The following is a 55544-nucleotide window of genomic DNA, read 5'->3' on the forward strand; positions in this document are numbered from 1 at the left end:
GCGAAAGGAAGAGAACGCAAGAAAGGGGGGACGTGGCCTCTGTGCTGGTCGTGGTGGGGGGGGGGTTTTTCCTGTCCCCCCACCCACCACCCTTCTTTCAGATCAAGCGAGATCCGTCAGCGAACCGGTTACGGCTGCTTCAGGTACAGCGACGTGAACTCGGGCATGCCCTGCGTCATGTCGTTGACGGCGTGACCGATGTTCTTACCGACCGGGAAGGCGCTACCGGAGTAGTACAGCGGCACCAGCGGCAGGTAGTCCTGCAGGATCTTCTTGTCGACCTTCGACCACTCGGTCAGCTGGGCGTTCGGGTCAAGATCCGCGACCCGGTCGATCTCGGCGTCGAGCGCCTTGTCGGACAGCTGGCCGATGCTGTTGCCCAGCGCGATCGCGTCGGACTTGAACAGAACCGGGAACCAGCTGGTACCGGTCGGCCAGTCGGAGCACCAACCCGCGGGGGTCTTGCCCATGTTGACCGGAGCGTTCTGGTCGCCGGTCAGGGTCCGGATCTGCGCCTTCGGCACACCGGTGGCCTTAACCTTGAAGCCCGCCTTCGTGTACACCTGCGTACGCAGCTGGTTGACCTGAGTGGCGATCTTGTCGTCGTTGGAGAAGTACCAGCTGAGCTCGAAGCCGGACTTGCCCAGCTTCTCCAGCTCCGACTTGACCTCGGCGGCGACGGCGTCGTCCTCAGCACCCTTGCCGGTGCCGTTCATGCCCGGCAGTTCGTACTTCTCGTAGCCGGGAACAGCCGGCGGCAGGATCGTCGAGGCCGGGAACGAGCTGTCCGGAGCCTGGCCGGAGACCTTGCGCCAGGAGTCGAACGGGAAGGCCTTGACGATCAGCTTGCGGACCTCGAGCGGGATCTTCCGGGTGTCCATCGGCCAGGTGATCGTGCAGGGCGACGCGCCCTTGATCAGCTGCGACGGGTCCTTCAGCTCCGGGTAGAGGCTGACGTCCAGGTTGCTGTAGTTCAGCGCGCTGGCGTCCGGGCCGGCCGAGGCCAGCACCTGCCGCTGCACCTTGATGGTGTCCTGGGCGAACTTGAAGTCGAAGCCGTCCGGGTACTGGTAACGCACCGGGTCGGTGTTCGGGTCCCAGTTGGTGTTCTTGGTCAGCTTCAGCTCGCTGCCCGAGGTGTACGACGCGACCTGGTACGGGCCGGTCGTCATCGGGTGCTGCTCGTAGTTCTTCTTGGTGTCCTTCGCCTGCGGGATCGGCGTGAACATCGGGAACGCCGCGTAGAACGGAAGGTCGTTGAACTTCTTGGCCAGGTGGATGACCAGGGTGCTGTCGTCCGGCGTCTCGACACCGGAGTAGTTCTCGCCACCGGCGGCGTACGGGCCCTTGTACTTGTCGCCGTCCTTGAAGAACTGCAGCTGGTACGTCGGTCCGGCGTCGTACAGGTCGTGCGCGAAGGAACGCTTGATCGCGTACGCGTAGTCGGCGGCCTTGACCGGCGTGCCGTCCATGTACTTGATGCCCTGCTTGAGCTTGAACGTCCAGGTCAGGCCGTCGGCCGACGGCGTACCCAGGTCCTCGGCCAGGTCAGGAACCAGCGTCGGCTTGCCCGAGGTCGGGTCAAGCTTGTACTGGGTCAGCGCCCGGTACATCAGCTTGCCGATCTGGTTTCCGTCGACGTAGTAGATGTTCGTCGGGTCGAAGGTGTCCGGCGTGACGTCCGAGAGGACAGTGATGGTGCCACCGGTCTTCGCGCCGTCGATCGGCTTGGCCGGGCCCTTGGCGGTCGGGTCGACCGCCTTCACCTGGGCGCCGCCTGGACCGGCGTTGCTACTGCTGCCGGTGCCGCTGTTCGACGACGGGCTGCCGCAGGCCACGGCGGCCAGCATGACCGTCGCCGCCACCGCGGTGATCCGTTTCCACTGCATTGTCGTGTTTCTCCTTTTCTGCCGCTCGGGGCAACGCCGGGCTACCGGCGGGTCTTCGGGTCGAAGGCGTCGCGGACCGCGTCGCCCAGCAGCGCGAGTGCGAGCACCAGAATCGTGATGCCCAGCACCGGCAGCCAGAGATAGATCGGGTCAGCCTTGAACCAGTTCGTAGCGGTGGCGATCGTCTGGCCCCAGGACGGGACCGGCTCGATCAGACCAACACCGAGGAACGACAACCCGGCCTCCGCAGTGACATACGCCGGCAGCGCCAGCGAGGCCGAGATGACGATGGGTGCCACCAGGTTCGGCAGCAGTTCCTTGAACAACACTTGCCGCGTCGGCACCCCGATCGCCTTGGCAGCCAGCACGAACTCGCGTTCGCGCAGAGAGAGCACCTCACCACGGATGATCCGGGCCAGGCCCGCCCATCCGAAGAAGGACAGCACGAAGATCAGGACGAAGAACCTGATCGACGCTTGCTGGGAAGGGGTGAGGTTGAACGAACCGCCGCGCAGCGACTCCACGATCGGCACCATCGCGATCGCGAAGAGCAGGTACGGCAGGCTCAGCACGAAGTCGATGAGCCAGGAGATGACCCGGTCGACCCAGCCGCCGAGGAAGCCCGCCAGCAGGCCCATCACGACCCCGACGACGGTCCCGAAGACCGTGGCCACGAACGCGATGATCAGCGACGGCCGAGCGCCGTACACCCAGCGGGCGAAGTTGTCCCGGCCGGTCTTCGGCTCGACGCCGAACCAGTGCGAGGCCGTCGGCCCGGTGGTCGGGAAGCCGTAGGCGTCGATCAGGTCCGGGTTGAACTTCGCGATGTCCGAACCTTCGAGCTTCGCCAGCACCGGCGCGAAGATCGCGACCAGGATGAACAGCAGCACGAGGGTGGCGCAGACGAGCGCGACCTTGTCCTTGCGGAGCCGGTCCATCGCGATCCGGGTCGGCGACTTACCGTGCGCGACACCTTTGGCCCGCTCGGGCTCCGCAGAGGCCGGGTGGTCCTCGATCCCTACGGTCGAGTCGGGTGACCCAATGCTCATTCGCGCTCCGTCAGCTCTGTCAGCCGGATGGTTGTGGTGGTCCGTCAGTCCGGCGCGGTCTGTAGATCGTGCCGAACATTCGCTCGCTGGAAGGGCCTGCGTCAAATCCCCTTGACACCGGTAAACCCCCCAGCCGCGCGCTAGCCTGCCTGACACTGTGACACCAAACCAGCGGTGCTCGACAGCAGTGCACAAATCGTTACCGGAACGGGTACTCGACCGGAACATTTGCCTTCAATGGTGACTATCCGCAGTCAATCCTTCGCGAAACGCGTCGGCACAGCACCGACAGTGGCCAATTTGTGCCACAAAATAACAGAATGTAACAATCCGGCGGCACCGGCCGGTCCTATCGCAAAGGTCCGGATCCGAACCCCAGCAGCCGCCATTGGTACATCAGGTCGTCGCGCACGAAGCCGCTTTCGGGGGCCTTCCGGATCACCTCGGCCAGCACCCGGCGAGCCTCGCCGGGACGGCCGGCGGCAAGCTCGAACCGGGACCGCGCGATGGCGTTCATCGCCTCGCCCCAGTCGTCCGGTCGGCGCTCGAAGATCTCGGCCGCCCGGCTGATCACGGCGCCCGCGCGCGACAGGTCGCCGGACAGGATCAGCGCACACGCCTCCAGGTTGTCGACATGCGCGCTGCCGAGCTCGTCGCCGATCCGCTCGACGATCTCGCGGGCCTCGGCCAGCGCTTCCGCCATCTCGTCCTGATACGCCGCTCCGAGGTCGGCGTCGGCCTGCAGCGTCTCCACCATCAGCACCACGCGAATGGCGTGCAGCCGGGTTCCCTGCTGGCTGAGTCGGCAGGCTTCGCGCCGCATCGGGATGGACTCGGAGATCCGGCCGAGATGCTGGAACGCAGCCGCGAGCTTGTCGAACACCCTCGCTCGCTGGCCTTCGAGCTCCGGATACCGGTCGATCAGCTTCAGCACCCGGAAAGCCAGCCGGATGCCTTCGTCATAGTCACCGGCCACGCTCGCCGTATTCGCCGCCTGTGCGAGGGCTGCAGCCATCAACTCCGGTACTCCGGAGCGTTCGGCCGACTCGACCGCCCGCCGCGACAAGGCGGCGAGCCGTTCCGCGTCTGTGAGATCCGCCTGCGCAACAGCGGCGTAGACCGCGCGATCGAGCTGAGCCTCCACAGTGGTCGCGCCGGCCCGGATGGCCCCGTCCCGGCCCAGCAGCAGGACCCGCTCGCGCGACTCCCGCTCGTCCCGGACCGAGAGGTACCCGGCCATCCGCACCGCGAGTTCAGCCGCGATTTCCGGGAATGCCCCGGCTGCCAACTCGACCGCCGATCGGGCCACCGGAAGTTCGGTATCAAGCCAGGCGGCCCCGGAGCGGGCCGCAGGCTCGGCAGCCGGTAACTCGCGGCCGCCGAGGTCAGGACCCGCACCCGAGCGAGTCACGCCGTGATCGATGTGCTCGTCGGCGATCGTGACCAGGCGGAGCACGGTCTGGACGTAGCGCCGCTCGGTGTCTGCTCGGTCCGGCTCTTGGGTGTGGAGCTCGAGTGCGCGAGCGCGGACCAAGCCGTGCAGTCCGTAGCGCGGTGGACTGACGCGACGGAGCTGGACGAGGCCGAGGGCGGCCAAGTTCTCCAGTACGGCGGCAGCCGTCACCTCATCGGTGTCGAGGAGGGGAGCCGCGACCCAGGGAGCGAACTCGTCGGCACCGACCAAGGACAGGGCGGCGAAGAGCTGGCGGGATTCGGGGGTGGCGATGGTGAGGGTCAGGTCGAGGCTGGCGCGGACGGCTCGGTCGCCGGCTATCAGGTAGTCGAGGCGCTGGGACTCGTCGGCGAGGGTTCGGACCACCTCGGCTACGGGCTCGTGGATGAGGGCGAGGCGGGCGCCGACGATGCGGAGGGCTAGTGGGAGGCCTGCGCAATGCGGGACTACGTCGGCCACGTCAGCAGCGCCTAGGCCGGAGACTGCGCCGAGGAGCTCTGCGCTGGTCTCGTCGGAGAGTGGGAGGAGCTCTCGGTGCGTGGCGTCTTCCAGGCCGAGCATCGGGCGGCGGGAGGTGACGATGACGGCACCCCCAGCTGGGAGCAGTGGGCGGAGCTGTCCGGCGTCCACGGCGTCGTCGAAGACGAGCAGGACCGACTTGTCGGCCAGGCGGCTGCGTAACAGAGCAGAGCGCTCTTCGAGCGACTCGGGAAGCTCTGAGCCATCGACTCCGAGCGAGCGCAGCAACTGCCCAAGGATCGTGCCGTCCGGCAGGCTCTGCCCGTTCACGTCCTGCAGACGGGCAAAAAGTTGGCCGTCCGGGAACGCATCTGCCAGCCGATGCCCCAGCCGGACCGCCGCCGCAGACTTCCCGGTCCCCGCCGCCCCATACAGACAGACAACAGCCGGTATGCCGGACCGCACCGGGCCGGCCAGCACGGCCGACAGCTCGTCCAGTACGTCGTCCCGCCCGACCAGGAGGCCTATGTCCGCCGGGAGCTCCCGCGGCACCGCTGAGGGAACCGCGATGTCCAGCGACGGGTCCTGGCGCAGGATGGCGACCTGAAGGTCACGCGCCTCGGCTCCTGGCTCCAGACCGAGCTCCTGGTCCAGACGCCGTACAAGAGAGGAGTAGACAGCCAGAGCGTCGGCCTGCCGACCGGACCGGTAGAGCGCCAGCATGGAGGCGGTCGCGAAGGTCTCGCGGGTGGGCTGAGCCGCGGTCAGGTCGGCCAAACGCGGGAGTAGCTCCTGGTGGTGGCCCAGCGCGAGCTCGGTCGAGAGCAGCAGCTCCTCTGCCGCCCAGCGCTCTTCTTCCAGTCCCCCGCACAGTCGCTGGCGCACGTCCTCGGTGCTGACGTCCGCCAGCGCAGGTCCACGCCACAGTCCCAGAGCATCGGTCAGCAGCTTGCTGCGCTGCTCCAGGTCGTCCTGACGCCGAGCCTGCGCAACCAGTGTCCGGTACTGCTCTATGTCGGTAGCTCCGGGCGGCGCCTGAATGGCATACCCGTCCCGGCCGCTGGTGAGCTCAACGTCGAGCACGGTGCGCAGACGAGAGATGTAGACCTGCAGCGCCCGCCGCGGGTTAGTAGGCATCGCCTCAGGCCAGAGCAGCTCCATCAGCCGGTCTGCGGACACCGCCTTGCCTGGCTCCAGGAGCAGAACAGCGAGCAGCAGCCGCTCCTGGCGGCGCTTCAGGAGGATCTGGTCGCCACCCGACCAGATCTGGACCGAGCCGAGCAAGCGGAATTCCACTGACTCATGGTAGGTGCCTGGTAACAGGCCTGCCCCAGGCTCTGCCTTACCGCCCCGATCGGAAAGGCAGAGTCATGACGAGAGCTTGGGACTGGGGCTGAATCAGCCCTCCCGTACGTTGACGGTGACGAAGGGTGGCTTCACGACGGCGAAGGTCTCTTGACGGCCACGGATGTCGACAGTCACCTGGTCACCCTCCTTCACCGTGGCGTCCAGCAAGGCCAGGGCAATGCCCTTCTTCAACGACGGCGAGAACGTGCCGGACGTGACCTCACCCAGTGCGGTACCGGACGAGTCCGAGACCGACATGTGCGGTCGCGGGATGCCCCGGCCGACGGCCAGCAGGCCGCGAAGGATGCGCGCCGGGCCTGCCTCCTTCTCGGCCCGCAGGGCCGTGTCGCCCCAGAAGTGCTCCTTCTTCCAGCCCACGGCCCAGCCGGACCGCGCCTGCACCGGAGTGATGTCCGGAGAGATGTCCTGGCCGTGCAGCGGGTAGCCCATCTCGGTTCGCAGCGTGTCTCGCGCGCCCAGGCCCGCCGGGACGATCCCGTACTGCTCGCCGGCCATCAGCAACGCGTCGAACACCCCGACCGCAGCAGCATTCGGTACGACGAGCTCGTACCCCCGCTCGCCCGTGTAACCAGTCCGGCACACCACTACCGGCGTACCGGCGAAGTCGGCGACTGCGAAGGACATGTAGTCGTGGCCGGTCGGCAGACCAATGGCTGCGACCACGTCATCGCTGTTGGTGCCCTGTACGGCGAGGATCGCGTAGTCGTCGTGCGTGTTCTTCACCACAACGCCGTCCGGCGCATCCGCCTCGAGCAGGCGCACGACCTCGGCGGTGTTGGCGGCGTTCGGGATCAGGAACACGTCGTCGTCGGCGTGCAGGTAGGCGATCAGGTCGTCGACCACTCCCCCACGCTCGTTGCAGCACAGCGTGTACTGCGCCTGGCCCGGCGTGATCTTGCCGAGGTCATTGCTCAGGCACGCGTTCACATACGCGGCGGCGCCCGGCCCCTTGACCGTCGCCTTGCCCAGGTGGCTCACGTCGAAGACGCCCACCGACGTCCGGACCGCGGTGTGCTCCGCGACCACGCCGGAGTACTCCAGTGGCATCTCCCAGCCACCGAACTCGGCGAACTTGGCTCCGAGCGCGACATGGCGCTCGTGCAACGGCGACTTCTTCAATCCTGGCGAACCGGTCATGGAGGGCAAGCTACCTGACGCGTAGCATGCGAAGGCAGTATTCACGTACCGTCACGACCGGCCATCCGCGCACCGGTCAAGGAGGACTGAGAATTTCGTGAGCACCATCACCCTGAGCAAGTCCGATGCTGCCGGTGTCAAAACCGACACAGTGGTCATCGGCGTGGTCAAACTCGACGGCGCCGTCACCCTGCCGGCCGGCACCGAGTCGCTCAACGCCGCGTACGGCGGGCAACTGGTGGAGGTGCTGTCCGGACTGGGCGCCACCGGCAAGACCGGTGAGGTGACCAAGGTGCCCGGCCCGAAGCCGGGCAAGTCGGCGATGCTGATCGCCGTCGGACTCGGCGAGGCCCCCGACGGCACGCTGAAGACCGAGGACCTGCGGACCGCCGCCGGCACCGCGGTCCGGGCCGCCAAGCTGACCCAGTCGGTCGCCTTCGCCCTGCCGACGCCGGACGCCGAGTGCGTCCGTGCGGTGGCCGAGGGCGCGCTGCTCGGCCGCTACTCCTTCACGACGTACAAGTCGGAGAGCTCGGCCGACCAGGCCGGCGCGGTCACCGTGCTGACGGAACTGGCCCGGACCAAGGAGGCCAAGGCCGCGCTGGAGCGCGCCGAGGTCACCGCCGAGGCGATCCGGCTCGTCCGCGACTGGGTGAACACCCCGCCGTCGGACCTGCACCCGGTCGAGTTCGCCGCGCACGCGGTGAAGCTGGGCAAGGACTACGGCGTCAAGGTCGAGGTCCTCGACGAGAAGGCCCTGGCCAAGGGCGGGTACGGCGGCATCCTCGGCGTCGGCCAGGGTTCCACCAACCCGCCGCGGCTGGTCCGGCTCACCTACACGCCGAAGAAGCCGGTGACGCACCTGTCGTTCGTCGGCAAGGGCATCACCTTCGACTCCGGCGGCCTCTCCCTGAAGACGGCCAACGGCATGATCAGCATGAAGTCCGACATGGCCGGCGCCGCCGCCGTGATCGGTGCCACGCTGGCGATCGCCAAGCTCGGGCTGCCGGTCCAGGTGACGACGTACGCGGCGATGGCGGAGAACATGCCGTCCGGTTCGGCCGCGCGCCCGTCCGACGTCCTGACCATGTACGGCGGCAAGACCGTCGAGGTGCTGAACACGGACGCGGAGGGCCGGCTCGTACTCGGGGACGCCCTGGTGCGCGCGTCCGAGGACCAGCCCGACCTGATCGTCGACGTCGCCACGCTGACCGGCGCCTGTGTCGTTGCCCTGGGCACCAAGGTGGCCGGCGCCTTCGCGAACACCGACACCGCCCGGGACCGCGTCGTCGACGCCGCCGTCGCGGCCGGTGAGCCGATGTGGCCGCTGCCGATCCCGAGCGAGATGCTGGACAAGCTGAAGTCGCACTCGAAGGTCGCCGACCTGGCCAACATCACCGGTGAGCCCTGGGGCGGTGCGCTCGCCGCCGCCGCATTCCTCGGCGACTTCGTTGCCGAAGGCATCGACTGGGTGCACCTCGACGTGGCCGGCCCGGCCTTCAACGACGGCTCCGCCTCCGGCTACACGCCGAACGGCGGCACGGGTTACGCCGTACGGACGCTTGTCGAGCTCGCTGCCTCAGCGAGCTGAGTAGCGGATCTCGAGCATCAAACAGCCGTCGGCCGTGGTGTACGGGCCGTGCGGCATCCCCGGCGGCCGGCACGCGTAGTCGCCGGGGTGGAAGGTCTGCTCGAGGGTGAGATCGGTCAGCGATCCCTCGAGCAGGTACACCTCCTCGACGTACTCGTGCCTGATCACCTCGGCCCCGGACGTCGTACCGGCCGGCCACCGGGCAAGCCTCGTCAGGGTGCCGTCGGGTGCGGTGCTCAACACCCGTTGCTCGATGCCGTCGGCAACCATCCACGGCAGCTGACCGGTCGGGAAGAACTCGCGCTCCGCTTTCACGACCAGGCTTCGGCGAGCTGCTCGACGCTGTAGACGATCCGGCTGGTCACACCCCGCGGATCGGCCATCTCGACCCGCCACGCGTCGGCGAACTGGTCGACACCGGCGATCATCGGGATCGTGCCGCTGAGCAGCACCGTGCCCGGCACCAGCCGGTCGCCGAGCTCCTTGATCCAGTACGACGGGGGCAGCAGCTGCGCGAGTGTTCCGTCCTGGATGAGCTCCTCGGTGTCACCGTGCCGGACCCACGCCTTGAGCGTGAACCGGTCGAGCTCCTTCTCGATGTCCTTGAGGGGCCAAGCGACGTCACCGAGCACGTCCGGCGCCGACTGCTTGCTCCAGGCAACACCGTGCACCTCGAGCGCGCGGTCGGTGTGGTCGCACGCGACCGTCAGCAGCAGGTCCTCCGGCGTGTCGCCGACGACCAGCGCCCACTCCGCCTCACCGGATGTCTTGGCATGCGCGACCTGGACGACCTCCGGCCGGCCCACCAGGGACGCCGACAGCGGATAGAGGGTCGGGATCCGGGACGGCGCCGGGACGCCGAGCTCGGCCAGCTCGTCCACGTGGTGCTGAACCTGTTCGGTGTCGCGACCGGCGTACCCGGCATTCAGGGCGTAGCGGACGGTAATCTCCCGCTCACTGCCGGTGGGTAGGGCGAAGCGCAGCGTCTGACTCATGATCGGCGTTCCTCCGATTTTCTGCTCCGAGAGCTTGCGTGAACACGTCGTATACAACGAGTATGGAGCAATCCCCCAAGGAGGTCCACCCGATGTCCAGCCCCACCACTGACGCCCCGGAGCGCCGCGGCCTCTACAAGGCGTTCGCCGCGAGCCTGTCCGGCACCTCGCTCGAGTGGTACGACTTCGCCGTCTACAGCTCCGCAGCCGCTCTCGTCTTCGGCGACCTCTTCTTTCCCGGCAGCGAGCCACTGACCGGCACTCTGCAGGCCTTCGGGACCTACGCCGTCGGCTACATCGCCCGGCCGCTCGGTGGCATCATCTTCGGGCGACTCGGTGATGTGATCGGCCGCAAGCGCGTGCTGGTCGCCACACTGCTCCTGATCGGCGTGGCCACCTTCTGCATCGGTCTACTGCCGACCCACGCCCAAGCGGGCGCACTGGCGCCGACACTGCTTGTAGTGCTGCGTTTTGCGCAGGGTGTCGGTGTTGGTGGCGAGTGGGGTGGTGCGGTCCTGCTGAGCAGTGAGTTCAGTCAGGCTGGGCAGCGCGGGTTCTGGGCATCTGCGGCCCAGGTCGGCCCACCGCTCGGGACCCTACTGGCAAACGGCGTACTGGCTCTGTTGGCTGGGTTGCTGACCGAGGCACAGTTCCTCAGCTGGGGCTGGCGAGTCGCCTTCCTGTTGTCCGCCGTACTGGTTGCTTTTGGCCTGCTGATTCGGTCCAAGCTGGAGGAGACTCCGGTGTTCAAGGAGCTGGAGGCCCGTGGGGACCGGCCGACCGCTCCGGTGACCGAGGTACTGCGGACGCAGCGCCGGCCGCTCATCGCCGCGATCCTGGTGCGGGTCGGACCGGACGTGCTCTACGCGATGTTCGCCGTGTTCGTGCTCACCTATGCGACCAAAGAGCTGGACATGAGTCGCGGCCAGGCGGTGACCGCCGTACTGATCGGCTCCGCCTGTCAGGTCGGGCTGATCCCGTTCTCCGGCTACCTGTCCGACCGGTACGGACGTCGGCTGATCTACGGCATCGGTGCGGTCGGCGGAGCGGTGTGGAGCGTGGCGTTCTTCGCTATCGCGTCGTCGCTGGGGACTCTGGTGCTCGGTGTGGTTGTCGGGCTGGTGTTCCACTCACTGATGTACGGACCGCAGGCTGCGTTCGTGTCTGAGCAGTTCACAGCGCGGCTGCGCTACACCGGTAGCTCACTCGCCTACACGTTCGCCGGGGTGATCGGTGGCGCACTGGCGCCGCTGGCCTTCACGTACTTCCTCGCCAAGGCTGGGACCGGCTACGTGATCGCGCTGTACATCGTGGTGGCCTGTGTGATCACGCTGGTCGGCCTGCGACTCGGCCGCGCCGTGGTCGACGACGAGGACCTTGCAGTCAGCCGTGCATAAGGATGGAGGCTGTCGTGTGCAGGTGGCCGAGGATCGCCTTCTCGGCCGCCTCGGGCGCACCGGTGGCCAGACCGTCGACAATGGCCTGGTGCTCCACCAGGACCTCCTGCCGCCGGGTCTCACTGCGCTGCAGCGCGACGATGCCGAGCAGCACGTGCTTGGCGCGCAGGTTGTCGTAGAGCCGGCCGAGCACGGAGTTGCCGGCCGCTGCGACGAGCAGCGCGTGGAACTGACTGTCCAGCTCGATGAACTCCTTCGCATCACCACGCTCGACGATCGCGCGCTGTTGCTCCAGTACGGCGGCCATGGCGGCCACCGGCGCATTACCGGCCGCGAGCGACGTGGTCGCGGCCCAGGTCTCGATCACGCCGCGGGCCTGCATCATCTCGGCGATCTCGCGCCCCGGAACCGGCGCGACGAACGCCCCGCGATGCGGGACGAGCTGCACCAGGTCCTCGGCGGCCAGCATCAGCAGCGCCTCGCGGACCGGGGTCCGCGAGATGCCGACCTCGGTCGCGACCGCCTGCTCGTTGATGAACGTCCCCGACACCGCCGGATCGCTGAGCACAGTGCCGCGCAGGTACTGGTACGCACGGTCCCGGCCGGAATCCCCACTCAATTGCATACTCAATGTATACAGGCACGGAGGTCCTGATGACAGATCTACGCGTGGCTGCGGCCCAGCTCACCACCGGCCCCGACCCGGTGTCCAACCTGGCGGCCGCAACAGAGGCCGTCCGGCGAGCAGCCGACGGCGGAGCCGAACTCGTCGCCCTGCCCGAGGCCACGCTGGCCTGCTTCGGCACCGACCTGCTCAGTGTCGCCGAGCCGCTGGACGGACCGTTCGCGACCGGACTGCGCAAGGTAGCGGCCGACCTCGGGATCGTCGTGGTCGCCGGACTCTTCGAGCCGTCGTCGGATGGACGGGTGCACAACACGCTGCTCGCGACCGGGCCGGGCGTGGAGGCGTCGTACCGAAAGATCCACCTGTACGACGCGTTCGGGTCGCGCGAGTCGGACACGGTTGCTCCAGGCAACGAGCTTGTGAGCTTCACCTACCGGGACGTGACGATCGGACTGGCCACCTGCTACGACCTGCGGTTCGCTGATCAGTTCAGTGCGCTGGGTCGACTCGGTGCCGAGCTGATCGTCGTACCGGCGTCTTGGGGAGCTGGACCGGGCAAGGAAGAGCAGTGGGACCTGCTGACCCGGGCGCGGGCCGCGGACGCGCAGGCGTGGCTGCTGGCGTGTGACCAGGCCTACACGGCACCGCAGGGCACGGACCCACTCGGCATCGGCCGCAGTAGCCTGACCACTCCCCTGGGCCACACTGCGGTCCGTCTCGACCACACACCCGGCATCTTGCACGCGGTCGTGGACTCCGGCGTCGTTGCCGGGGTGCGTGAGCGTGTTCCCCTTCTTTAGACCACGCCGGCTTTAGATCAGGCCCTGCTTCTTCATCCGGGCGTTGTACTCGCGCATCCGCGGTGGGTAACCGACCACGGCGGCGTCGTACGACGGGATGCCCAGCTTGTTGGCGAAGTTGTGTGCCCACTGGACCGACGGCACGCGACGGCGGGTCCACTCGCCGTCGACCGCGACCAGAACCATCGTGTACTCCGTCACGGCAGTGCGTGGCTCGACGAAACCCTCCACTCCCTGGCGAGTCAGGGCGAACTCCCGCAGGTGCGCCTGGTCGGGCGTGTCCGACCTGCGCATCGTGCCGGCCTTCTGCCGGCTACCGAACCACTTCATGGAGCAAGTCTCCCCCATCACCGCAACTCATCCGCAGAAAACCCCGGTAACGGTTTCTGCCAAAAGCGGCAATTTCGCGACGTGCGAAGATGACGCCGGGTCCGGAACCGCGATCCGGAGCCGGCCCGCCGACCACACGCCCACGGAGGAACCTGTGACGAACCCGGCAGACAGCGGTACGACGTACGACCTGGTGATTCTCGGCGGCGGCAGCGGCGGGTACGCCGCGGCCCTGCGCGCCGCGACGCTGGGGAAATCCGTCGCCCTGGTCGAGAAGGACAAGGTCGGCGGCACCTGCCTGCACCGCGGTTGTATCCCCACCAAGGCCCTGCTGCACGCCGCCGAGGTCGCCGACTCCGCCCGCGAGGGTGAGCAGTTCGGCGTCCGGACGACGCTCGAGGGCATCGACATGGGCGGCGTGAACAAGTACAAGGACGGCGTCGTCGACCGGCTGTTCAAGGGCCTGCAGGGCCAGTTGAAGGCCCGCGGGATCACCGTGATCGAGGGCGAGGGGCGGCTGACGTCGCCGACCACGGTCGCGGTCAACGGAACGACGTACACGGGCAAGAACGTCATCATCGCGTCCGGCTCCTACTCGCGATCGCTGCCCGGGCTGACGATCGACGGCAACCGCGTGATCGCGAGCGAGCACGCGCTGACCATGGACCGGGTGCCGGAGTCCGCGGTCATCCTCGGCGGCGGCGTGATCGGCGTCGAGTTCGCCAGCGCCTGGACCTCGTTCGGTACCAAGGTGACGATCATCGAGGCGCTCCCCCGGCTCGTCCCGTCCGAGGACGCCGACTGCAGCAAGACGCTGGAACGCGCCTTCCGCAAGCGCAAGATCACCTTCAAGACCGGTACGCCGTTCGAGTCGGTCGACACGCACGACAACGGCGTCCGCGTCACCGTCGCCGGTGGCGAGGTGATCGAGGCCGAGGTGCTGCTCGTCGCCGTCGGCCGCGGCCCGAACACCGAAGGCCTCGGGTACGACGAGGTCGGCGTCGCGCTCGACCGTGGCTTCGTCACCGTCGACGCGAACCTGCAGACCAGCGTGCCGGGCGTCTACGCCGTCGGCGACATCGTGCCCGGGCTGCAGCTCGCGCACCGCGGGTTCCAGCAGGGCATCTTCGTCGCCGAGCACCTGGCCGGACTCAAACCGACGCCGATCGACGAGGCGGGCATCCCGCGGGTCACGTACTCCGAACCCGAGGTCGCCTCGGTCGGACTCACCGAGGAGCAGGCCCGCGCGAAGTACGGCGAGGTCGAGATCCTCAACTACAACCTCGGCGGCAACGGCAAGAGCCAGATCCTCAAGACGTCGGGCTTCGTGAAGCTGGTCCGCGCCAAGGACGGCGCCGTGGTCGGCCTGCACATGGTCGGCTCGCGGGTCGGCGAACTCATCGGCGAAGCCCAGCTGGTCTACAACTGGGAGGCCTACCCGGCCGACGTCGCCCCGCTCGTACACGCGCACCCCACCCAGAACGAGGCTCTCGGCGAGGCCCACATGGCGCTCGCCGGGAAGCCCCTGCACTTCCACGACTGAACCCTGCCGGAGCCGCTGGCGTGCCCGAGTAAGTTTGTGACTGACGGGTAGCCCGGGTTCGCGTGACCCGCGTCCCGCCCGCGCCAGCGGCACCGTAGGCTGACACTCGACCGATCAGACGAAGGAGCAACGACCGTCATGCCGACCTCTGTATCCCTGCCGGCCCTCGGGGAGAGCGTCACCGAAGGAACCGTCACCCGCTGGCTCAAGCAGGTCGGTGACACGGTTGCCGTCGACGAGCCCCTGCTGGAGGTCTCGACCGACAAGGTCGACACCGAGATCCCGTCGCCCGTCGCGGGCACCCTCCTCGAGATCAAGGCCGCCGAGGACGAGACCGTCGAGGTCGGCGCCGAACTGGCCGTCATCGGTGATGCCGGCGAGTCCACCGGCTCCGCCGACGCTCCCGCCGAGGCACCGGCCGAGCAGGCCGCCGCTCCCGCCGAGTCGGCTCCGGCCGCCCAGGCCGCCCCCGCCGCCGAGGCACCGGCCGAGCAGGCCGCGCCCGCCGAGGCTGCCCCGGCCCCCGCCGAAACCCCAGCCCCTGCTCCTCAGGCTGCCTCTTCCTCCAACTCGGGCACCTCCGTCACCCTCCCCGCACTGGGTGAGAGCGTGACCGAGGGCACCGTCACCCGCTGGCTCAAGCAGGTCGGCGACGACGTAGCCGTCGACGAGCCGCTGCTCGAGGTCTCCACCGACAAGGTCGACACCGAGATCCCGTCGCCGGTCGCCGGCAAGCTCCTGGAGATCAAGGTCGCCGAGGACGAGACCGTCGAGGTCGGCGCCGAGCTCGCCATCGTGGGTTCCGGCGATGCAGCCCCCGCCCCGGCTCCGAAGGCGGAGACCCCGGCACCCGCCGAGACCCCAGCTCCGGCTGCTGCTCCGGCACCGGCCGCCGCACCAGCACCGACTCCGGCTCCGGCTCCGGCTCCGGCTCCGGCAGCACAGGCCCCAACCGCTGCTCCCGCTCCCGCCGCAGCTCCCCCGGCACAGGCGCCGGCCCCGCAGGCGGCTCCGCCGGCTCAGGCCCCGGCCGCCCAGGCACCCGCCGTACAGGCTCCCGCTCCGGCTGCCGCGCCCGCCGCGTCGTCGAACGGAAGCTCCAGCGAGGGCCCGAACTACGTCACCCCGCTCGTCCGCAAGCTGGCGGCTGAGCACCAGGTCGACCTCAACGCGGTCCAGGGCACCGGCGTCGGCGGCCGGATCCGCAAGCAGGACGTCATCACCGCCGCCGAGGCCCAGAAGGCCGCGGCCGCCGCAGCACCGGCCGCCGCGCCGGCAGCAGCCGCCGCTCCCGCCGCGAAGGCCGCGACGATCAGCCCGCTGCGCGGTACGACCGAGAAGATGAGCCGGATCCGCAAGGCGATCGCGGCCCACATGGTCAACAGCCTCAAGGTCTCGGCCCAGCTGACCACGGTCGTCGAGGTCGACGTCACCGAGATCGCCAAGCTCCGCAACGCGAAGAAGGCCGAGTTCGAGGCCCGCGAGGGCACCAAGCTCAGCTTCCTGCCGTTCTTCGCCCTCGCCGCCATCGACGCGCTCAAGCAGTACCCGAAGCTGAACGCGTCGATCGACGAGGAGAAGGGCGAGATCACCTACCACGCTGCCGAGCACCTGGGCATCGCGGTCGACGTCGAGCGCGGCCTGATGGTCCCGGTCGTCCACAACGCCGGTGACCTGAACATCGCCGGCCTGGCGAAGAAGATCGCCGACCTCGCCGACCGCACCCGCAACAACAAGGTGACGCCGGACGAGATGGCGGGCGGCACGTTCACCATCACCAACACCGGCAGCCGGGGCGCCCTGTTCGACACCCCGATCCTGAACCAGCCGCAGGTCGGCATGCTCGGGACCGGCGCCGTCGTGAAGCGCCCGGTCGTCATCACCCACCCGGAGCTCGGCGAGACCATCGCGATCCGCCAGATGGTCTTCCTGGCCCTGACCTACGACCACCGCCTGGTCGACGGCGCCGACGCGGCCCGCTACCTGACGGCGGTCAAGCAGCGGCTCGAAGAGGCCCAGTTCGACGTCTGATCCCTCTGAGTACTGCGCGACCCGGCGCCGGTTCCGTTCCGACGGACCGGCGCCGGTCTCATCTCTAGCAAGGAGCGAACCGCATGAAGTACGTGCTCGCCGGTGCTTCCGGCTTCCTCGGCCGATCCCTTGCCCGCGACCTCGCCGCCGACGGCCAGGACGTCGTCCGCCTGGTCCGCCGTACGCCGTCCGCTCCCGGCGAACTGCAATGGGACCCGGCCCGTGGTGAGCTGGACCTCGCGGGCATCAGCGACGCCGACGTCCTGATCAACCTGGCCGGTGCGAACATCGGCCGGCCGTGGACTCCGACGTACCGGAAGACCCTCCGCGAGAGCCGCGTGACGACCACCGCCACCCTGGCGAACGCCGCCGCCCAGTTGGAGAAACGCCCCACCCTGATCACCCAGAGCGGTGTCGGCGGCTACGGCCTCGACTGCGGCGACGAGATCCTCACCGAAGACTCTCCCCTCGGCGACGGCTTCCTCGCCGACGTCGTCCGCGTCTGGGAAGGCGCCCTGGAACCGGCCCGCGCCGCCGGCTGCCGGGTCGCGTCACTGCGCACCGGCGTCGTCCTCGCCCGCAAGGCTCCGGCGTTCCAGTTGCTGACCCTGCCGTTCCGCTTCGGCGTCGGCGGTCGCTTCGGCTCCGGCAAGCAGTACTTCCCCGTGGTCTCGCTGACCGACTGGCTCCGCACAGCCCGTTTCGTCGCCGACCACGACACCCTGGCCGGCCCGGTCAACGTCACCATCCCGACCCCCGCCACCAACGCCGAGGTCGCGCACGCGATCGGTGCCGCGATGCACCGGCCTGCACTGGTTCCCGTCCCCGCGGCTGTCATGCGGCTGGCCCTCGGCGAGTTCGCCTGGGAACTCCTGGGCAGCAACCGCACCTTGCCCACCCGCCTCGAGTCCGCGGGCTTCACCTTCACCTACCCCACCGCGCCCGAAGCCGTGCGTGCCGCCTTCGCCGACTAGGCCATGGCCGGCTGGGTCAGGGCGGGGTGATGGCGGCGATGCGCCAGGCGGGTGGTTGGCCCTGCGCTCGTTGACGGTCGGTGGGGGTTGGTGTGGTGGTGAGGGTGATGAGGTGGGTGGTGGGGGTGCCGGGTGGGAGGGGCGTGGTGGCGCCGGTTTTGTCGACTGCTTGGCCGGCGGCTAGGTGGTCAGTGGCGCGGAGGATGACTGTGGTGGGGGTTTGGCGGGTGATGGTGGTCTTGTCGATCTCCAGCTGGAGGCCGTGGATGCGGACGCCCTTGCTGCGGTAGTCGGCGAGGAGCGCGCGGTCCGAGCGCCAGGGTGTGCTGCCAGGGATGTAGATGTTGTCGAGGAGAGCGACGTCCAGCGTCCGGAACGCCTGTGCACGTTGAAGATCCAGCGCCCGCAAGGTTCTCAGCCACTCGGCGACGCTTCGCTCAGGGCCGGGAGTGTGCGTCCGGCTTGGGCCGGAGGTCGTCGGGGTTCCTGTCGATGTTGGGGTTGGCGGGCTGGCTGGGGTTGTTGGCTGTGAACTGGCTGAACCTGTTGAGTTGGTGGGATGTGCGGTGCTCGGTGTTGTGGAGGGCTGCTCGGATGCTGCGATGGCTGTGTCGGAAGGGTCCAGTACCAATCGGGCTGCGAGCGCTAGCACCAGCAGCACCGCAAGCCCGAGCCCTACAGCGCCCGCGACACCGAAGGTGGGTTTGGCGAGCAACCCACGGAACCTGCCGACCGGCGAACCGCTCGCCTCGCGGTTCGAGGTACTCCACGCGGTGCGGAGGCGTCCCCACCAGGTGTGGCGTCGGCGCCAGGGGCAGCGACGGGTGAGGGTGCGGGGTGGCGCTGACTCAGCCGACCGGGCTGGCCTCGCGCCGAGAGCGAAGGGTGACGCTTGTGGGTCTCGTCGGTCGGCGATGGGCGCGTGCGGGCTAGGCGGGGTCGGCTCGGGGGCAGCTGGAGGTGCGTCTGGGGTCGGCCGGGGCGTGGACCAACTGATCGCGGGCTCGATGTGGGTGGTGCCGATGATGTGGGTTCTGGTGGGCAGGACGACGTGGGTCTTCGTGAGGGACGTGGGGGCGAGCCGGGACAGCGGGTTGGCGGCGGGCTCCGGCGTACGGCGAATGAGCTTGGGCAGGCGGGGGCGTTTGGGTCGACTCGGCAGCGGTTTGGGTGCTGGGAGCTCGGGAGTGGTCGGTTGCTGCAGGGCAGGTCGGGTGGGCGGCTCGGAAGGCGGCGGGGCGAGCGGCCCACGTGAGGTTTCGATGGGGTCGTCGTCGGAGGGTGGCAGGGCGCTCGGGTGGAGGTCTGGCGTTAGGTCGTCGTCGTCGCCGACGAGGATCGGTTCCGGGGTGGTGAGCGTGAGGAGGTGGGCGGCCAGGTGGTGGGACGGGGTTTCGGTGAAGAGAGCGGGAGTGAACAGAGTCGCGGGACCGCCGGCATGCAGGGCGAGGGCGGCGAGGGCTTGGCGGTCGTTGGCGGGTGACGGGGGTTCGGATGGTGGGTCGGTGAGCGGGCGGATGTTCAGCGAGTGCAGGGCTGCGTCGGTCAGGATCGGGCGGCCTTCGACATCGATCAGCACATTCGGGGGCGTCACGTGGCCGTGGATCAGGCCGCAGCGGTGCAGGTAGTGGAGGGCGTCGGCGAGTGGGCTCAGCAGGGTGACGAGCTCACCAGGTGACAGACTCCCCCGGCGGCTCAGCACCTTTGTGAGGCTGAGGGCAACGACGTACTGACTGAAGATGAGCCACTCGGAAGCGGTCTCGCGCACCTCCAGGACGCGGGCGACGTGCGGATGGTGGATGCGTTGCAGGACCATCAGCTCGTCGCGGAACTGCTCCTCTCGCTGGATCGCTGTGACGGGGATGCGTTTGAGCACGGCATGGCGGCCGGTGGCGAGGTCGCGGACCTGCCAGAGCGTTCCGGCCGATCCGGACCCGAGCCTCCGGCGCAGGCTGTAGCCGGCGAGGTCTTCGAGTGCCATGCCAAGAGGATGCACCGATCGCCGCCAGCCCCGCGGAAGTTATCCACAGGCTCCCGGCCTACACTCGTTGACGTGACGGGTATCAGGTACGTGGAGGCTGGGTTCGGCGCCGAGGCAGTGGATTACCAGAGCGCGTGGGCGGAGCAGCGGCGCTTGCACGCGGAGGTCGTCGAGGGCACCGATCCGGGTACCGTCATCCTGCTCGAGCACCCACCCGTCTACACCGCCGGCAAGCGGACCGAAGCCCATGAACGCCCCGTCGACGGGACGCCAGTGGTGGACGTCGACCGCGGCGGCAAGATCACCTGGCACGGCCCCGGCCAGCTCGTCGGGTACCCGATCGTCAAGCTGGCCTCGCATGTGTACGTCGTCGACTACGTCCGGCGCCTCGAGGAAGCCTTGATCGCGGTCTGTGCCGAGCTCGGTGTCACGACCGGCCGGGTCAAGGGCCGCAGCGGAGTCTGGGTCGCCGCTGACGAGCGCGGTCGCGAGCGGAAGATCGCCGCGATCGGGATCCGGGTCTCGCACGGCGTCACCATGCACGGGTTCGCGCTGAACTGCGACAACGACCTCACGTGGTTCGACCGGATCGTTCCCTGCGGGATCTCCGACGCCGACGTCACCACGCTCTCCAAGGAACTCGGTCGCGACGTACCGGTCACCGAGGTCCTCGACTCGGTCCGCCGTCACCTCCACCACTTCCTCGCCTGGGACGCCTACGACCGCACCCCCGACATCGCTCACCCCGAGCAGCCGGCCGCCGGCATCACCTACGGCCTCACCGTCTAGCCCACCGTCGGCCTGAACCTCAACATCCGACGGATCCTCGGCAGCCCACCCCGCCTTTGTGGATCCTTGGTGCCACAGGCTGGCAGCGACCATCCACAAAGCGAGCACTACCGCCGATGACGTCAGGCGGGGTCTTCGTCGATCCACTCGAGGAGGTCGCCCGGCTGGCATTCGAGGACGCGGCACATGGCTTCGAGGGTGCTGAAGCGGACCGCTTTGGCGCGGCCGTTCTTCAGTACGGCGACGTTGGCCGGGGTGAGGCCGACACGTTCGGCGAACTCGCCGACGCTGAGTTTGCGGCGGGCCAGCTCGACGTCGATCCGGACGACGATCGGCATCAGATCACCGCTTCCATGTCGGTACGGAGGGTGGTCGCGCGCTGGAGCAGGGCGCGCATCACCACCATCAGCAGCCCGAGCACGGTGATCACGACCTCCAGCAGGAGCAGCACCATCGGCAGACCAGGGTCGTCGGCGTGGATTCCGACGTACAGGAAGATGACGCCGACCACGAGCCAGACGCCGCCGATCGCGCCGATGATCAGGTTCACCCAGAAGGTGGCTGCCGGGGTGAAGATCCGGTCGCGCTTGACCATCGTGAGCAGCATCCAGGTCGATACGACGACGACCTGGATGCAGAGCACCACGAAGCCTGCAACGAAGGTGGCCGGCCAGCGGAGGTCCGCGTCGGCCGGATTCACCTCGGCTTGATGGCGGAACTGGCCGGGCAGGGACAGGGTCTGGAACACGACCAGGATCGCGAACAGCACGACCAGGAAGACCCGGAGCGCGGCGACCGCTCGATTCTCACTCAGCATGTATCGAGAATCGCTGGCAATCTATCGATTGTCAATCGGATCGCTCAGGTACGACGGGAGTTGCGCACTGAAAGTAGTCACCCTTGAGGTGGTTGCGAAGTGTCTGCCAGGCGTAACGGTCAAACGTCGCTACGGTGGAGGGGTGTCCAAATTTCTTGGCTTCTTGCTCGGGGTGGCAGTCGCACTGGCCGGGCCGGCGGTGTTCGGGGTGCTCGGTGCGCCGGGCGGTATTCAGCTGAACACCAAGGAGATGGCGCTTGCCTACGGTGTAGGCGCGCTCGTCTTCTGGGCGATCGTGTCGTACTTCTCCGGCGCGGCCGCGATCGGTGCGTTCCTTGCCTTCGGCACGCTCGTGTATTGCTGGCTGTGGATCCCGAACCGCACCACGAACTTCCTCGACGACGTGCCGGGCGTGACGAACGGCATGGTCGACGGGACGCGCCAGTACACGCTGAACGGCGTCGTACCGATCCTGACTGTGATCTCGCTGGTGTACTCGATCCAGCTGATCGTCCGGAGCGTGCAGCGTCGTCGCCGTGCGCGGGTCGAGGCCGAGCGGCTGCAGCGTGAGCAGGAAGCCGCGCAGGCGCAGCAGGAGGCAGCCGCCGCGGCGGTCTATCCCGTTGCCCCGAGCACCTACCCGGCCGAGTCGTACGCGGCACCGTCGTACGAGCCTTCGAGCCGGTACGACGACCTGTTCGACGAGGAGCCGGAACGCCCGCGCAATCAGGCGGATGAGCAGACCGCGCAGTTCCCGGTCGCCGAGTCCGCGCCCGAGCAGACCGCCGCCTTCTCCCCGTTCGCGGATGATGTTGCCGACGGCAACGACGAGACGGTCCTGGCCCCCTCCGACCGCGACGAAACCGTAGTCGCACCAGCGCCGGCGTCGGATTCCGACGAGGTGACGGTCATCGCCGCGGACCACGACGAGACCACACAAGCCGCAGCCGACCAAGAACCCCGCGAGGTCGCCCAAGCCGGTACGGCGGCACCTGCCGATGCGGTCGACCAGACCGCGGCGGCTGAGCCCGCACCGGCCGACCAAGAGACCCGCGAGGTCGCCGAGACGCCGACCGAAACCGAGGCGGGTACGCCAGTGGCGGCGGCTCCAGTAGCCAGCACTCCCCCGCCCGCCTACACGGCACCCGAGGCTGGTGCAGAGGCGGCTGATGCGCCGGTAGCTAGCGGGCCTGCGGCCGACCAGACCGCTGCGGCCGAGCCCGCTGCAACACCGGAACCCCCGGCAACACCTGAGCCTGCGCCCGCGGCTGCCACTCCCGCTGCGCCCGCACCTGGTGCGCCGGTGGCTAGTGCTCCGCCCGCTCCTGCACCTGAGGCCAGTGCGCCGGCTGAGGATTCTGACGATGAACGGTTTGATCCTCCGACGGGTGGCGGCTCGGCTAGCGGTGACGAGACTGCTGTCTATCCGACCGCCCCAGCCGCTGAGCCGGAGAAGCCTAAGGCGGCTGAGCGGATGGCGGACGGCGGCGGGTGGCAGGCAGCTGAGGCGTTTGCTGAGCCAGTCGGCGGGACCGAGCGGGTGGGTCAGCAGTACCGGGAGCGGATGGAAGATCCCGAGGACACTGGCGAGTTCCACGTGAGCGCGTTCGAGGGGCCCTTCAACACCCCGGGGATTCGACCCGCCGGAGCCTGAGCAGCAACATCATGTGGCGTGAGGCCTTTACGGCTCACGCCACATGCATGTGATGGTGCGGCTGGTCGCGACGGGCGTGTTGGGCGAGCGCCTCGTCGTACGCGGCCGTCGCCATGGACAGCACGTCAGAGGCCATCTGTGCGCGCGGTGAGTCAGAACTCCACGCCAGCAACAGACGCCGGTGAATGGGGTCGCCGCTCAGCGGTCGCGTGATGACGTCCTGGGACAACATCCGGTACGACGTCGGTGAGACGAGCGCGACGCCTTGACCGCTGGTGACGAAGCCCATCAGGACCGAGGTGTCGACCGAGTGGTGCTCGACCTTCGGCTGGAAGCCGGCCTGCTCACACGCGGCGCGGAAGAGCACGTGGAAGCCACTGTCGTCGGGCGGCTCACCGATCCACTCTTCGCCGGACAGGGCAGCCAGGTCGACCTCGTCGCAACCGACCAGCGCCAACGGATGCTCGGCGGACATCACCACGTACGCGGATTCCGACTCGACCACCGTGCACGCCTCGACCCCCGTCGGAAGCCGCAGCTCGAAGCCGGGGAACTCACGCAGCAAGGCGAAATCGAGTCGCCCGCTCTCCAACTGCTGAAGCAGCACGCTCGTCGACCACTCGACCTCGATGCTGACCTGCTCGATCTGGCCGTGGTCCCGCAGCCGCTGAGCGACCCCCGACATCGGTGCGGTCGGGAAACCACCCAGCCGTACGGCGCTCGACTCGACCGCCGTCATCGCGGACACGGTCGCCGAGAGATGGTCGACGTCGACGAGAATCGCGCGGGCCCGGTCGACGGCGTACCGGCCTAGTGCGGTCGGCGTGACGCCGGTCCGGGAGCGTTCGAACAGCTCACCGCCGAAGGCGGCCTCGATCCGCTTCAGCTGCGCGGTAAGGCTGGGCTGACTGACCTTGAGCCAGCGCGCGGCCCGTCCGACGGACCCCGCTTCGGCAACCAGGACGACAACCCGGAGATGGCGCAGCTCCACGTTCATGCGTTGAGACCGTAGTCCAAGTCGACACACAGCACACAGGCACCCAAGATTGCGGTTTCATCACAGCCCGGGCGAACCTTGTAACGTTTGCCCGGGTCGTGACGATAGGTCACCCGGCCTTGAGCGACAGCGCCTCGCGATAACCGAGCCGGCGGCCGGTCTGCAGCAGCGTGCGCTCGTACAGCCGCGCTCCGACCCGGATGATCAGCACCGTGCTCAGGAGCAGGATCGCGATCGCCGCGAGCGGCTGCCACAGCGGCACGTCCTCGGTCAGCATCCGCCCGGGCATCGACATCGAGGACGCGATCGGCACGAACGACGCGATCGTCTTCGCCTCCGAACCGGCGAACACCGAGAAGAAGAACGGGATCATCAGGATCATCTGCCCCGGCAGCGTGGTCGACCCGAGGTCCTCCTGCCGCGTTGCCAGTGATCCCGCGACCGCCCACAATCCCGCCAGCGCGACGAACCCGAGGACGAAGAACACCACGAACCATCCGGCCACCGGTGCCACGACCGACAAGATGTCCAGCCGGTCGGTTGCCGTCAGCCCGACCAGCGAGGCGATCGCGATCACCAGGATCTGACTCAGCGCCAGCACCGTGTTGCCCAGCACCTTGCCCCACAGCAGCGACCGGATCGGTACCGAGGCGGCCAGGATCTCGACGACCCGGCTCTCCTTCTCCTGGACGACGCTCTGCGCGATCATCATCCCGAACCCGAGCGCGGTCATGTAGAACACCAGCGCGAGGCCGAGGTTCACGAACTCCGACACATACCCCGGCAGCGGACCCGGTTCCAGGATCTTCTCGGTCACTCGGGTGCCGGCCCGCAACTCCTCCGGCGTCAGCTTGACCGCGGACGCGTTCTTCTCCATCCCGACCGCGGCCGCGGCCTCCCGCAGCGCGCTCCCGACCCCGGAGTCCACCTTCTCCTTGCCGACGACGACGTACCCATCAGGTCCCGGCAGCAACGCGACGGTGGCGTCGGTCTTCGTGACCGCCTGCTCCGCGGCCGCCTGATCCGCGACCCGCAGCGGCTCGTACGCGTTGCCGCCCGCGGTCTCCGAAGCCCGCTGTACGACGGCCGCCCCGCCGTCGTCGATCACGGCGATCTTGTCCGCGCCACCACTCCCGCCGAAGATCGCGGGCAGGAACACCGCGGCCAGAACGATGGCCAGCATCACCAGGGTGGAGCCGATGAAGGTCTTGTCCCGCAGCTTGGTGGTGATCTCACGCTCGGCGATCAACAGCCACGGCCGATCCAGTGTCCGGTCGTTCATCGGGTCGCCTCCCGGAAGACGTCACTCAAAGCCACCCGCTCCGGCCCGAACTCCAGGACCTGTCCACGGCTCATCGCCTGCTGAAGAATCTGTTGTGCGACACCCGAGTCCTCGGCGTCGAAGAGCGCCGTACCGCCGGCCACGTCCCGCACACGCAGACCGGGCAGATCCCGCAGCCAGCCGGCGTCACCCTCGACAACCAGCCGGTACGTCGGGTTCTGGCTCGCGGCGAGCTCGGAAACAGGGCCCGCGGCAACGACCTTGCCCCGGGACAGCACCACCAGGTCGTCGCACAGCCGCTCGACCAGGTCGAGCTGGTGGCTGGAGAACAGCACCGGAACCTCCGGCGTGACCTCCTCGCGCAACAGGTCCACCATCGCGTCGACCGCCAGCGGGTCGAGACCGCTGAACGGCTCGTCCAGCACCAGCGCGATCGGCTCGTGGATCAGTGCCACCGCGATCTGCACCCGCTGCTGGTTGCCCAGCGACAGCGTCTCCAATACGTCGGTCGCGCGCTCGCCCAGCCCGAGGCGGCCGAGCAGCTTGTCGGTCCGCTCCGCGGCGCGGTTCGGCGTCATCCCGTGCAGGCGGCCGAAGAAGATCAGCTGGTCGCGGATCTTCATCTTCGGATACAGCCCACGCTCCTCCGGCATGTAGCCGAAGTCCTGCCGAAGCTTCTGCGTCAGCAGTTCGCCCTGCCAGCGCACCTCGCCGGCACTGGCCGCCAGAACGCCGAGGATGATCCGCATCGTCGTCGTCTTGCCGGCACCGTTGGCCCCGACGAACCCGGTCATCCGCCCTGGGACGACGTCGAACGTCACGTCGTCCAGCGCGAGCTGTTCACCGAACCGCCGAGTGAGCCCAGCCACCCTCAGCATCCGTCACCGCTCCTGTCACCTTGACCCCCTCGGCCGGACGTACGCCCGGCCGCTACCCAAAGTTATCGACTACGGACCCCGCCGAACGTCGGCCGCCAGGGTGATCACCGGGGTCATCCGCACGGTGGAGAGCCGGACGTGGGCTACGCCACGGCGCCGAGATGTCACATTCGGCGTGTCCCGATGGTCGAAGCTTGTGACGGTACGACGAGGGAGGATGATGACGACTGTGAGCGACGACCTCGAGCAGGCAGCCGCGGTCTTCGGGGAGGTGCGGCCGAGGCTGTTCGGCATCGCCTACCGGATGCTCGGCAGCGCCAGCGAGGCCGAGGACATCGTGCAGGACGTGTGGCTGCGCTGGCAGACCGCCGACCGCAGTGTCGTGCTCAACCCGGCGGCCTACCTGGCCACCGCCACGACCCGGCTGGCGATCAACGCGACCCAGTCCGCCCGGGTACGTCGGGAGTCGTACATCGGACCGTGGTTGCCGGAGCCGGTGGACACCAGTGCGGACCCGTACCTGGGTGCGGAACGCGGTGAGGCGCTCGCGTTCGCCGTACTGCTGCTGATGGAGCGCCTCTCCCCCAACGAGCGGGCGGCGTACGTGCTGCGGGAAGCGTTCGACTACCCGTACAGCCAGATCGCGGACATCCTGCAGCTGAAAGAGCCTGCGGTGCGGCAGCTGGTCAGCCGTGCTCGCAAGCACGTGGACGGCGAGCGGCGGGTAGAGGTGGACGCGGCTGAGCAGCAGCGGCTGCTGACGGCGTTCGTACAGGCCGCCAAGTCCGGTGACCTGCTGGAGCTCGAAGGACTGTTCGCGGCCGACGTGACCAGCGTGTCCGACGGGAACGGCAAGGCGCGCGCGTCGAAGTACCCGGTGGTCGGCTCGGAGCGGGTGGCGAAGTTCTTCCGCGCCTTCCACGACCGGTTCTGGGACGGCGTGGAGGTCGTCTGGACGCAGATGAACGGCGCACCGGCCGCAGCGCTGACTGTCGACGGCCGCGTCAGCACCATCCTGACGCTCAGCTCGTCCGCCGACGGCATCTACCAGATCAACGTCCAGATGAACCCGGACAAGCTCCCACGCAGTTAGAGCAGGGCTCCGGGTGCGCGGCCACGCACCCGGCGCCGGTCCTGTTCAGTTCCCTGGTTCTTCCAGAGCCTTCGTCGCGGCGAGGAGGCTCTGCAGGCTGGCCTGCTCCATGGCCTCTTCAGCAGGGTCGACGAGCCACTGCTCGACCGGCAGCTCAGCGTCCGGTACGGCGGCCTGCAGCGCGCCGAGTTCCGTCGCGGTCTCGGCCTCTAGCTCGTGCAGGAAGTTGTCGCCGGTCATTTCTTCTCCCAGTCGGCGTAGTGGATGCGGCCGAGCGTGGCCGGGCCCACCGGGACCAGTGCGTCCTCGCTGACCACAGCGCCGTAGTACGTCGCCTCCGGGTCGGTCACGACCTCACGGGGGTCGTTCAGCTCGGCCAGGGCCTTGCGGAAGAACTCGTCCATCCGCTCCTTGTCCGGGCCGGCGATGTCGACCCGGCTGTTCAGCGGCTCACCCACGGCGACCTTGGCGACCTGATCGGCGACGTCGTCACCGGCGATCGGCTGGAAGTTCACCGGCTGGATCCGGACCACGCCGTCGACCACGGAGGTGTCGGCGATCGCCTTCACGAACTCGAAGAACTGGGTCGCGTGGATCAGCGAGAACGGGACACCGGAGGCCTTGATCAGCTCCTCCTGGGCGATCTTGGCGCGGAAGTAGCCGATCTGCGGCGACCGCTCGCTGCCGACGATGGACAGCGCGACGTGGTGCACGACGCCGGCCTTCTGCTCGGCAGCGAGCAGGTTGGTGGTGCCCGTGCGGAAGAAGTCCAGGGCCGCCTGGTCCTCGAACGACGGCGAGTTCGACAGGTCGATGACGGCGTCCGCCCCGGTCATCACCTCGTCCAGGCCCTCACCGGTCAGCGCGTTCACGCCGGTATTGGGCGCCGCCGCGACTCCTTCGTGGCCGTGCGCCTCCAGCCGCCGTATGACCTTCGATCCGATCAGCCCGGTGCCCCCGATCACGACGATCTTCACAACCAGCCTCCTGTCAGACAGGCGCCCGACTGGCGCCACTCACGAGCAAAGACAGGCCAGTACGCCGAGTTGTGACAGCCGCCGTCACACCGATGCCGGCTGGGCTGTCTTCACTGTCATGCCGACCACTCGCTTCCGGATCCCGATGCGTGCGCGTCCGATCGACGAGCCGCACCGGGCGTCGAGCCCGCTGGAGCTGCTGTTCGACCTCACCTTCGTGGTGGCGGTCGCCGCAGTCACCGCAGAGCTCGCCCACAGCATCGCCGCGGGCCACGCCGAGGTGCTCGGTTTCCTTCAGGTGTTCTTCGCGATCTGGTGGGCCTGGATGAACTTCACCTGGTTCGCGTCGTCCTACGACACCGACGATCTGCCGTACCGGCTGCTCACGATGGTGCAGATGGCCGGAGTGCTGGTGCTGGCGGCCGGAGTGCCCGCCGCTGCGGCCACAGGCGACTACCGCACCGTGCTGATCGGCTACTTGATCATGCGAGCCGGCCTCGTCCTGCAGTGGCTGCGCGCGGCGTACGAGGATCCCGTCAGACGACGAACAGCACTCCGGTACGCCGTTGGCATCGTCGCGACCCAGGTGGGTTGGGCACTGGCTCTCGTCTTCGCCGACCTGGCCCTGCCCTACTTCATCGCGTTGGTGGTGCTCGAGCTCTGCGTACCGCTGTGGGCCGAGTGGCGGCATCCGGCGACCAACTGGCACCCACACCACATCGCAGAGCGGTACGGGCTGTTCGTGATCATCCTGCTCGGCGAGAGCGTTCTGGCGGCCAGCCGCGGCGTGGAAGCCGCCGTGACCGCACACACGGTGGACAGCTCGTTCGTGCTGGTGGCAGGTGCCGGTCTGGTGCTGCTGTTCGCCCTGTGGTGGCTCTACTTCCTCCACCCCGCGGGAGAAGGCCTCAGCGAGCGCCGTGCGTACTCGTACCACTGGGGCTACGGCCACTACTTCCTGTTCGCCGCACTGGCCGCACTCGGCGCCGGCCTCGAGGTGGCCGTCGAACACACCACACAGAGCATCGGGTACGCCGTTGCCCTACCGGTAGGCGTGTTCCTGGCCATGGTGTGGCTGGTGCATGCTCAAATCATCAACCTGCCGGTCATGCGGCGCGAGTACACGCTCATCAGCGTCGCCATCGTACTGGCGCTCCCCCTGGTGCTGTCCACGGTCGGAGTGGTCGTCGGGTGCGCGGCGGTCGTCGTACTGCTGGTTGCGGTTGTGCTCAGCCGGCCAGATCATCGCCAGGCGTGACCAGTCCGCACTCGTAGGCGAAGACGACAGCCTGGACGCGGTCGCGCAGACCGAGCTTGAGCAGCACCCGGGAGACGTGGGTCTTGACCGTGGCCTCACCGACGTAGAGCTGGTTGGCGATCTCGGTGTTGGTGAGACCGCGGGCGATCAGTCCGAGCACCTCACGTTCGCGCTCGGTGAGATCGGCGATCAGGTCCGGGCGGTAGACGCGCTCACCGCCACCGGTGAACCGCTTGATCACCCGCCGGGTCACCTCGGGCGCGAGCAGCGCGTGCCCGGAGTGAACGACCTGGATCGCCTCGACCAGGTCCTCCGGTGCGGTGTTCTTCAGCAGGAATCCGCTGGCCCCCGCACCGAGCGACTCGAAAAGGTAGTCGTCGCGGTCGAAGGTGGTCAGGATGATCACCTTGCCGGCATCGGCGGCCACGATCTTCTGGGTCGCGGTGATCCCGTCCATCCCCGGCATCTGGACATCCATCAGTACGACGTCCGGCCGCAGCTGCAGCGCGAGCTCGACCGCCTTCTCGCCGTCGGCCGCCTCACCGACCACCTCGATGTCGGACTCGACCGAGAGGATCATCCGGAACCCGGCCCGAACCAGGTCCTGGTCGTCGACCAGCAGCACGCGCATCATTCGTTCTCTTTCCCGTCGAACCCACCGTGCACCGGGATCCGCACCCGGACCCGGAACCCACCGACCGGCCGGGGGCCGATCTCGCTCTCCCCACCGAGCAGACCGACCCTCTCACGAATCCCCACGTGGCCCAGCCGGCTACCGACCGGGGCATGCTTGGGGCGGCCGTCGTCGATCACCTCGAGCTCGACCGCGTCGGCCAGGTACCGCAGGGTGATGTGCGCACTGCGCGCGGTCGAATGCCGCCGTACGTTGGTCAGGGCTTCCTGAGCGATCCGGTAGACGGAGACCGACACCGTCTTCGGGAGCTGGAGCGGCGCACCGATCTGGTGGAACCCGACCTCCAGGCCCTCGCCGTTCACCTCGGCGATCAGGGCCGGCAGCCGGTCCGCACCGGCCTGCGGCGCCTTGGCATCGGGTGCCTCGACGTCGAGATCGGGGTCGGCGGCGCGGAGCATGCCGAGCAGTTGGCGCATCTCGTTCACCGCGGTCCGGCTGGACTCCTCGATCACCCCGAGCGCGTTCTTGGCCGCCTCGGGATCCTTCTCCATCACCCGCCGCGCTCCCCCGGCCTGTACGCCGATGCTGCTGATGTGGTGGGCGACCACGTCGTGCAGCTCGCGGGAGATCCGCAGCCGCTCGTCGATCACCGCCCGCCGTGCGTTGGCCTCCTGCTGTGCGGCCAGCTCGACGGCCTGCCGCTCCAGCTCCTGCCGCTGGCGCGCGATCCCCCACGCCGTCCGGCCCCAGAAGTAAGCGCCGAAGAAGTAGAGCCCGTTGAGCGCGAGCGACAGGATGACGTTCGACACGTACGGCGAGAGCAAAGCCTTGTTCGGGCCCTCGATCGAGTTCGCCCGCAGCGCCTCGACGAAGTTCAGCGCCAGCCAGCCGAACATCGCGATGTACACCAGCACGACCGACGCCTTCATCAGCCGGCGGTCCCGCGACCACGCGGTCGCCGCGTAGATCGCCATGAACATCGAGGACTGGGTGACCAGGTTGCCGCCGAAGGCGAACCCCGCGCGTTCGCCGCTGACGATGAACAGCACCGCGACCGCAAGCATGACAGGGATCGGGTAGCGGCGGCGCAAACACAGCGGCAGCGCGACCGCGGCGCTCAGCACGTACGCCTCGACGCCGCCGAACCCGAGATCGACCGGCTCGGGATACGCACCGCGCGCCAACTCGGTACCGAGCGCTCCCAGCACCGCCAGCGCCAGGCCGAGCAGGACGTCGGCGCGCTGCTGCTGGCGGGTCGGCCGTGGCCGCTGCCAGGCCTCCACAGTGGCGCCGGTCACAGGCGGGGCTGCGGGTGTACTCCCCAGTTCAAGCGTGGCCATAGCTCATCAGCGTACGGGTGAGTGGGCCCTGACGGCGGGCGCGTACTCTGGGGGCTGTGACGATCGCCCCTGAAGGACGGAAACTGCTCAGGCTCGAGGTGCGCAACGCGGAGACCCCGATCGAGCGCAAACCCGAGTGGATCAAGACCCGCGCCAAGATGGGCCCGGAGTATCAGGCCCTGTCGAAGCTGGTGAAATCCGAACAGCTGCACACAGTCTGTCAGGAAGCCGGCTGCCCGAACATCTTCGAGTGCTGGGAGGACCGGGAGGCGACGTTCCTCATCGGTGGCGACCAGTGCACCCGCCGCTGCGACTTCTGCCAGATCGACACCGGCAAGCCGGCGGACCTGGACCGCGACGAACCGCGCCGGGTCGCCGAGTCGGTCCGGACCATGGGTCTGCGCTACGCGACCGTGACCGGTGTTGCCCGCGACGACCTCGAGGACGGCGGTGCTTGGCTGTACGCCGAGACCATCCGCCAGATCCACGAGCTCAACCCCGGCACCGGTGTCGAGATGCTCGCGCCGGACTTCAACGCCGTACCGGAGCAGCTCGCCGAGGTGTTCTCCTCACGGCCCGAGGTGTTCGCGCACAACGTCGAGACCGTGCCGCGGATCTTCCGCCGGATCCGGCCCGGCTTCCGCTACGAGCGCTCGCTCGACGTCATCACCCAGGCCCGCGACTACGGCCTGGTGACCAAGTCGAACCTGATCCTCGGCATGGGCGAGACCCGCGACGAGGTCAGCCAGGCGCTCAAGGACCTGCACGCGGCCGGCTGCGAGATCATCACGATCACCCAGTACCTGCGCCCGTCGGTGCGGCACCACCCGGTCGAGCGGTGGGTCCGGCCGGAGGAGTTCGTGGAGATGCAGGCCGAGGCCGAGGAGATCGGTTTCGCCGGTGCGTTGTCCGGTCCGCTGGTACGGTCGTCGTACCGCGCCGGACGGCTGTACCGTCAGGCCGTCGAGTCACGTATGAACGCCACCACGGCATAGATCAGGACAAGGTAGAGATGGCCAAGAACGACGCGCCCGAAGAGAAGACCAGTCGGCTCAAGCAGATCCGGTCGGCGTACCAGCTGACCAAGAAGTCCGACCCGACGGTCGGCCTGGTACTCGCCGGGATCTTCCTCGGCATCGTCGCGCTCGCGGTCCTGGGCGGATTCCTGGTCGGGCCGCTGCTGGTCTGGATCCCGCTCGGTGTCGCGCTGGGCTTCCTGGCCGCCACGATCGTCTTCGGCCGCAAGGTCGAGAAGGCGGCGTACAGCCAGATCGAGGGGCAGACCGGCGCGGCCGCGTCGGCGCTGCAGACGCTGCGCCGCGGCTGGAACGTGACGCCCGCGGTCGCGGTCACCAAGAACGCCGACATCGTGCACCGCGTCGTCGGCCGGCCGGGCATCGTCCTGGTCGGCGAGGGCCAGCCGAGCCGGGTGAAGAACCTGCTCTCGGCCGAGGGCAAGAAGCACTCCCGGGTCGCCGGCGGCGCACCGGTGATCACGCTGATGGCCGGTCAGGGCGAGGACGAGATCGACATCCGCAAGCTGACCAAGCACGTGATGAAGCTCCCGGCCGCACTGCAGCCGTCGGAGATCACCGACCTGCTCCAGCGGCTGAAGGCGCTCGACGCCGTCCGCCCGCAGGTCCCGATGCCGAAGGGCCCGGTGCCGACGAGCATGAAGGGCGCCCGGCAGGCCATGAAGGGCCGCTGACCCCAGGACCGATCGGCCCCTGCCCACCCCAGGTGAGCAGGGGCCGAGCTCTGTGCACCCACAGGCGGTTCGATCGCTTGTTTGGTCACTAAGCGACGCTACTGGTACCCCAGGGTCACCGGTCTGAACCGGAATAAGACGGGTAACCGATGTGGCTCAGCGGCGTTTGACTAGGCATGGGCCTGTTTGTGCCTGGCTAACAGCAGTCCTGTGCCTCGTGTCGCAGCGGGCGGATGGCAATCGGCCATAGAGTGCGGCCAGGACGGTTCTAGGGGTGAGGTAGAAAGTCATGACGGATCTGATGCCGGCGGTGCACCAGCCGGTCGCCGAGACGTGGCCGACGCTGGCCAGGCCGCGGTCGAACCCGGTACGCCGGGTCGGCGCGCTGGCCGCGATCCGTCTGATCGCCAAGGACCTGCCCGCGACCATTCATCTCGACAACAAGTCGTACGGCTCGGGCGGCCCGGCAATGCGGGTGCACCGCAGCGCCGCTTTCCTGGACCGGCTCGGGCAGGACGCCGGCTCCGGCTTCGGCGAGGCCTACCTGGCCGGCGACTGGGATCCCGAGCCCGGGACCGATCTGGCCGACCTGCTGGTGCCGTTCGCCGAGCGGTTCAGCAACGAGGAGACCCGACACCTGCTGCCGAAGTGGGCGCAGTCGCTGCGCTGGCTGGTGACGCGCACCCAGCCCGGCGAGCAGGAGAACGACCGCGCCGGTGCCCGCGAGAACATCAGCCGGCACTACGACCTCAGCAACGCGATGTTCTCCGAGTTCCTCGACTCCACGCTGACGTACTCGGCCGCCTACTTCGACACCCCCGATCCGACGGTCGGGCTCGGCGAGGCGTCGTACGACGAACTCACGCAGGCGCAGCTGAACAAGCTCGACGCGATCCTCGACGCCGCCGGCGTGGTCTCCGGGTCCCGGGTGCTCGACATCGGCTGCGGCTGGGCGAGTCTCGCGATTCGCGCGGCCCAGCGCGGCGCCTGGGTCACCGCGATCACCATCGCCTCCCAGCAGGCGCTGCTCGCGCAGCGACGGATCGCCGACGCGGGCGTGAGTGACCGCGTGCAGGTGGCGTTGCGGGACTACCGCGATCAGATCGGCGAGTTCGACGCCGTACTGAGTGTGGAGATGATCGAGGCGGTCGGCGAGAAGTATTGGCCGGTCTACTTCGATGCGATCGAACGACGGCTCGCGCCGGGCGGGATTGCCGTCGTACAGGCGATCGTGATGCCGCACGAGCGGATGCTGGCCACTCGCAACACCTTCACCTGGGTGCAGAAGTACATCTTCCCCGGCGGCCTGATCCCGTCGGTCAAGGTGATCGAGGAGGTCACCGCCCAGCACACCGGCCTGCAGACCGAGGTCCTGCGGCACCTCGGCGGCGACTACGCCCGCACCCTGCGGATCTGGCGCAACCGCTTCATCGACCAGTGGCCGGCCATCGCCGACCTCGGTTTCGACGGCACCTTCCGCCGGATGTGGGAGTTCTACCTCGCCTACTCCGAGGCCGGCTTCCGCACCAAGTACCTGGACGACGTCCAGCTGCGGTTCACCCGCCGCTAACTACTTGCCACCGGCAACCATTCCCGGCTAGACCTTGTGCATGTTGAGGATCGCCCGGCTCATCCCGACGTAGGGGACGCGCAGGGTGATCCCGCGCGGGTCCTTGGCCTGCGACGGCAGGTTGGTACCGCAGCGCGTGGCGACCCCGCCGGGCTTGAAGGTGACCACGCAGCCGGGGCCGAGCTGGCCGCTGCCGCCGTAGTTGCCGGTGATCGTGAACTCCATGAACTTCCCGATCTTGCCGACCTTCAGCGTCCCGCCGTTGAAGCGCACCGAGGTCCCCGGCTTGACCAGCACCTCGCAGCGGCCGTCACGGCAGGCGGCGACGTCGGCGCCGTCCTTGGCCTTCGGCGGGGACGTCGGTGTCGGCTTCGGCTTCACCGTGGGAGTCGGCGTGGGCGTGGCAGTAGGTGTGGGCGTGGCAGTAGGTGTGGGCGTCGGCGACAGCGTGGGGGGAGGCGTCGCCGACGCCGTTGGAACACTCGCGCTAGGGGTCGTGGCCTGCTCCCCCGACGAGCCGCAGGCAGCCAGCATCAGCAGTCCTGCGGCGAGTACGGCGGTTCGGGTCACAGCGAGGTTCACGACACTGATCCTGGCGCGCCGGACGCTCACTGCGTGTGAGGTGGCAGGGAACTGCCAGATCAGCGCCGTACGACGATCGTGTTCGCAGCGCGGTCGTGGAGTCCTCGGTGGTCGCGGTCGAAGACGACGGCCGGGAGGAACAGACACAGCAGTACGGCGCGGATCACGCCGCCGAGGAGCCCCACCTGAGCGCCGTACCCGGTGGAGTTCGGACCGGCCTTGAGGCTGAGGACGCGCAGACCGAGCGCGCGGTGACCGATCGTGCCGCCGGCCAGACCGCCCAGGATCGCGCTCATCCCGAAGAACGTGACGAGTTGCGCCGTACTGAAGTCGTTGCCACCGGCCCAGATCGGTTTGCCGGTGACCGCGGACGCGATCAGACCGGCGATCAGCCAGTCCAGCAGGAGGGCCACGATGCGGCGTCCCCAGCCGGCGGCCGAGCCCGGGCCGGCCTCGGGCAGGCCGAGCCGGTTGCCCGGAAAACGGAACTCTCCGGAGGGTCCTGTGCCCGGCTGGGCCGATGATGCCATGATGGCTAGCCTACGGAAGCCCCGAGAGAGTCCGATCAGCGGTCCGGAAGATCTCAGGGCGTCACCGCCGTACACCAGTGGGTCAGCGCGGACACGCTGGGCGTAACATCCGCGAAACATTGGGGTCATGGCCGAGTAATCGGCAGGCCCTACGTTCAGCTGTAATCTCTGAGCCACCCCGAGGAGTACGTATGTTTTCCAGCGCTGAGGAGCTGCTCGCCTACGTCAAGGACGAGGGCGTCGAGATCGTCGACGTCCGGTTCTGCGACCTGCCGGGCATCATGCAGCACTTCACCGTCCCGGTGTCGTCGTTCGGTCCGGAGGTCTTCGAAGACGGCCTGGCGTTCGACGGTTCGTCGGTCCGCGGTTTCCAGCAGATCCACGAGTCCGACATGAAGCTGCTGCCGGACCCGACCAGCGCCTTCATCGACGAGTTCCGCAGCGCCAAGACGCTGGTGGTCAACTTCTTCGTGCACGACCCGCTGACCGGTGAGGCGTACTCGCGCGACCCGCGCAACATCGCCCGCAAGGCGCAGGAGTACCTGAAGTCGACCGGCATCGCGGACACCGCGTTCTTCGCGCCCGAGGCCGAGTTCTACGTCTTCGACGACGTCCGCTTCGAGACCAAGGCGAACTCCTCGCACTACTCCATCGACTCGATCGCCGGCGCCTGGAACACCGGCCGCGTCGAGGACGGCGGCAACCGCGGCTACAAGGTCCGCTACAAGGGTGGCTACTTCCCGGTCGCGCCGACCGACCACTTCGGCGAGCTGCGTGACGACATCACGCTGGCCCTGGAGCGGTCCGGCCTCACCGTCGAGCGCGCCCACCACGAGGTCGGCACCGCCGGCCAGGCCGAGATCAACTACCGCTTCGGCGAGCTGCTGCAGGCGGCCGACGACGTGATGAAGTTCAAGTACATCGTCAAGAACACCGCCTGGCAGGCCGGCAAGACCGCGACCTTCATGCCGAAGCCGATCTTCGGCGACAACGGCTCGGGCATGCACTGCCACCAGTCGCTGTGGAGCAACGGCGACCCGCTGTTCTACGACGAGTCCGGGTACGGCGGCCTGTCCGACACCGCCCGCTGGTACATCGGCGGCCTGCTCAAGCACGCCCCGTCGCTGCTGGCCTTCACCAACCCGACGGTGAACTCCTACCACCGCCTGGTCCCCGGCTTCGAGGCCCCGGTCAACCTGGTCTACTCCTCGCGTAACCGCTCGGCCTGCATCCGGATCCCGATCACCGGCTCCAACCCCAAGGCCAAGCGCATCGAGTTCCGCTGCCCCGACCCGTCGGCCAACCCGTACCTGGCCTTCGCCGCCCAGCTCCTGGCCGGCCTCGACGGCATCCGCAACAAGATCGAGCCCGCCGACCCGGTCGACAAGGACCTCTACGAGCTCCCCCCGGAGGAGCACGAGGGCATCGCCCAGGTCCCCACCTCCCTCCCGGCCGTCATCGACGCCCTCGAGGCCGACCACGCCTTCCTCCTCGAAGGCGACGTCTTCACCGAGGACCTCATCGAGACCTGGATCGACCTCAAGCGCACCCAAGAGATCGCCCCGATCGCCCTGCGCCCGCACCCGCACGAGTTCGAGCTCTACTACGACGTGTGATCCACGCGTAGCGCCTGAAACGGCGGCTGACCTGGTCTCCCCAGGTCGGCCGCCGTTTCGCGTTAGCCGGGGAAGTCGGCGTACTGGACGTTCGGTCCGTACCGCGCCAGTTGCAAGATATGAGCCGGTGTGGACGGCAAGGTCATCAGATTTGGTGACGACTGGGGTGGGGCGGTCGGGGAGAGTGGAGACTACGTTGCCCTTGTGTGAGAGGAAGATTGATGAGTGAGTTGAGCGCGGAGCGCGCCCGCCAGGCGATTGTCGAGCACACCAAGCGCCTGGCGGATGCGGCGACCGCGGCCGGCCCGGATGCCGCCGTACCGACTGCTCCGAAGTGGACGGTCACCGAACTGGTGGAGCATGTGGGGCAGACGCAGAACTGGGTCGCGGAGATCATCGAACGGCGGATCACCGATCCGACCCAGCTGCCGACGGAGCTCGCCGTACTGCCTGGTGAGGCTGACGAGTGGCCGGTGTGGCTGGAGACGTCAGCTCAGCGGATCGTGAGTGCGTGCTCCGACGACGCGATTGACGCGCCGGTGTTCAACGCCGCGCAGGATGGGCGGACCGGAACTCAGTTCTGGTTGGCCAGCATGCTCAACGAGGCGGTCGTGCATGGCTTCGACGCAGCCAATGCAGCGGGGCGCTCGGTTGAGGTCGAGCCTGATGTCGCGGCCGAGCTCATCAGCAACCACCTGGCAATGCTCACCTCCGCGACGTGGGAGATGCGGCGTCCCGAGTCCGCGCACGCCATCCGCGGCACCGGCGAGACCCTGCAACTGCAGGCCACCGACGACGGCAGCGGCTGGTTGATCGAACGCCGCCCTGACGGTGCCGTCTGGCATGCCGGGACCGAGCAGGCCGACGTCACGCTGTCCGGTCCAGCGCAGTCCCTTCTGCTCGCCCTGACCCGCCGCCTCCCCCTGGCCGAAGCTCCTGGCCTCACTGTCACCGGCGACGCTGCCCTGGTCGACCAGTGGATCGAAAGCACTCCCCACGTCGACGGCTGAACCAAGCGGTACCAATTGGCTGCCGGTAGGTTGTCGAAACCGGCGGATGGCGTTCGTAGCGTAGGTAGCGGCGGACGACGGGTCCGCTTGAGCCTAGGGAGCAGCCATGCCTGAGTACCTCATCTACTTCAACCAGCAGTGGGTGGGCGACCACACCGAGGAGTGGTTCCGCGGGCGCGGTCCGCTCGCCCGAGCGGTTGTAGAGGAGATGAAGGACGCCGGTGTGTACGTCTTCGCCGGTGGGCTGGAAGAGGAGGACGGGCCGGTCTACCACGCCGACCCGACCGGCGGCGACGTACTGATCACTGACGGGCCCTACGTGGAGACCAAGGAGTTCCTGGGCGGCTTCGCGCTGGTGAGCGTCCCCGACGACGAGACGGCCAAGCTCTGGGCCGGCAAAGTCGCCGAGGCCTGCGGCTGGCCGCACGAAGTCCGCCGCTTCAAACCCCAACCCAAGGCGTGAAGCACCGCTCACTGCCGCTAACGTCCGAAGAATCGCCGTACGTGGTCGGCGATTCCTCGGACGCTGCGAACCGCCACCCCCTCCATCACGCTAACGTCCGAACGACTGCAGTACGTGGTCGGCGATTCTTCGGACGCTACGGGATCGGTCGGCGGCGCCCGGCCGGTCTGGGGAGGATCCCCGACCGATTCGGGCGGTGAATCCTCCCCAGATTGCCCGTCCGCAGGAGCAAACCCTCCCCAAACCGGTTTGGGGAGTCATAGCGGGCGGTGCGCTACCGCGGAATCGGCCCCGACCGGGGCCAGTGCCGTTAACGTCCGAACGACCGCAGTACATGGTCGGCGATTCTTCGGACGCTGCGAACCGGCGGGAGGAGTAGCCGCCTTTGTGGAAAGAAAAGGTCACATGCCGCCCTGGAAGTTCCACAAAGCGCTACGTATGGCCCCGACGGGCGGGACCGAGGCGTAGCGGCATGATGGGGGCATGGCATTCAGGGCCGGTACGGCGTTGTGTGAGCGACGGCGGACGTATGACGGCGCCGGTCGGACCTTGGCCGGCGAGGGTTCTGAACGTACGGCGTTGCTCGGTTACGGATCGGGCGTGTGGGAGTTTGCGGCGCGGGAGGTCCTTCGCTGGGGTGTGAAGACGCGCAGTGGATTCACGGTCGCGGACGACCGTCCGGTTGCTGTGGGCAACAGGTACTGGGTTGTCGCCCACCTGGGACCACTGCGAATCCACGAGCCGGTCGAGGTTGTTGCCGTGGTCAACGAGTCGAACCGTACGGGCTTCGCCTACAGCACGCTGGCCGGTCACCCGATCCGTGGCGAGGAAGCCTTCGTCGTGGAACGCCGTACCGACGACTCGGTGTGGTTGACCATCCGCTCCCTCACCCAACCTGCGACCGGCAGATGGCGGGCTGCCTATCCCCTGGCCCGCCTCGCCCAACCCCTCTACCGCAAGCGATACCTCAGGTCGTTAGGGCGTCCAGCTCTTTGAGGTCTTCGGGAGTTAGGGAAACGGCAGCTGCGGCGAGGTTTTCTTCCAAGTGGACAAGGCTGCGGGTACCGGGGATCGGGGCGACGCAAGGGTTGTGGGCCAGGAGCCAGGCGAGGGTCAGCGCGGCCGGCGTGGTGGCGTGCTCGGCAGCTAGGCCCTGTACGACGGGGTGATCCGTGGGCGACGGGTATTGGGAGAAGGCGGACCCCAACGGGAAGTAGGGGACCCAGGCGATGCCGTGGTCGGCGCAGAGAGCCAACGCATCCTCGTGAGTGCGATCCAACAGCCCGTAGGCGTTTTGAACGCAGGCCAGCCCGACGGGGAGGGCGTGCTCAATCTGCGCGGTACTGACGTTGCTGAGGCCGATAGCGCCGATCAGGCCTTCGTCGCGGAGCGCGCTGAGCTCGGCCAACTGATCATCGATCGGTACGACGTCCTCCCCGCTCGCGATCAACCCCGGGCCTTGGTCGGCGCGGCGGAGGTTGACGACGGCGATCTGGTCGAGGCCGAGGGTGGTGAGGTCGCGGTGAACCTGAGCGCGGAGTTCATGCGGCCGCTGAGCAAGGGCGAGCGGCACCGGAGCGTCCACGCGCCGCGCGCCGACCTTGCTGACGATCACCAGATCATCCGAGTACGGTGCCAACGCCGCGCGGATGTGTTCGTTCACGACCGCATCGCCGTAGAACGATGCAGTGTCCAGGTGATTCACACCGAGCTCGACAGCACGCCGCAGTACGGCGGTTGCCGCGGCCCGGTCCACCTTCTCCAACTGCATCGCGCCGTACCCGAGCCGGGCGATCTCGTGACCGGCCAGCTCGAGAGTGCCGCCGGGTCGTTGCGTCGTACTCATCCAGGCTCCTCCGAAGGAGTAAAGTGGAGTTTTCTCCACTTATGCCGACGATAACACTAACTGGAGGTTTCTCCACTTATGCGGGCGGATGCGGCACGGAAGCGCGAGCAGGTGGTGGCCGCGGCGGTCGGCGAGCTGGCGGATCTCGCCAAGGCGGCGCGCAAGGGCGAGCCGACGCGCCTGTCGCTCGACCAGGTCGCGGCGCGAGCCGGCGTCGGGATTGCGACGCTGTACCGGCACTTCCCGACCCGCGAGGCGCTCCTCCAGGCGGTCTACCAGCAGGAGCTCACCCGCCTCTGCGACGAGGCCCCGGAGCAGGCCGCAAAGGGGCCCGCCGATGCCGGACTGCTGGCCTGGATGGGCAGCTACCTCGACTTCATCGACTCCAAGCGCGCGATGGGCGACAGCCTGCGCACGCTGGTCGCGTCGGGCGCCATCACCCAGTCGGAGACCCGCACCCGCGTCGCCACCGCGATCAGCTACTTCCTCACCGCAGGAGAAACCTCGGGCGTCTTCCGACCCGGCATCCCACCAGATGATGTGGTCGCCGCGATGGTCGGCGCCGCGGTCGCGGCCTCGCCCGACGAGCAGCACGAACAGGCCCGGCGACTCCTCGTCCTCATCATCAACGGCCTCCGCCTCACTCCTTGAGACGCCCTAAGTCGACCACGTCACTCGACTTAGGCTGAGCAGTATGGCGGAGTTCCTGTGGTACATCCCGAACCAGGTCGAGCCCGGACACCGGGGTGACGACGCAACCGGCGGCCACAACAGCCTCGATCGGCTGACCGAGTTGGCGACGCTCACCGAGCAGCACGGTTGGAGCGGCGCTCTACTCGGCACCGGTTGGGGCCGCCCCGACACCTTCACGGTGGCAGCCGCACTAGCAGCCCGTACGACGACCTTCCGGCCGCTGGTCGCAATCAGGCCGGGCTACTGGCGGCCCGCGCACTTCGCCTCCGCAGCCGGCACGCTCGATCAGCTGAGTGGTGGACGCCTGCTGGTCAACATCGTCTCCGGTCAGGACAACCTGAAGGCGTACGGCGACTCCGAGGGTGACCAGGCCCAGCGCTACGCCCGCACCAAGGAGTTCCTCCAACTCACCAGGCGTCTGTGGAACGAGGAGAACGTCACCTTCACCGGCGAGTACTTCCAGGTGACCGACTCCACGGTCGCCACGCGTCCCGTCGTACCGCCCAAGCTGTACTTCGGTGGTGCATCGGACGCGGCCCAGCGAGTCGCAGCAACCGACGCAGACGTGCAGCTGTTCTGGGGCGAGCCGCTCGACGGCATCGAAGCCCGCATCAGCCGTCTCAACGAACTGCAGAACGAGCTCGGCCGCGAACACAAGCCACTCGAGTTCGGCCTGCGCATCACGACGCTCGTCCGCGACACCACCGAACAGGCCTGGGCCGACGCCGAGGCCAAGGTCGCGACGATGGCCGAGAACGCCGGCGATCGCGACCACCGCTGGTTCAAGGCGGTCGGCCAGCAGCGGCTGATCGACCTCGCGGCCCGCGGCGACGTCCTCGACGACAACCTCTACACAGCCCCCGGCAAGTACGGCGGTGGCGGCGCCGGTACGACGTGGCTCGTCGGCTCGGCGGAAGATGTCGCGAAGTCCCTGAAGAAGTACCAGGACCTCGGCATCACGACCTTCATCCTGTCCGATACGCCGTACCGCGAGGAGACCATCCGCATCGGCGACCGACTGCTACCGCTACTGCGCTGACCGCCCCGGCCGCCCGTTCCGAGCCAGGACGACCACCATCACCAGCGGAGCGGCCAGCAGCGCGATAACAGCCGGCACACGCAGGTACCCCGGCAGCGTGTAGTCGAGATCCACGGTCGCGAACGCCTGCACAGACGCATATCCGAACGGCATGATGAACGTCGCCAGCCACTTCTCCCGGTCCGTCCACCGGTCAGACTTCCACAGCAGGTACAGCCCGGCGAACCAGCCGACCAAGAAGATGTAGACACCGAACGGCAGCAGGAAGAAGACGGCGATCTCGCGCCCGCGAAAGCGCGGCTGCGGCGGTGCGGCGGGCTGCGGTTCGACCAGCACCAGCCCATCCGACGCGGCGACGACGATGTCGCGAGGTTCGCCCAGCTGCTTGAGCATCTGCCGGACGTCGTCCTCCGACGTGGCGCCCGCCGCTCGCGCCTCGGCGATGTGCGCCGTGACGTCGACCATCAAGTCGGTACGGCGTTCAGCGGGCAGCGGCTCGGCCGCCAGCACCAGGTCACTCAGGTACGCCGCGATCAGCCGATCCACGCTCATTTCTTCTTCCCCTCGTTGCCCCGCCGCAGGATGTCGTCGACAGACGTCCGGAATCGCTCCCAGTCGGCGGTGAAGTCGGCCAGCGCCTGACCGCCCTCGGCCGTGGCTCGGTAGTAGCGGCGCGGCGGCCCGGATTCGGACTCGCGCCAGCTGGTCTCCACCAGGCCCTCCCGCCGCAGCCGCGCCAGCAGCGGGTAGATCGTGCCTTCGGTGGTGACCATTCCGTCGATCTCGCCGAGCTCCTTCACCAGGTCGAACCCGTACCGCTCCTCCCCCTGCAACAGCGCCAGAACGCAGAACTCCAGCGTCCCGCGCCGCAGCTGGGTGAAGGCCTTCTCCGCTACCATGCGAAACAAGGTACCTGTCAACGCCAAAGCTAACAAGCCCGGGGGTCAGCCTCAGTCGGTCTTCGGCCGGACGGCGAACATCACGGCGAGGATGAAGCCCGGGATCGCCAGCACCCACATCGAGCTCAGCCCGAGCAGGACCGGCGCGAGGCAGATCAGCAGTACGTCGAACCCACGCATCGGCTGCGAGAACAGTCCCGGCGGGATCGCGCCCATCGGCGAGGCAACCAACGGCCCGCTGTACGACGGGGGCCGGGCCGAGGCCTGCCGGACCGCACCCGCGATCACGCCGGCCCCGATCGCGAACGTCGAGGCGCCGCTACCGATCACCGGGTACGCCGCAGCCGCCCAGACGATCGTGATGAGCCCCGGCGCAACCGCCATCAGCACGCGCAGCTCGCGCAGGTCGTACCCGAGCGCGCGCACCAGCCCCTTGGACCGGCACACCGTCCGCAGCCCGTCCATCAACGGGCGGATCGCCGCGAACCCGGCGAACCCGGCCGCGATCGGAACCAGCGGATCGAAGCCCGCACCCGCGACCGCATACGGCACCACCAGCAACGCGAACCCGATCACCAACCGCCGCGGCCAGCGCAGGATCCGCACGAACTCGCGCTGGATCAGCGCGCCGCCATGCGACCCTCTCCCCCGCCGCGTCCGCGCACGACCCGCCAGCCGCCAGTGCCGCCCGGAGACGACATCAGCCAGCATGCTCGGATCCAAACTGCTCGCCGCACCCGCCAGACCGGTCAGGAGTTCACCACCAGCGATCACACTCGTGCGGCTCAGCCGCCCAAGCGTCCGCGCAATGAGGAAGACCAGCACCAGTACGACGACCAGCGCACCTGCGCCAACCAACGGCACCCGCAGGTCCTGCAAGCTCAGCCCAATCGGCCCATACGCGTATGCCGGAGTCGTGAAGCCAGTGATCACGACGTTCGCCGTCTGGATGTTCACCGGGTCCCGGAAGCGCTCCACGGCCAGCCACACCGCCGGAACCAGCGCAGCAACGAGCAGCAGGTCGGCCACCCGCAACGTCCACCAGGAACGCCGTTCCGTCTGCTGCGCCCACACCGTCACGCACGCCGCGCACACCATCAGCGCGGTCGTCACAACCGAAACCTCGGCCAGCGACGTGAACGGCGACCCGAGCACAGCCCAGGCCGCGGTCGACACGACTCCACCGACTACCGCCGTACCGGCAACAGCTTTCCAGTACGTCGGACGCAGCATCGCGCTCCGGTTGACCGGCGTACCGAGAAGCCAGAAACCGGTCGCTCGCGACGCGGAGACCGGACCGATACTCGACAGCACCCGCAAGGTGGTTGCCACCAGCAACGGAACCAGGATGTACGGCAGCACCTGCCATAGCCGCATGCAATGCAGCGAGTCGCATGTGGTCATGTCGGCGTTCAGATGCTTGACGACATTCCCACCCGTCGCACCGAGCATGGCGAGCGTGAAGATGACCAGATAGACGTCTTCGAACAGCTGGCCGAACGAACGGTCCGCATGCTTCCGCCGCGTCTCGCGCATCCACTTCCGCAACGCGCGCGGCGAGGGAATCGCCCCGAAGTCGGCCGGATCGAAGGTGACTGGTTCGCTCATGGGAGGGGAGTTAACGTGACGACGGAGTCGGCCACCGCCTCGACGAGGGACGGCTCGTGGCTGGCGAAGAGGATCGACGTACCGGACTTCTTCTCTTCGATCAGCCGCTCCGACAACCACTTCACGCCCTCGACGTCCAGGCGGGCCTCGGGCTCATCCAGAACCATCAGCTTGCGCGGGCGCACCAGTGCCGTCGCCAACGCGAGCCGACGCCGCTGACCGGACGACAACGAGCCCGGCAGCTGGTCGGCGGCCGGGAGCAGACCGATGTCGTGCAGCAGCGTGTCGACCAGGTCCTCCGGCGTCGCATTGCCGTGGGCGCGGGCGAGCAGGTCGAGATGCTCGGCCGCGGTCAGGTCAGGGAAGAAGTCGAGGTCGTCGAGCAGGGTCGCGACGTCGCGGCGGACGACCTCGGACCGTTCGTCGATCGGCTGACCGTCGAGCAGGATGGTGCCCGCCGCGGGTTCGGCCGCGCCGACGATGCACTTGAGCACGGTGGTCTTACCGGCGCCGTTCGGCCCGACGAGCGCGATCGCCTGACCGGCGCGCAGGGTGAAGGTCAGCCCCTCGATCACCGGCCGGTCGCCGTACTTGTGCTGCAGGTCCTTGATCGCCAGCCGCGGCGTCGCCTTGCTCACTTCTTGCGGACCAGGGTCAGTCCGTCGCCGATCCCGAGGATCGTCACGTCGACCCGCTCGTCCTTGGCGATGTGCGCGTTGAACTCCTTGCGGTCGCTCGGACCGTCCGCGTCGGCCACGCGGCCCCCGGCGAGCGTGTTGTCGAACAGCAGCACGCCGTTCGGCCGGATCAGCGGCAGGAGCTTCTCGAAGTAGTCGATGTACCCGGGCTTGTCGGCGTCGACGAAGGCCAGGTCGAACGATCCGTCCAGCTCGGCCGCGAGCGCGTGCCCGTCACCGATCCGCAGCTCGATCTTCCCGGAGACTCCGGCCTTCTCCCAGTACCGGCGGCCGATCGCCGTCCACTCCTCGCTGGCGTCCAGGCAGATCAGCTGCCCGTCGTCCGGCAGGCCGCGCGCGATCGCCAGCGCGGAGAAACCGGTGAAGGTCCCGATCTCGACCGCCCGCCGCGCCGAGATCAGCTGGGTGAGCGTGGTCAGCAGCCCGGCCTGGTCCGACGTCGTCAGCATCTCGGAGACGTCGCCGAGCTCCTGCGTCTCGGCAACCAGCTCGGAGGCGATCTCATCCAGCGGTGTGCCGTTCGCCACCATGTAAGCGTGCAAGTCGTCGGTTACCTGAACTTGTGAGCCCATAAGTACCCCTCCATGTATTAAGACGGTCGCCTGTAGTCTCTATGGGTTGCCCGAACGCCGGACAAGCACCCCACCCGAGGAGCACACCCGTATGCAGATCGCCGTCGCCGGATCGATTGCGACCGACATCCTGATGACGTTCCCGGGCCGGTTCAAGGACCAGTTCCTCGAGGAGCAGATGCACAAGGTCTCCTTGTCGTTCCTGGTCGACGAACTGGTCGTGCACCGCGGCGGGGTCGCCGCGAACATCTGCTACGGGATGGCGCAGCTCGGGCAGCCGTCGCTGCTCGTCGGCTCGGTCGGCGCGGACTTCACCGAGTACGGCGCGGCCCTCGCCGAGGCCGGCGTGGACGTCTCCCACGTGCGCATCTGTGCGAACGTACACACCGCCCGGTTCACCTGTACGACGGACCTGGACGCCAACCAGATCGCCTCGTTCTACACCGGCGCGATGGCCGAGTCCCGCGAGCTCGACCTGGGCGCGATCCACGCGGCCAGCGGCGGGATCGACCTGGTCCTGATCGGCGCCGACGACCCCGAGGGCATGGTCAAGCACACCGAGCTGGCCAAGCAGCACGGGATCGCGATCGCCGCCGACCCGTCACAGCAGCTGGCCCGGATGGACGGCGCGGACATCCAGCGCCTGATCGACGGCGCGACGTACCTGTTCAGCAACGAGTACGAAGCCGGCCTGATGGTGCAGAAGACCGGCTGGAGCCACGACGAGATCCTCGGCAAGGTAGGAGTCCGCGTCACCACTCACGGCGGCGACGGCGTCGTGATCGAGAACTCCGAAGGCATCATCACCAAGGTTCCCGCCGTCCCGGCGCCGGGACTGGTCGACCCGACCGGCGGCGGCGACGCGTTCCGCGCGGGCTACCTGACCGGCCGCGCGGCCGGCCTCGAGCACGAGGTCTCGGCCCAGATCGGCTGCACCCTGGCGACCACCGTCCTGGAGACGGTCGGCACCCAGGAGTACACCCTGGACCGCGCCAAGTTCCTCGAGCGGATGTCGAACGCGTACGGCGCCGACGCCGCCGACACCGCCGCCTCCTCCGGGGCGATCAGGTCTTCTTGACCTTGGGGATCTTCTCCATCGTGAAGGTCGCCTGCCTGCTGTTGGCGACCCCGACCCGGATCCGGTAGCCGGCGAAGATCGCCGACTTCTTCGGACCGAGGGTGATCTCCTTGGCGCCGTCGGTGAACCGCATGCCGGTCCAGAGCCGCTCGTACCCGATGACAGCACCATCACCGCAGCCGATCCCCCCGTCAGTGAGGAAGGCGCCGTCGTCGCCGGTGACCGTCAGCTGCCCGCCTTTGAGTACGCCGCTACACCTCGGGGGCCGCGGTGGCGGGCTGGGCTTCGGAGTCGGCGTCGGAGATGGAGTCGGAGTGGGGCTGACCGACGTCGGTACCGGCGCCGACGTCTGCGCCCCTGAATCGGCCTGTGGCTTCCCCTGACCGCCACAGCCCGTCAAAAGCAGACCGGCAAGGACAACTGCTGACCACCGTGGATGACCCATGCTCCACAGCGTGTCGTCCCGCGCCTCCCTCCACCGCGGGCTGACAGCAAGCGGTCAAAGCCGATCCAGTACGCCGGTCTGCGCGAGCAGCGCGAACCGGTCGGGGCACCCCCAGTGCTCGACGATCAGCCCGTCGACGACCCGCGCCATCTCGAACAACGCCATGTCGATCGGCGCGTTGCTCGGCGGCCCGAAGAACCCACCGGTCGCAGTCCCCCGCGCGCGGCCCCGCGCCCACACCACGTCACCGACGACCACGCTGTCCTCCAGCGTGTAGACGAGATCCGGCATGATCGAGTGCACCTGCCGGATCGCCGCCTTCACGTTCTTATGCGCCTCGGCGCCGGTCCCGGCCAGCCCGAACTGGTGCTCCACCATCTCCGGCGCACACACCTCGTCGACGATTGCCTCGTTCCCGGTCGCGAATCCCTCGTGCAGGATCCGCTCCAGCACCGCCAGCGGTCCGGTCGCCGTACCGCTCGGCATCGCTTTGTACGCAGCCATGTCTCCCCCTGTGAATCTCGATGCACTCCTTGTGCACTCGATGCAGTATCACTGCACTGAACACAGTGATAGTGTGCCGACATGGCCGAAGCTGTCAAGTCCTATCGCCAGGCACAGGCGGAGGAGACCCGGATCCGGATCGCGAACTCCGCGCGCCGGCTCTTCGCGGGCCAGGGCTACGGCGCCACCAGCATCGACGCGATCGCCAAGGACGCCGGGGTGGCGACCAGAACGGTCTACTCGGCCTTCGGCACGAAGCGCGAGATCCTGTCGCTGATCTGCGACCTCTGGCTGGCCGAGGCCGGCGCGATGGAACGCGCCCAACAGGTCTTCGCGATCGAAGACCCCGCCGCCCGCCTCCGCGGCGCCGCCAACTGGCTCACCAACCTGTACGCCGCCGGATTCGACGTCGTACTGATCTTCGAAGCCGCCACCGACGAGAGCCCCGAAACCAAGGCGCTACTGCGCGCCAAACTTGCCGGCCGCAACCAAGTCATGGACGCGATCATCGAGTCCCTGAAGGCAGAACTCCGCATCCCCCTCAAACAAGCCCAAGCCGTCTACCGCGCCCTGGCCGCCCCCGGCGTCTACCAAGAACTCGTCGACGAATCCGGCTGGACCCCCGCCGAATTCGAGCACTTCGTAGCCGACTCCCTCGCCCGCCAACTCCTCTAGCCTCCCCAACCAGTACACCCAGCGCAGCCGCCCGAACCGACCCGGGCGGATGCCGACCGGCCCGAACCCGACGCGAGGCGGAGCCGACCGGCCCGAACCCGATCCGGGGTAGGCGCCAGCCACCCCAAACCGGTTTGGGGAGTATCCGCGACGGATTCGGGGGGTGAATCCTCCCCGAATCCCCCAGCCCGCGCGACTGAACCCACCGTGCTCGCGAACGGGGTTGCCTATCGAGGTGGAGGGTTGCCCACTGAGATTTTCGATGGGCAACCCCCCAACTGAAGGGATATCCCTCCAACTGGAGGGTTGCCACGAGGAGGGGCTGGCGGGATGTGGGTGCGGTCGTGATCGTTGGGGATGTGGGAGAGAAACCGCCCGGAGCGGGCCAAGATTCACCCCACACTCCAGCTTCGGAGGAGGAGGACCGCTCGCGACGGCTCGTAACGTCCGAAAACACGCCGACCACGTACTGCGGGCGTTCGGACGCTGCGCGGGACGGGACCGTAACGTCCGAAAACACGCCGACCACGTACAGCGGGCGTTCGGACGTTGCGCGGGACGGGACCGTAACGTCCGAAAACACGCCGACCACGTACCGCGGGCGTTCGGACGTTGCGCGGGAGGGGGTCGTAACGTCCGAAGGACCGGAGGCGGGCTCTCCGGTCGTTCGGACGTAAGGGTTAGAGGCGGGGGTCTACGGGCTCGGACTCGAGGGCCAGTACGGCGAAGACGCACTCGTGGATGCGCCAGAGGGGTTCGCCGCGGGCGGCGCGTTCCAGCGACTCGAGACCTAGGGCGTACTCGCGGAGGGCGAGTGAGCGTTTGTGGCCGAGGTTGCGGTCGCGGAGCCGGGAGAAGTTGGCGGGCTCGGTGTAGTCCGGACCGTAGATCAGCCGCAGGTACTCGGGCCCGCGCACCTTCAGACCCGGCTGGGCGAGTCCCTTGGCGGTCCGGACGAGGTTGGCGGCCGGCTTCACGACCATGCCCTCGCCACCGGCACCGGTCAGCTCCTCCCACCACGCCACACCCTCGGACCAGTTGCCAGCATCCACGAACAGCCGTCGAGTTGCGGTGACCACATTGGGGCCTGCAGCAACCATTCGGTCCGCGATCTCCAGGTGCCAGGCGTGCGGTCGATCCTGGTACGTCGCTCCCTCCGTCGCCAGCACCTGGAACGGGGCCAGCCGAACGCCGTCGAGCCCGTCCGTCGGCCAGCAATACCGCCGGTACGCCTCGGTGAACAGCCCGGCGTTGACCGCACGCTGCGACATCGTGGCCAGCAGGTCACCGACATCCAGCCCGGCAGCAACCGCCGACGACAGTGCAGCAGTTGCGGCAGGCAACGACGTACGGGCAGCAGCACCGACTGCGGCGTACTGATTCCGCAGCAGGTCCTCGGCCTTCGCGCTCCACGGGAGCAGCTCGGCGTCCAGCAGGAGCCAGGACGTGTCGAGCTCCTCGAACAGACCCGCCTCGACCGCAACCGCGCGCAGCCGCAGCAGCAGCTCGTCGGTCAGCGAAGGATCGAAGAACGAGCGCCCAGTGCGCGTGTGGATCGCACCCCGACCAGCCAGCCCGAAGCGCTTCTCAGCAACGTCGTCATCGCGAGTCAGCAGCACGACAGCCCGCGAACCCATGTGCTTCTCCTCGCACACGAGCTCAGTCACACCCTGACCGCGATACGTCTCGAAGGCCTGCAGCGGGTGCTCCAGCAGCCCAGGCTCGGGCGACGTCGCCACCGGACTCATCGTCGGCGGCAGGTAGAGCAGGAACCGCGGATCGATCGCGAACCGGCTCATCACCTCCAGCGCCGCCCCGGCCTGCTCGGCACGCACACTCAACCGCCCGTGCGACGACGTCTCGATCACCCGCCGGCCGGTGACATCGGTCAGCTCCAGTACGTCGGGCTCGCGCGACGGAGCCGATGCCACGTGCAACGGTTTCGCCGGCGCGTAGTACTCCTTGGCCGACTTGACCTGGACCAGCTCGCGCTCGGGATAACGCAGGGCGGTCAGCGAGCCACCGAAGACCGCGCCCGTGTCCAGACAGATCGTGTTGTTGATCCACTCCGGCTCCGGCGTCGGCGTGTGTCCGTACACGACCGTCGCGCGACCGCGGTACTCGTTCGCCCACGGGTAACGCACCGGCAGGCCGAACTCATCCGTCTCGCCGGTCGTTTCGCCGTACAGGCAGAAGGAACGGACGCGACCCGAGGCGCGGCCGTGCATGCGCTCGACCAGCCCCGCGTGCGAGACAACCAGCTTGCCGCCGTCGAAGACGTAGTGCGAGATCAGCCCATCGATGAACGTCGCAACCTCGGCCCGGAACTCAGGAGTCTCCTCCTCGAGCTGCGCCAGCGTCGTCTCCAGCCCATGGCTGACCTTCACGTTGCGCCCCTGCAGAGCGCGCAGCAGCTTGTCCTCGTGGTTGCCCGGCACGCAATAGGCGTTGCCCGCAGCAACCATCCCCATCACGAGCCGCAGCACTCCTGGACTGTCCGGACCACGGTCGACCAGGTCCCCGACGAAGACCGCGCGCCGCTCATCGTGCTGAGCGTCGATCGGCCGACCCCAGGCGTCCCGGGTCAGCGAGTACCCAAGGTCAGTCAGCAGCTGCTCAAGCTCCGGCCGGCACCCGTGGACGTCACCGATGATGTCGAACGGACCGGTCTGCTCCTTCAGATCATTGAACAGCCGAGTCCGTTCGATGCTCACGGCATCGATCTCCTCAACGCTGCTCAGCACGTGAACCTTGCGGAACCCTTCCCGCTTCAGACTCTTCAGCCCACGCTTCAGCTGACCGAGCTGCCGCGTCACAACCTTCGCGCCGAACTGCCGATCGGGCCGCTGCTCGTTTCGCTCCACCGCAACCCTCTCCGGTGGGTCGAGCACGATCGCCACCGGCAGTACGTCGTACTCCCGGGCGAGCGCAACCAGCTCCCGTCGCGCCTCCGGCTGCACGTTGGTCGCGTCGATCACGGTCAGCCGACCGGCCGCCAAACGCTTACCAGCAATGAAATGCAGGACCTCGAACGCATCCTTGGTCGCCGCCTGGTCGTTCTCGTCATCCGACACCAGACCACGACAGAAGTCGCTCGAGATCACCTCGGTCGCCTTGAAGTGCTTCCGCGCAAAGGTCGACTTCCCCGACCCGCTGACGCCCACCAGGATCACCAGCGACAGCGCCGGTACGTCGATCATGAGGCCCCCTCCGTACGGCGGAAGAGGGCGAGCTGGGTCGGCGGACCGACCTCGGGGTCCTCAGGGCCAACCGGCCGGAACTCGACCGCATACCCAAACTGATCGGCTACACCCGAGGCCCAGGTCTGGAACTCCGACCGGGTCCACTCGAACCGGTGGTCGGGATGCCGGAAATTACCAGCCGGCAGCGACTCGAACCGCACGTTGTACTCACTGTTCGGAGTAGTCACCACGACCGCGGCCGGCCGGGCCGCCTGAAAGACCGAGTACGACAGCGCCGGCAGCCGCGGCGGGTCGACATGCTCGATGACCTCCATCAGTACGGCGGCATCCAGCCCGTCCAGGCGCTCGTCGGCGTACGTGACCGACGACTGCAGGAACCGCAGCCGGTCCCGCTGCCGATCCGGCAGGTCGTCGTAGTGCAGTCGCCGTTTCGCCGAGATCAGCGCCCGCGCCGAGACGTCCGTCCCGATCAGTTCACCGATCATCGGGTCCTTCAGCAGCTCCCCCACCAGCGCGCCCTCACCACATCCGACGTCCACGATCCGCCGCGCCCCGAGCTCCCGCAGTACGGCGGCAACCGTCGTACGGCGCTCGACCGCCAGCGACACCGGTCCTTCGGACTCCGACTCCTCGTCGGCCACCTCGACACCGTCCACCTCGGCGAGTCGCTCGAGCGCGTCGTCGGACAAGTAGCGGCGGTGTGCCAGGTAGCGGTGCGAGATCAGATCCTTCTCCGGGTGCGTGCCGAGCCAGCCGGCGCCGGCGCGGACCAGCTTGTCGACCTCGTCGGAGCCGACCCAGTAGTGCTTGGCGTCATCCAGCACGGGGAGCATCACGTACAAGTGATTGAGTGCATCGGCCAGCCGTACGACGCCGGTCAGCCGCAGGTCGACGTACCGGGAATCACCCCAGGACGGGATCTCCGGGTCGAGCGGCACCGGACGCGCGTCGACCGTCCAGCCGAGTGGCGCGAACATCCGCTCGGCCAGCTCGGAACCGCCGCGGCACGGCAGCGCCGGGACGTGGATCTCCAGCGGGATCGCGGCGGCCGCGAGCTCGGGGCGCGCGTCGCAGCGGCCGATCATCGCGGTCCGGAAGAACTTGCTCAGCGCGACCGCGAGCAGGCTGGAGGCGGCGTACGGGCGATCGTTCACGTACTGCCCGAGGGTGAAACCCTCGGAGGATTTCCCGCGGCCCGCGCGCACGAGTGCGATCGGGTCGATCTCGAGCAGGAGCGCCGCCGTACAGCGTTCGTCGGTCGCCTCGGGGTAGAAGACATGCGCTGCCCCACCGGTGATGTCGGTGCGCTGCGGTCGTCCCGGGTTCTTGTGCAACAGGAACCCGAAATCGCTCGCGGGAAGGTCGAATCCGGCCAGGTCGGTGGTCAGCGTCAGGAACACCGGCCCATTCGATCATGACGAGCGCGTAAACCCTTTGTTCTTTTAACGATCGGAGGCTGAGACACGCGTGGCGATACCTGGCGTGTCGGGGGTTTTGGTTCTAGCTTGTTGTGCAGTAAGAGAGTCGCTACAGATCGTTCTTCCCCGCTGACACTCGGTACTTGTCCCCGGTTTGTGGCGAGCGCCCAACCGCGCCCGGCCGCTCTGCGCGCCGGGCTCACACGGGGAAAGGACCAATGAAACCCCAGACCTTCGAACTCCTGCGCTACACCGACATCAGCGGGGTCTCCGGCACCGGCATCGTCGCCGAAGGTTGTGTCTTCACCGACGGCTCGGTGGCACTGCGCTGGCACGGCGCCAACCCGTCCACGGCCGTCTGGCCGGATCTTGACTCCATCCTCGCCGTCCACGGCCACTGCGGCGCCACCGTCGTCCGCTGGCTGGACGTCTCCGAGATGGAGCCGGTCCCCGGCACCGACCTGCTGCCCGGCGAGGTCGCGCACATCCTCGCCACCGGACGGCACACTCACCACAAGGCGGTCTCCGCCTGACCTGAAGGGCTTCGGCTGGCCGCCGGACTACGGGGTGAGGCCGGTCAGCGCGAAGAACTCCTGCCGCGAACTCGGCTTGTCGCGCAGGATGCCCTGCAGTGACGAGGTGACGGTTCGCGAGCCCACCGCCCGCACTCCGCGCAGCGACATGCACTGGTGCTCGGCCTCGATCACGACCCCGACGCCCTTCGGTGCGAGATGGTCCTGGAGCCAGTCGGCGACCTGCTTGGTCAGCCGCTCCTGCACCTGAAGATCGCGCGCGAACAGCTCGACCACCCGGGCCAGCTTCGACAGCCCGAGGATCCGGTCGCCCGGCAGGTACCCGACGTGCGCCACGCCCGTGAACGGCAGCAGGTGGTGCTCACACAGCGACTGCACCGGGATGTCCTTGGCCAGGACCAGTTCGTCGTACCCCTCGTCGTTCGGGAAGGTCGTGAGCGCGAACTCGCGCGGCGTCAGCATCTCGGCGTACGCCTTGGCCACCCGGCGCGGGGTGTCGGCCAGGTGCGCGCTCTCCGGGTCACGCCCGAGCGCCTTGAGCAGATCGGCGACCGCGCGCTGGGCGGCGGGCAGGTCGATCTGGGCCCGGCCCGCGACGATATGCAGTGGTACGGGTTCGAGATCGGCCGAGATCGCCATCTGCCACACTCCCTGAGAGTTCAACGAGCCGCCATCATACTGTTAAACCAATAGATGTTGTCGATAGAATCAACTCGTGGACAACCGCTGGAAGGCCGTCGCCGTACTCGAGGAGCCCACGCGGCGCCGCCTCTACGAGTACGTCGTCGCCCAGGCCGGCCCCGTCAGCCGGGACGACGCGGCGGCCGCACTCGCGATCCCGCGGACGACGGCCGCCTTCCACCTCGACCGGCTGACCGAGGAAGGTCTGCTCGCCACCTGCTTCGAGCGCCGCAGCGGCCGCACCGGCCCCGGCGCCGGACGCCCCGCCAAGCTCTACCACCGCTCCGACACCGAGATCGAGATCAGCCTCCCCGAACGCCAGTACGCCGTCGCCGGCCAACTGCTCGCCGCCGCGATCGAGGACGCCGAGTCCACCGGCGGCTCACCCCGCGCAGCGGTCAACCGGCTGGCCCGCGAGTACGGCGAGACCCTCGGCCACGCCGACCTCCCGCTGATCGAGATCCTCGAGCGGCACGGCTTCGAACCCCACCACGACGGCGCCGACCTCGTCCTCGCCAACTGCCCCTTCCGCCGCCTAGCCACCCACCACGGTCAACTCGTCTGCACCATGAACCTCAACCTCCTCGCCGGCCTGATCACCACCACCAACTCCCCCCACGAAGCCCGCCTCACCCCAACCCCCGCCCACTGCTGCGTCCGCCTAATCGCCACCGCCACTCCCCCCATTTGAGGGGATCTCCGCTCAAGTTGCTGGTTCTCCCTCATTCAGTGCCCCCGCCACCCGACCTTGAGCACGGTTCAACCACTTCGGCGGGCGTCGCGTGGTTGAGGGGTGCACAAAGTGGGGCGTCCGCCGGACCTTGAGCACGGT

General features: G+C 68.2%; 54 protein-coding genes. 23 read left to right on the forward strand and 31 right to left on the reverse strand.

The window, feature by feature from the left end; all coding sequences use genetic code 11:
* Nucleotides 1–128: 128 nt before the first annotated feature.
* From ACFVWG_RS37810 to gcvT, 4 genes are all read right to left on the reverse strand, one after another.
* Nucleotides 129–1889 (reverse strand): ABC transporter substrate-binding protein, encoded by a 1761-nt coding sequence (locus tag ACFVWG_RS37810; protein WP_391548314.1) that lies wholly within the window; start codon nucleotides 1887–1889, stop codon nucleotides 129–131.
* 41 nt (nucleotides 1890–1930) lie between these two features.
* Nucleotides 1931–2938, reverse strand: a complete 1008-nt coding sequence (locus ACFVWG_RS37815) for an ABC transporter permease (RefSeq protein WP_391548315.1) — start codon at nucleotides 2936–2938, stop codon at nucleotides 1931–1933.
* 349 nt (nucleotides 2939–3287) lie between these two features.
* The gene (locus ACFVWG_RS37820; RefSeq protein ID WP_391548316.1) at nucleotides 3288–6146 is read right to left on the reverse strand and encodes a BTAD domain-containing putative transcriptional regulator; all 2859 of its coding nucleotides are present in this window, start codon (nucleotides 6144–6146) and stop codon (nucleotides 3288–3290) included.
* Nucleotides 6147–6248: 102 nt separating this feature from the next.
* Complete coding sequence (gcvT, locus tag ACFVWG_RS37825; RefSeq protein ID WP_391548317.1) at nucleotides 6249–7355, reverse strand: glycine cleavage system aminomethyltransferase GcvT; 1107 nt, start codon at nucleotides 7353–7355, stop codon at nucleotides 6249–6251.
* A gap of 97 nt (nucleotides 7356–7452) precedes the next feature.
* Between gcvT and ACFVWG_RS37830 the strand changes: the two genes are divergently transcribed.
* Nucleotides 7453–8946 carry a leucyl aminopeptidase gene (locus ACFVWG_RS37830; protein WP_391548318.1) on the forward strand — a complete coding sequence of 498 codons (1494 nt, stop codon included), beginning with the start codon at nucleotides 7453–7455 and terminating at the stop codon, nucleotides 8944–8946.
* On the opposite strand, the gene ACFVWG_RS37835 is transcribed toward ACFVWG_RS37830, so the two are convergent.
* Together ACFVWG_RS37835 and ACFVWG_RS37840 are read right to left on the reverse strand one after the other, a co-directional pair.
* Nucleotides 8935–9261 (reverse strand): cupin domain-containing protein, encoded by a 327-nt coding sequence (locus ACFVWG_RS37835; protein ID WP_391548319.1) that lies wholly within the window; start codon nucleotides 9259–9261, stop codon nucleotides 8935–8937. The two genes, ACFVWG_RS37830 and ACFVWG_RS37835, sit on opposite strands and share 12 nt — an antisense overlap.
* On the reverse strand, nucleotides 9258–9941 hold the full coding sequence (locus tag ACFVWG_RS37840; RefSeq protein WP_391548320.1) for a DUF2848 domain-containing protein: 684 nt from the start codon (nucleotides 9939–9941) through the stop codon (nucleotides 9258–9260). Before ACFVWG_RS37840 ends, ACFVWG_RS37835 begins: the two co-directional genes overlap by 4 nt.
* Before the next feature lie 62 nt (nucleotides 9942–10003).
* Between ACFVWG_RS37840 and ACFVWG_RS37845 the strand changes: the two genes are divergently transcribed.
* The gene (locus ACFVWG_RS37845; RefSeq protein WP_391548321.1) at nucleotides 10004–11338 is read left to right on the forward strand and encodes an MFS transporter; all 1335 of its coding nucleotides are present in this window, start codon (nucleotides 10004–10006) and stop codon (nucleotides 11336–11338) included.
* On the opposite strand, the gene ACFVWG_RS37850 is transcribed toward ACFVWG_RS37845, so the two are convergent.
* Nucleotides 11325–11963, reverse strand: coding sequence for a GntR family transcriptional regulator (locus tag ACFVWG_RS37850; RefSeq protein ID WP_391548322.1), 639 nt, complete (start codon nucleotides 11961–11963; stop codon nucleotides 11325–11327). The two genes, ACFVWG_RS37845 and ACFVWG_RS37850, sit on opposite strands and share 14 nt — an antisense overlap.
* 29 nt (nucleotides 11964–11992) lie before the next feature.
* Between ACFVWG_RS37850 and ACFVWG_RS37855 the strand changes: the two genes are divergently transcribed.
* Nucleotides 11993–12763 carry a carbon-nitrogen hydrolase family protein gene (locus ACFVWG_RS37855; protein WP_391548323.1) on the forward strand — a complete coding sequence of 257 codons (771 nt, stop codon included), beginning with the start codon at nucleotides 11993–11995 and terminating at the stop codon, nucleotides 12761–12763.
* 12 nt (nucleotides 12764–12775) lie between these two features.
* Here the strand turns inward: ACFVWG_RS37855 and ACFVWG_RS37860 are convergent, their stop codons facing one another.
* Nucleotides 12776–13093: a hypothetical protein gene (locus tag ACFVWG_RS37860; protein ID WP_391548324.1), complete on the reverse strand. Its 318-nt coding sequence runs from the start codon at nucleotides 13091–13093 to the stop codon at nucleotides 12776–12778.
* Between the two features lie 154 nt (nucleotides 13094–13247).
* Here ACFVWG_RS37860 and lpdA point away from each other — a divergent pair, with 154 nt between their 5' ends.
* From lpdA to ACFVWG_RS37875, 3 genes are all read left to right on the forward strand, one after another.
* Nucleotides 13248–14636: a dihydrolipoyl dehydrogenase gene (gene lpdA, locus ACFVWG_RS37865; RefSeq protein ID WP_391548325.1), complete on the forward strand. Its 1389-nt coding sequence runs from the start codon at nucleotides 13248–13250 to the stop codon at nucleotides 14634–14636.
* Nucleotides 14637–14774: 138 nt separating this feature from the next.
* On the forward strand, nucleotides 14775–16667 hold the full coding sequence (sucB, locus tag ACFVWG_RS37870) for a 2-oxoglutarate dehydrogenase, E2 component, dihydrolipoamide succinyltransferase (RefSeq protein WP_391548326.1): 1893 nt from the start codon (nucleotides 14775–14777) through the stop codon (nucleotides 16665–16667).
* A gap of 83 nt (nucleotides 16668–16750) precedes the next feature.
* Entirely contained in the window at nucleotides 16751–17641 is an 891-nt protein-coding gene (locus ACFVWG_RS37875) for a TIGR01777 family oxidoreductase (protein ID WP_391548327.1), read from the forward strand.
* 16 nt (nucleotides 17642–17657) lie between these two features.
* Here the strand turns inward: ACFVWG_RS37875 and ACFVWG_RS37880 are convergent, their stop codons facing one another.
* The gene (locus ACFVWG_RS37880; RefSeq protein ID WP_391548328.1) at nucleotides 17658–19622 is read right to left on the reverse strand and encodes a protein kinase; all 1965 of its coding nucleotides are present in this window, start codon (nucleotides 19620–19622) and stop codon (nucleotides 17658–17660) included.
* Nucleotides 19623–19694: 72 nt separating this feature from the next.
* On the opposite strand from ACFVWG_RS37880, the gene lipB reads away from it, so the two are divergent.
* A complete protein-coding gene (gene lipB, locus ACFVWG_RS37885; RefSeq protein WP_391548329.1) occupies nucleotides 19695–20411 on the forward strand; it encodes a lipoyl(octanoyl) transferase LipB in 717 nt (238 codons plus the stop codon).
* 122 nt (nucleotides 20412–20533) lie between these two features.
* Here lipB and ACFVWG_RS37890 read toward each other — a convergent pair whose 3' ends face one another.
* Both ACFVWG_RS37890 and ACFVWG_RS37895 read right to left on the reverse strand, forming a co-directional pair.
* Entirely contained in the window at nucleotides 20534–20749 is a 216-nt protein-coding gene (locus ACFVWG_RS37890; RefSeq protein WP_391548330.1) for a helix-turn-helix domain-containing protein, read from the reverse strand.
* Nucleotides 20749–21228, reverse strand: a complete 480-nt coding sequence (locus tag ACFVWG_RS37895; protein ID WP_391548331.1) for a DUF2975 domain-containing protein — start codon at nucleotides 21226–21228, stop codon at nucleotides 20749–20751. Before ACFVWG_RS37895 ends, ACFVWG_RS37890 begins: the two co-directional genes overlap by 1 nt.
* 142 nt (nucleotides 21229–21370) lie before the next feature.
* On the opposite strand from ACFVWG_RS37895, the gene ACFVWG_RS37900 reads away from it, so the two are divergent.
* Complete coding sequence (locus ACFVWG_RS37900; RefSeq protein WP_391548332.1) at nucleotides 21371–22882, forward strand: hypothetical protein; 1512 nt, start codon at nucleotides 21371–21373, stop codon at nucleotides 22880–22882.
* 34 nt (nucleotides 22883–22916) lie between these two features.
* On the opposite strand, the gene ACFVWG_RS37905 is transcribed toward ACFVWG_RS37900, so the two are convergent.
* The 3 genes from ACFVWG_RS37905 to ACFVWG_RS37915 form a co-directional block, all read right to left on the reverse strand.
* Nucleotides 22917–23879, reverse strand: a complete 963-nt coding sequence (locus tag ACFVWG_RS37905; protein WP_391548333.1) for a LysR family transcriptional regulator — start codon at nucleotides 23877–23879, stop codon at nucleotides 22917–22919.
* A 109-nt stretch (nucleotides 23880–23988) separates the two neighbouring features.
* Entirely contained in the window at nucleotides 23989–25161 is a 1173-nt protein-coding gene (locus ACFVWG_RS37910; RefSeq protein ID WP_391548334.1) for an ABC transporter permease, read from the reverse strand.
* On the reverse strand, nucleotides 25158–26039 hold the full coding sequence (locus ACFVWG_RS37915; protein WP_391548335.1) for an ABC transporter ATP-binding protein: 882 nt from the start codon (nucleotides 26037–26039) through the stop codon (nucleotides 25158–25160). Before ACFVWG_RS37915 ends, ACFVWG_RS37910 begins: the two co-directional genes overlap by 4 nt.
* A 220-nt stretch (nucleotides 26040–26259) precedes the next feature.
* On the opposite strand from ACFVWG_RS37915, the gene ACFVWG_RS37920 reads away from it, so the two are divergent.
* Nucleotides 26260–27132 carry an RNA polymerase sigma-70 factor gene (locus ACFVWG_RS37920; protein WP_391548336.1) on the forward strand — a complete coding sequence of 291 codons (873 nt, stop codon included), beginning with the start codon at nucleotides 26260–26262 and terminating at the stop codon, nucleotides 27130–27132.
* A 45-nt stretch (nucleotides 27133–27177) separates the two neighbouring features.
* On the opposite strand, the gene ACFVWG_RS37925 is transcribed toward ACFVWG_RS37920, so the two are convergent.
* On the reverse strand, nucleotides 27178–27372 hold the full coding sequence (locus ACFVWG_RS37925) for a hypothetical protein (RefSeq protein WP_391548337.1): 195 nt from the start codon (nucleotides 27370–27372) through the stop codon (nucleotides 27178–27180).
* Nucleotides 27369–28109, reverse strand: a complete 741-nt coding sequence (locus ACFVWG_RS37930; RefSeq protein WP_391548338.1) for an SDR family oxidoreductase — start codon at nucleotides 28107–28109, stop codon at nucleotides 27369–27371. The genes ACFVWG_RS37925 and ACFVWG_RS37930 overlap by 4 nt, the downstream gene beginning before the upstream one ends.
* Nucleotides 28110–28227: 118 nt before the next feature.
* Here ACFVWG_RS37930 and ACFVWG_RS37935 point away from each other — a divergent pair, with 118 nt between their 5' ends.
* Complete coding sequence (locus ACFVWG_RS37935) at nucleotides 28228–29367, forward strand: low temperature requirement protein A (RefSeq protein WP_391548339.1); 1140 nt, start codon at nucleotides 28228–28230, stop codon at nucleotides 29365–29367.
* Here the strand turns inward: ACFVWG_RS37935 and ACFVWG_RS37940 are convergent.
* Complete coding sequence (locus tag ACFVWG_RS37940) at nucleotides 29339–30001, reverse strand: response regulator transcription factor (protein WP_344150191.1); 663 nt, start codon at nucleotides 29999–30001, stop codon at nucleotides 29339–29341. The genes ACFVWG_RS37935 and ACFVWG_RS37940 overlap by 29 nt on opposite strands.
* Nucleotides 29998–31341, reverse strand: a complete 1344-nt coding sequence (locus tag ACFVWG_RS37945; protein ID WP_391548340.1) for a sensor histidine kinase — start codon at nucleotides 31339–31341, stop codon at nucleotides 29998–30000. The genes ACFVWG_RS37940 and ACFVWG_RS37945 overlap by 4 nt, the downstream gene beginning before the upstream one ends.
* Nucleotides 31342–31397: 56 nt before the next feature.
* On the opposite strand from ACFVWG_RS37945, the gene lipA reads away from it, so the two are divergent.
* From lipA to ACFVWG_RS37960, 3 genes are all read left to right on the forward strand, one after another.
* Nucleotides 31398–32336, forward strand: coding sequence for a lipoyl synthase (gene lipA / locus ACFVWG_RS37950; RefSeq protein ID WP_391548341.1), 939 nt, complete (start codon nucleotides 31398–31400; stop codon nucleotides 32334–32336).
* Nucleotides 32337–32353: 17 nt separating this feature from the next.
* Nucleotides 32354–33049 carry a DUF4191 domain-containing protein gene (locus tag ACFVWG_RS37955; RefSeq protein WP_391548342.1) on the forward strand — a complete coding sequence of 232 codons (696 nt, stop codon included), beginning with the start codon at nucleotides 32354–32356 and terminating at the stop codon, nucleotides 33047–33049.
* A 289-nt stretch (nucleotides 33050–33338) separates the two neighbouring features.
* The gene (locus ACFVWG_RS37960; RefSeq protein WP_391548343.1) at nucleotides 33339–34619 is read left to right on the forward strand and encodes a class I SAM-dependent methyltransferase; all 1281 of its coding nucleotides are present in this window, start codon (nucleotides 33339–33341) and stop codon (nucleotides 34617–34619) included.
* 27 nt (nucleotides 34620–34646) lie between these two features.
* Here the strand turns inward: ACFVWG_RS37960 and ACFVWG_RS37965 are convergent, their stop codons facing one another.
* Complete coding sequence (locus ACFVWG_RS37965; RefSeq protein WP_391548344.1) at nucleotides 34647–35201, reverse strand: hypothetical protein; 555 nt, start codon at nucleotides 35199–35201, stop codon at nucleotides 34647–34649.
* Between the two features lie 59 nt (nucleotides 35202–35260).
* The gene (locus ACFVWG_RS37970; RefSeq protein WP_391548345.1) at nucleotides 35261–35731 is read right to left on the reverse strand and encodes an RDD family protein; all 471 of its coding nucleotides are present in this window, start codon (nucleotides 35729–35731) and stop codon (nucleotides 35261–35263) included.
* A 191-nt stretch (nucleotides 35732–35922) separates the two neighbouring features.
* Between ACFVWG_RS37970 and glnA the strand changes: the two genes are divergently transcribed.
* From glnA to ACFVWG_RS37990, 4 genes are all read left to right on the forward strand, one after another.
* On the forward strand, nucleotides 35923–37347 hold the full coding sequence (gene glnA, locus ACFVWG_RS37975) for a type I glutamate--ammonia ligase (RefSeq protein ID WP_391548346.1): 1425 nt from the start codon (nucleotides 35923–35925) through the stop codon (nucleotides 37345–37347).
* Nucleotides 37348–37568: 221 nt separating this feature from the next.
* Entirely contained in the window at nucleotides 37569–38357 is a 789-nt protein-coding gene (locus ACFVWG_RS37980; RefSeq protein ID WP_391548347.1) for a maleylpyruvate isomerase family mycothiol-dependent enzyme, read from the forward strand.
* 106 nt (nucleotides 38358–38463) lie between these two features.
* Nucleotides 38464–38820 (forward strand): YciI family protein, encoded by a 357-nt coding sequence (locus ACFVWG_RS37985; protein WP_391548348.1) that lies wholly within the window; start codon nucleotides 38464–38466, stop codon nucleotides 38818–38820.
* Between the two features lie 483 nt (nucleotides 38821–39303).
* Nucleotides 39304–39816: a DUF1990 family protein gene (locus tag ACFVWG_RS37990; RefSeq protein ID WP_391548349.1), complete on the forward strand. Its 513-nt coding sequence runs from the start codon at nucleotides 39304–39306 to the stop codon at nucleotides 39814–39816.
* Here ACFVWG_RS37990 and ACFVWG_RS37995 read toward each other — a convergent pair.
* On the reverse strand, nucleotides 39788–40666 hold the full coding sequence (locus ACFVWG_RS37995) for an aldo/keto reductase (RefSeq protein ID WP_391548350.1): 879 nt from the start codon (nucleotides 40664–40666) through the stop codon (nucleotides 39788–39790). The two genes, ACFVWG_RS37990 and ACFVWG_RS37995, sit on opposite strands and share 29 nt — an antisense overlap.
* 78 nt (nucleotides 40667–40744) lie before the next feature.
* Here ACFVWG_RS37995 and ACFVWG_RS38000 point away from each other — a divergent pair, with 78 nt between their 5' ends.
* Entirely contained in the window at nucleotides 40745–41317 is a 573-nt protein-coding gene (locus tag ACFVWG_RS38000; RefSeq protein ID WP_391548351.1) for a TetR/AcrR family transcriptional regulator, read from the forward strand.
* A 43-nt stretch (nucleotides 41318–41360) separates the two neighbouring features.
* Entirely contained in the window at nucleotides 41361–42398 is a 1038-nt protein-coding gene (locus tag ACFVWG_RS38005) for an LLM class flavin-dependent oxidoreductase (RefSeq protein WP_391548352.1), read from the forward strand.
* On the opposite strand, the gene ACFVWG_RS38010 is transcribed toward ACFVWG_RS38005, so the two are convergent.
* From ACFVWG_RS38010 to ACFVWG_RS38030, 5 genes are read right to left on the reverse strand one after another with little or no spacing between them, the layout of a single operon-like run.
* Entirely contained in the window at nucleotides 42387–42950 is a 564-nt protein-coding gene (locus ACFVWG_RS38010; RefSeq protein WP_391548353.1) for an HAAS signaling domain-containing protein, read from the reverse strand. The genes ACFVWG_RS38005 and ACFVWG_RS38010 overlap by 12 nt on opposite strands.
* Entirely contained in the window at nucleotides 42947–43297 is a 351-nt protein-coding gene (locus ACFVWG_RS38015; RefSeq protein WP_391548354.1) for a PadR family transcriptional regulator, read from the reverse strand. The genes ACFVWG_RS38010 and ACFVWG_RS38015 overlap by 4 nt, the downstream gene beginning before the upstream one ends.
* 51 nt (nucleotides 43298–43348) lie before the next feature.
* Complete coding sequence (locus ACFVWG_RS38020) at nucleotides 43349–44905, reverse strand: DUF6297 family protein (protein WP_391548355.1); 1557 nt, start codon at nucleotides 44903–44905, stop codon at nucleotides 43349–43351.
* Nucleotides 44902–45543, reverse strand: a complete 642-nt coding sequence (locus ACFVWG_RS38025; protein WP_391548356.1) for an ATP-binding cassette domain-containing protein — start codon at nucleotides 45541–45543, stop codon at nucleotides 44902–44904. Before ACFVWG_RS38025 ends, ACFVWG_RS38020 begins: the two co-directional genes overlap by 4 nt.
* A complete protein-coding gene (locus ACFVWG_RS38030) occupies nucleotides 45540–46133 on the reverse strand; it encodes an O-methyltransferase (protein ID WP_391548430.1) in 594 nt (197 codons plus the stop codon). The genes ACFVWG_RS38025 and ACFVWG_RS38030 overlap by 4 nt, the downstream gene beginning before the upstream one ends.
* Before the next feature lie 133 nt (nucleotides 46134–46266).
* On the opposite strand from ACFVWG_RS38030, the gene ACFVWG_RS38035 reads away from it, so the two are divergent.
* Nucleotides 46267–47253, forward strand: coding sequence for a carbohydrate kinase family protein (locus ACFVWG_RS38035; RefSeq protein ID WP_391548357.1), 987 nt, complete (start codon nucleotides 46267–46269; stop codon nucleotides 47251–47253).
* On the opposite strand, the gene ACFVWG_RS38040 is transcribed toward ACFVWG_RS38035, so the two are convergent.
* Nucleotides 47240–47698: a hypothetical protein gene (locus ACFVWG_RS38040; RefSeq protein WP_391548358.1), complete on the reverse strand. Its 459-nt coding sequence runs from the start codon at nucleotides 47696–47698 to the stop codon at nucleotides 47240–47242. The genes ACFVWG_RS38035 and ACFVWG_RS38040 overlap by 14 nt on opposite strands.
* Before the next feature lie 54 nt (nucleotides 47699–47752).
* Nucleotides 47753–48202: an ester cyclase gene (locus ACFVWG_RS38045; RefSeq protein WP_391548359.1), complete on the reverse strand. Its 450-nt coding sequence runs from the start codon at nucleotides 48200–48202 to the stop codon at nucleotides 47753–47755.
* An 81-nt stretch (nucleotides 48203–48283) separates the two neighbouring features.
* On the opposite strand from ACFVWG_RS38045, the gene ACFVWG_RS38050 reads away from it, so the two are divergent.
* Nucleotides 48284–48877: a TetR/AcrR family transcriptional regulator gene (locus ACFVWG_RS38050; RefSeq protein ID WP_391548360.1), complete on the forward strand. Its 594-nt coding sequence runs from the start codon at nucleotides 48284–48286 to the stop codon at nucleotides 48875–48877.
* Nucleotides 48878–49557: 680 nt separating this feature from the next.
* On the opposite strand, the gene ACFVWG_RS38055 is transcribed toward ACFVWG_RS38050, so the two are convergent.
* On the reverse strand, nucleotides 49558–52077 hold the full coding sequence (locus ACFVWG_RS38055; RefSeq protein WP_391548361.1) for a polynucleotide kinase-phosphatase: 2520 nt from the start codon (nucleotides 52075–52077) through the stop codon (nucleotides 49558–49560).
* Nucleotides 52074–53480, reverse strand: coding sequence for a 3' terminal RNA ribose 2'-O-methyltransferase Hen1 (locus tag ACFVWG_RS38060; protein WP_391548362.1), 1407 nt, complete (start codon nucleotides 53478–53480; stop codon nucleotides 52074–52076). Before ACFVWG_RS38060 ends, ACFVWG_RS38055 begins: the two co-directional genes overlap by 4 nt.
* A gap of 236 nt (nucleotides 53481–53716) precedes the next feature.
* Here ACFVWG_RS38060 and ACFVWG_RS38065 point away from each other — a divergent pair, with 236 nt between their 5' ends.
* Nucleotides 53717–54031 carry a hypothetical protein gene (locus ACFVWG_RS38065; protein WP_391548363.1) on the forward strand — a complete coding sequence of 105 codons (315 nt, stop codon included), beginning with the start codon at nucleotides 53717–53719 and terminating at the stop codon, nucleotides 54029–54031.
* Nucleotides 54032–54058: 27 nt separating this feature from the next.
* Here ACFVWG_RS38065 and folE read toward each other — a convergent pair whose 3' ends face one another.
* On the reverse strand, nucleotides 54059–54670 hold the full coding sequence (gene folE, locus ACFVWG_RS38070; RefSeq protein ID WP_391548364.1) for a GTP cyclohydrolase I FolE: 612 nt from the start codon (nucleotides 54668–54670) through the stop codon (nucleotides 54059–54061).
* 76 nt (nucleotides 54671–54746) lie between these two features.
* Here folE and ACFVWG_RS38075 point away from each other — a divergent pair, with 76 nt between their 5' ends.
* On the forward strand, nucleotides 54747–55403 hold the full coding sequence (locus ACFVWG_RS38075) for a helix-turn-helix transcriptional regulator (RefSeq protein WP_391548365.1): 657 nt from the start codon (nucleotides 54747–54749) through the stop codon (nucleotides 55401–55403).
* Nucleotides 55404–55544: the final 141 nt, after the last annotated feature.

The organism is Kribbella sp. NPDC058245 (genome assembly GCF_042882005.1).
Classification (GTDB): Bacteria; Actinomycetota; Actinomycetes; order Propionibacteriales; family Kribbellaceae; genus Kribbella.

Bases quoted from the DNA above. Each gene is read 5' to 3' on its own strand.
- ACFVWG_RS37920 (WP_391548336.1), top strand. From the start codon at position 26,260: ATGACGACTGTGAGCGACGACCTCGAGCAGGCAGCCGCGGTCTTCGGG.
- ACFVWG_RS38065 (WP_391548363.1), top strand. From the start codon at position 53,717: ATGAAACCCCAGACCTTCGAACTCCTGCGCTACACCGACATCAGCGGG.
- ACFVWG_RS37905 (WP_391548333.1), bottom strand. From the start codon at position 23,879: ATGAACGTGGAGCTGCGCCATCTCCGGGTTGTCGTCCTGGTTGCCGAA.
- ACFVWG_RS37990 (WP_391548349.1), top strand. From the start codon at position 39,304: ATGGCATTCAGGGCCGGTACGGCGTTGTGTGAGCGACGGCGGACGTAT.
- ACFVWG_RS38050 (WP_391548360.1), top strand. From the start codon at position 48,284: ATGGCCGAAGCTGTCAAGTCCTATCGCCAGGCACAGGCGGAGGAGACC.
- ACFVWG_RS38035 (WP_391548357.1), top strand. From the start codon at position 46,267: ATGCAGATCGCCGTCGCCGGATCGATTGCGACCGACATCCTGATGACG.
- ACFVWG_RS37960 (WP_391548343.1), top strand. From the start codon at position 33,339: ATGACGGATCTGATGCCGGCGGTGCACCAGCCGGTCGCCGAGACGTGG.
- ACFVWG_RS37860 (WP_391548324.1), bottom strand. From the start codon at position 13,093: ATGAAGTGGTTCGGTAGCCGGCAGAAGGCCGGCACGATGCGCAGGTCG.
- ACFVWG_RS37955 (WP_391548342.1), top strand. From the start codon at position 32,354: ATGGCCAAGAACGACGCGCCCGAAGAGAAGACCAGTCGGCTCAAGCAG.
- sucB (WP_391548326.1), top strand. From the start codon at position 14,775: ATGCCGACCTCTGTATCCCTGCCGGCCCTCGGGGAGAGCGTCACCGAA.
- ACFVWG_RS37875 (WP_391548327.1), top strand. From the start codon at position 16,751: ATGAAGTACGTGCTCGCCGGTGCTTCCGGCTTCCTCGGCCGATCCCTT.
- ACFVWG_RS37970 (WP_391548345.1), bottom strand. From the start codon at position 35,731: ATGGCATCATCGGCCCAGCCGGGCACAGGACCCTCCGGAGAGTTCCGT.
- glnA (WP_391548346.1), top strand. From the start codon at position 35,923: ATGTTTTCCAGCGCTGAGGAGCTGCTCGCCTACGTCAAGGACGAGGGC.
- ACFVWG_RS37880 (WP_391548328.1), bottom strand. From the start codon at position 19,622: ATGGCACTCGAAGACCTCGCCGGCTACAGCCTGCGCCGGAGGCTCGGG.
- ACFVWG_RS37995 (WP_391548350.1), bottom strand. From the start codon at position 40,666: ATGAGTACGACGCAACGACCCGGCGGCACTCTCGAGCTGGCCGGTCAC.
- ACFVWG_RS38030 (WP_391548430.1), bottom strand. From the start codon at position 46,133: ATGGTGGCGAACGGCACACCGCTGGATGAGATCGCCTCCGAGCTGGTT.
- ACFVWG_RS38010 (WP_391548353.1), bottom strand. From the start codon at position 42,950: ATGAGCGTGGATCGGCTGATCGCGGCGTACCTGAGTGACCTGGTGCTG.
- ACFVWG_RS38055 (WP_391548361.1), bottom strand. From the start codon at position 52,077: ATGATCGACGTACCGGCGCTGTCGCTGGTGATCCTGGTGGGCGTCAGC.
- ACFVWG_RS38015 (WP_391548354.1), bottom strand. From the start codon at position 43,297: ATGGTAGCGGAGAAGGCCTTCACCCAGCTGCGGCGCGGGACGCTGGAG.
- ACFVWG_RS38020 (WP_391548355.1), bottom strand. From the start codon at position 44,905: ATGAGCGAACCAGTCACCTTCGATCCGGCCGACTTCGGGGCGATTCCC.
- ACFVWG_RS37815 (WP_391548315.1), bottom strand. From the start codon at position 2,938: ATGAGCATTGGGTCACCCGACTCGACCGTAGGGATCGAGGACCACCCG.
- ACFVWG_RS37855 (WP_391548323.1), top strand. From the start codon at position 11,993: ATGACAGATCTACGCGTGGCTGCGGCCCAGCTCACCACCGGCCCCGAC.
- ACFVWG_RS38040 (WP_391548358.1), bottom strand. From the start codon at position 47,698: ATGGGTCATCCACGGTGGTCAGCAGTTGTCCTTGCCGGTCTGCTTTTG.
- ACFVWG_RS37980 (WP_391548347.1), top strand. From the start codon at position 37,569: ATGAGTGAGTTGAGCGCGGAGCGCGCCCGCCAGGCGATTGTCGAGCAC.
- ACFVWG_RS37940 (WP_344150191.1), bottom strand. From the start codon at position 30,001: ATGATGCGCGTGCTGCTGGTCGACGACCAGGACCTGGTTCGGGCCGGG.
- ACFVWG_RS37915 (WP_391548335.1), bottom strand. From the start codon at position 26,039: ATGCTGAGGGTGGCTGGGCTCACTCGGCGGTTCGGTGAACAGCTCGCG.
- folE (WP_391548364.1), bottom strand. From the start codon at position 54,670: ATGGCGATCTCGGCCGATCTCGAACCCGTACCACTGCATATCGTCGCG.
- ACFVWG_RS37810 (WP_391548314.1), bottom strand. From the start codon at position 1,889: ATGCAGTGGAAACGGATCACCGCGGTGGCGGCGACGGTCATGCTGGCC.
- gcvT (WP_391548317.1), bottom strand. From the start codon at position 7,355: ATGACCGGTTCGCCAGGATTGAAGAAGTCGCCGTTGCACGAGCGCCAT.
- ACFVWG_RS38000 (WP_391548351.1), top strand. From the start codon at position 40,745: ATGCGGGCGGATGCGGCACGGAAGCGCGAGCAGGTGGTGGCCGCGGCG.
- ACFVWG_RS37895 (WP_391548331.1), bottom strand. From the start codon at position 21,228: ATGCTGAGTGAGAATCGAGCGGTCGCCGCGCTCCGGGTCTTCCTGGTC.
- ACFVWG_RS37840 (WP_391548320.1), bottom strand. From the start codon at position 9,941: ATGAGTCAGACGCTGCGCTTCGCCCTACCCACCGGCAGTGAGCGGGAG.
- ACFVWG_RS38045 (WP_391548359.1), bottom strand. From the start codon at position 48,202: ATGGCTGCGTACAAAGCGATGCCGAGCGGTACGGCGACCGGACCGCTG.
- ACFVWG_RS37890 (WP_391548330.1), bottom strand. From the start codon at position 20,749: ATGCCGATCGTCGTCCGGATCGACGTCGAGCTGGCCCGCCGCAAACTC.
- ACFVWG_RS37935 (WP_391548339.1), top strand. From the start codon at position 28,228: ATGCCGACCACTCGCTTCCGGATCCCGATGCGTGCGCGTCCGATCGAC.
- ACFVWG_RS37850 (WP_391548322.1), bottom strand. From the start codon at position 11,963: ATGCAATTGAGTGGGGATTCCGGCCGGGACCGTGCGTACCAGTACCTG.
- ACFVWG_RS37910 (WP_391548334.1), bottom strand. From the start codon at position 25,161: ATGAACGACCGGACACTGGATCGGCCGTGGCTGTTGATCGCCGAGCGT.
- ACFVWG_RS37925 (WP_391548337.1), bottom strand. From the start codon at position 27,372: ATGACCGGCGACAACTTCCTGCACGAGCTAGAGGCCGAGACCGCGACG.
- ACFVWG_RS37845 (WP_391548321.1), top strand. From the start codon at position 10,004: ATGGAGCAATCCCCCAAGGAGGTCCACCCGATGTCCAGCCCCACCACT.
- ACFVWG_RS37985 (WP_391548348.1), top strand. From the start codon at position 38,464: ATGCCTGAGTACCTCATCTACTTCAACCAGCAGTGGGTGGGCGACCAC.
- ACFVWG_RS38005 (WP_391548352.1), top strand. From the start codon at position 41,361: ATGGCGGAGTTCCTGTGGTACATCCCGAACCAGGTCGAGCCCGGACAC.
- ACFVWG_RS37945 (WP_391548340.1), bottom strand. From the start codon at position 31,341: ATGGCCACGCTTGAACTGGGGAGTACACCCGCAGCCCCGCCTGTGACC.